The 57,671-nt window shown below is 72.5% G+C and carries 46 protein-coding genes and 2 tRNA genes (1 of these 48 running past the window's edge); 31 read left to right on the plus strand and 17 right to left on the minus strand.

Going from position 1 to position 57,671, the window contains the following annotated elements; translation table 11 throughout:
• Positions 1-513: the 3' portion of a ferritin-like fold-containing protein gene (locus tag JK364_RS34400; RefSeq protein ID WP_201855274.1), read on the plus strand. Its footprint begins 297 nt before the window's first position; the window shows 513 of its 810 coding nt (coding positions 298-810); its start codon lies off the left edge, out of view; the stop codon is at positions 511-513.
• A gap of 183 nt (positions 514-696) precedes the next feature.
• Here the strand turns inward: JK364_RS34400 and JK364_RS34405 are convergent, their stop codons facing one another.
• The 4 genes from JK364_RS34405 to JK364_RS34420 all read right to left on the minus strand — a co-directional run bounded on the left by JK364_RS34405 (position 697) and on the right by JK364_RS34420 (position 2,638).
• Positions 697-969 carry a hypothetical protein gene (locus JK364_RS34405; RefSeq protein WP_201855275.1) on the minus strand — a complete coding sequence of 91 codons (273 nt, stop codon included), beginning with the start codon at positions 967-969 and terminating at the stop codon, positions 697-699.
• Positions 970-1,174: 205 nt separating this feature from the next.
• Positions 1,175-1,402 (minus strand): DUF3107 domain-containing protein, encoded by a 228-nt coding sequence (locus JK364_RS34410; protein WP_201855276.1) that lies wholly within the window; start codon positions 1,400-1,402, stop codon positions 1,175-1,177.
• A gap of 226 nt (positions 1,403-1,628) precedes the next feature.
• Positions 1,629-2,270: a TetR/AcrR family transcriptional regulator gene (locus JK364_RS34415; protein WP_201855277.1), complete on the minus strand. Its 642-nt coding sequence runs from the start codon at positions 2,268-2,270 to the stop codon at positions 1,629-1,631.
• Between the two features lie 137 nt (positions 2,271-2,407).
• Positions 2,408-2,638: an Rv3202a family protein gene (locus JK364_RS34420; protein WP_201855278.1), complete on the minus strand. Its 231-nt coding sequence runs from the start codon at positions 2,636-2,638 to the stop codon at positions 2,408-2,410.
• A gap of 274 nt (positions 2,639-2,912) precedes the next feature.
• Here JK364_RS34420 and JK364_RS34425 point away from each other — a divergent pair, with 274 nt between their 5' ends.
• The 7 genes from JK364_RS34425 to moeZ all read left to right on the plus strand — a co-directional run bounded on the left by JK364_RS34425 (position 2,913) and on the right by moeZ (position 12,460).
• Positions 2,913-3,950, plus strand: a complete 1,038-nt coding sequence (locus tag JK364_RS34425; protein WP_201855279.1) for an alpha/beta fold hydrolase — start codon at positions 2,913-2,915, stop codon at positions 3,948-3,950.
• Positions 3,934-5,481 (plus strand): DUF3152 domain-containing protein, encoded by a 1,548-nt coding sequence (locus tag JK364_RS34430; protein WP_201855280.1) that lies wholly within the window; start codon positions 3,934-3,936, stop codon positions 5,479-5,481. Before JK364_RS34425 ends, JK364_RS34430 begins: the two co-directional genes overlap by 17 nt.
• A 203-nt stretch (positions 5,482-5,684) precedes the next feature.
• Positions 5,685-7,586: a DUF3492 domain-containing protein gene (locus tag JK364_RS34435; protein ID WP_201855281.1), complete on the plus strand. Its 1,902-nt coding sequence runs from the start codon at positions 5,685-5,687 to the stop codon at positions 7,584-7,586.
• 368 nt (positions 7,587-7,954) lie between these two features.
• Positions 7,955-9,208 (plus strand): hypothetical protein, encoded by a 1,254-nt coding sequence (locus JK364_RS34440; protein ID WP_201855282.1) that lies wholly within the window; start codon positions 7,955-7,957, stop codon positions 9,206-9,208.
• A gap of 171 nt (positions 9,209-9,379) precedes the next feature.
• Complete coding sequence (locus JK364_RS34445; protein ID WP_201855283.1) at positions 9,380-10,441, plus strand: SDR family oxidoreductase; 1,062 nt, start codon at positions 9,380-9,382, stop codon at positions 10,439-10,441.
• Positions 10,429-11,196, plus strand: coding sequence for a spherulation-specific family 4 protein (locus tag JK364_RS34450; protein WP_201855284.1), 768 nt, complete (start codon positions 10,429-10,431; stop codon positions 11,194-11,196). Before JK364_RS34445 ends, JK364_RS34450 begins: the two co-directional genes overlap by 13 nt.
• Positions 11,197-11,281: 85 nt before the next feature.
• Entirely contained in the window at positions 11,282-12,460 is a 1,179-nt protein-coding gene (gene moeZ, locus JK364_RS34455; RefSeq protein WP_201855285.1) for an adenylyltransferase/sulfurtransferase MoeZ, read from the plus strand.
• A gap of 102 nt (positions 12,461-12,562) precedes the next feature.
• On the opposite strand, the gene JK364_RS34460 is transcribed toward moeZ, so the two are convergent.
• The 3 genes from JK364_RS34460 to JK364_RS34470 form a co-directional block, all read right to left on the minus strand.
• Positions 12,563-14,167 carry an alpha/beta hydrolase gene (locus JK364_RS34460; protein WP_201855286.1) on the minus strand — a complete coding sequence of 535 codons (1,605 nt, stop codon included), beginning with the start codon at positions 14,165-14,167 and terminating at the stop codon, positions 12,563-12,565.
• Positions 14,168-14,278: 111 nt separating this feature from the next.
• Complete coding sequence (locus JK364_RS34465; protein ID WP_201855287.1) at positions 14,279-15,787, minus strand: alpha/beta hydrolase; 1,509 nt, start codon at positions 15,785-15,787, stop codon at positions 14,279-14,281.
• A 238-nt stretch (positions 15,788-16,025) separates the two neighbouring features.
• Positions 16,026-18,797, minus strand: a complete 2,772-nt coding sequence (locus JK364_RS34470; RefSeq protein ID WP_201855288.1) for a lysylphosphatidylglycerol synthase transmembrane domain-containing protein — start codon at positions 18,795-18,797, stop codon at positions 16,026-16,028.
• A 267-nt stretch (positions 18,798-19,064) separates the two neighbouring features.
• Between JK364_RS34470 and JK364_RS34475 the strand changes: the two genes are divergently transcribed.
• From JK364_RS34475 to nudC, 5 genes are all read left to right on the plus strand, one after another.
• Positions 19,065-19,445, plus strand: coding sequence for an MGMT family protein (locus tag JK364_RS34475; protein WP_307841460.1), 381 nt, complete (start codon positions 19,065-19,067; stop codon positions 19,443-19,445).
• A gap of 448 nt (positions 19,446-19,893) precedes the next feature.
• Positions 19,894-23,112 carry an ATP-dependent helicase gene (locus JK364_RS34480; protein WP_230992956.1) on the plus strand — a complete coding sequence of 1,073 codons (3,219 nt, stop codon included), beginning with the start codon at positions 19,894-19,896 and terminating at the stop codon, positions 23,110-23,112.
• 158 nt (positions 23,113-23,270) lie between these two features.
• Positions 23,271-26,939: an ATP-dependent helicase gene (locus JK364_RS34485; protein WP_307841461.1), complete on the plus strand. Its 3,669-nt coding sequence runs from the start codon at positions 23,271-23,273 to the stop codon at positions 26,937-26,939.
• Positions 26,940-26,993: 54 nt separating this feature from the next.
• Positions 26,994-28,397 carry a dipeptidase gene (locus JK364_RS34490; protein WP_201855289.1) on the plus strand — a complete coding sequence of 468 codons (1,404 nt, stop codon included), beginning with the start codon at positions 26,994-26,996 and terminating at the stop codon, positions 28,395-28,397.
• Between the two features lie 51 nt (positions 28,398-28,448).
• On the plus strand, positions 28,449-29,384 hold the full coding sequence (gene nudC, locus JK364_RS34495; protein WP_201855290.1) for an NAD(+) diphosphatase: 936 nt from the start codon (positions 28,449-28,451) through the stop codon (positions 29,382-29,384).
• 103 nt (positions 29,385-29,487) lie between these two features.
• Here the strand turns inward: nudC and JK364_RS34500 are convergent, their stop codons facing one another.
• The gene (locus JK364_RS34500) at positions 29,488-29,730 is read right to left on the minus strand and encodes a mycoredoxin (protein ID WP_201855291.1); all 243 of its coding nucleotides are present in this window, start codon (positions 29,728-29,730) and stop codon (positions 29,488-29,490) included.
• 147 nt (positions 29,731-29,877) lie between these two features.
• Here JK364_RS34500 and JK364_RS34505 point away from each other — a divergent pair, with 147 nt between their 5' ends.
• The 4 genes from JK364_RS34505 to JK364_RS34520 all read left to right on the plus strand — a co-directional run bounded on the left by JK364_RS34505 (position 29,878) and on the right by JK364_RS34520 (position 33,368).
• Positions 29,878-32,172 (plus strand): ATP-dependent DNA helicase UvrD2, encoded by a 2,295-nt coding sequence (locus JK364_RS34505; protein ID WP_372462042.1) that lies wholly within the window; start codon positions 29,878-29,880, stop codon positions 32,170-32,172.
• Between the two features lie 143 nt (positions 32,173-32,315).
• Positions 32,316-32,582: a hypothetical protein gene (locus tag JK364_RS34510; RefSeq protein ID WP_201855292.1), complete on the plus strand. Its 267-nt coding sequence runs from the start codon at positions 32,316-32,318 to the stop codon at positions 32,580-32,582.
• Positions 32,583-32,697: 115 nt separating this feature from the next.
• Positions 32,698-33,060 carry a WhiB family transcriptional regulator gene (locus JK364_RS34515; protein ID WP_201855293.1) on the plus strand — a complete coding sequence of 121 codons (363 nt, stop codon included), beginning with the start codon at positions 32,698-32,700 and terminating at the stop codon, positions 33,058-33,060.
• Complete coding sequence (locus JK364_RS34520) at positions 33,057-33,368, plus strand: putative WhiB-interacting protein (RefSeq protein ID WP_137979441.1); 312 nt, start codon at positions 33,057-33,059, stop codon at positions 33,366-33,368. Before JK364_RS34515 ends, JK364_RS34520 begins: the two co-directional genes overlap by 4 nt.
• A gap of 195 nt (positions 33,369-33,563) precedes the next feature.
• On the opposite strand, the gene JK364_RS34525 is transcribed toward JK364_RS34520, so the two are convergent.
• Both JK364_RS34525 and JK364_RS34530 read right to left on the minus strand, forming a co-directional pair.
• Positions 33,564-35,018 (minus strand): ABC1 kinase family protein, encoded by a 1,455-nt coding sequence (locus JK364_RS34525; protein WP_201855294.1) that lies wholly within the window; start codon positions 35,016-35,018, stop codon positions 33,564-33,566.
• A 74-nt stretch (positions 35,019-35,092) separates the two neighbouring features.
• Entirely contained in the window at positions 35,093-36,304 is a 1,212-nt protein-coding gene (locus JK364_RS34530) for a ThiF family adenylyltransferase (protein WP_201855295.1), read from the minus strand.
• 206 nt (positions 36,305-36,510) lie between these two features.
• Here JK364_RS34530 and JK364_RS34535 point away from each other — a divergent pair, with 206 nt between their 5' ends.
• From JK364_RS34535 to JK364_RS34550, 4 genes are all read left to right on the plus strand, one after another.
• Entirely contained in the window at positions 36,511-37,140 is a 630-nt protein-coding gene (locus JK364_RS34535; protein ID WP_201855296.1) for a M48 metallopeptidase family protein, read from the plus strand.
• Between the two features lie 156 nt (positions 37,141-37,296).
• Positions 37,297-39,060, plus strand: coding sequence for a TerD family protein (locus JK364_RS34540; protein WP_201855297.1), 1,764 nt, complete (start codon positions 37,297-37,299; stop codon positions 39,058-39,060).
• 11 nt (positions 39,061-39,071) lie between these two features.
• Positions 39,072-39,755, plus strand: coding sequence for an AIM24 family protein (locus tag JK364_RS34545; protein WP_014054765.1), 684 nt, complete (start codon positions 39,072-39,074; stop codon positions 39,753-39,755).
• 16 nt (positions 39,756-39,771) lie between these two features.
• On the plus strand, positions 39,772-40,530 hold the full coding sequence (locus tag JK364_RS34550) for an AIM24 family protein (protein WP_201855298.1): 759 nt from the start codon (positions 39,772-39,774) through the stop codon (positions 40,528-40,530).
• 134 nt (positions 40,531-40,664) lie between these two features.
• Here JK364_RS34550 and JK364_RS34555 read toward each other — a convergent pair whose 3' ends face one another.
• Positions 40,665-41,192: an NUDIX hydrolase gene (locus JK364_RS34555; protein WP_201855299.1), complete on the minus strand. Its 528-nt coding sequence runs from the start codon at positions 41,190-41,192 to the stop codon at positions 40,665-40,667.
• Positions 41,189-42,655 carry a zinc-dependent metalloprotease gene (locus JK364_RS34560; protein WP_201855300.1) on the minus strand — a complete coding sequence of 489 codons (1,467 nt, stop codon included), beginning with the start codon at positions 42,653-42,655 and terminating at the stop codon, positions 41,189-41,191. The genes JK364_RS34555 and JK364_RS34560 overlap by 4 nt, the downstream gene beginning before the upstream one ends.
• Before the next feature lie 191 nt (positions 42,656-42,846).
• Between JK364_RS34560 and JK364_RS34565 the strand changes: the two genes are divergently transcribed.
• The 4 genes from JK364_RS34565 to JK364_RS34575 all read left to right on the plus strand — a co-directional run bounded on the left by JK364_RS34565 (position 42,847) and on the right by JK364_RS34575 (position 46,107).
• Positions 42,847-43,956, plus strand: coding sequence for an SDR family oxidoreductase (locus JK364_RS34565; RefSeq protein WP_201855301.1), 1,110 nt, complete (start codon positions 42,847-42,849; stop codon positions 43,954-43,956).
• A 101-nt stretch (positions 43,957-44,057) separates the two neighbouring features.
• Positions 44,058-44,525, plus strand: a complete 468-nt coding sequence (locus tag JK364_RS34570) for a molybdenum cofactor biosynthesis protein MoaE (protein ID WP_037952335.1) — start codon at positions 44,058-44,060, stop codon at positions 44,523-44,525.
• A 225-nt stretch (positions 44,526-44,750) separates the two neighbouring features.
• The gene (locus JK364_RS55755; RefSeq protein WP_020868566.1) at positions 44,751-44,933 is read left to right on the plus strand and encodes a hypothetical protein; all 183 of its coding nucleotides are present in this window, start codon (positions 44,751-44,753) and stop codon (positions 44,931-44,933) included.
• Between the two features lie 79 nt (positions 44,934-45,012).
• Complete coding sequence (locus tag JK364_RS34575) at positions 45,013-46,107, plus strand: YlbL family protein (protein WP_201855302.1); 1,095 nt, start codon at positions 45,013-45,015, stop codon at positions 46,105-46,107.
• Positions 46,108-46,157: 50 nt separating this feature from the next.
• Here JK364_RS34575 and JK364_RS34580 read toward each other — a convergent pair whose 3' ends face one another.
• Positions 46,158-46,721, minus strand: a complete 564-nt coding sequence (locus tag JK364_RS34580; protein WP_201855303.1) for a PPA1309 family protein — start codon at positions 46,719-46,721, stop codon at positions 46,158-46,160.
• Positions 46,722-46,855: 134 nt separating this feature from the next.
• On the opposite strand from JK364_RS34580, the gene JK364_RS34585 reads away from it, so the two are divergent.
• The 4 genes from JK364_RS34585 (at position 46,856) to JK364_RS34600 (ending at position 52,230) form a co-directional block, all read left to right on the plus strand.
• The gene (locus tag JK364_RS34585; protein ID WP_201855333.1) at positions 46,856-49,804 is read left to right on the plus strand and encodes a UPF0182 family membrane protein; all 2,949 of its coding nucleotides are present in this window, start codon (positions 46,856-46,858) and stop codon (positions 49,802-49,804) included.
• A 69-nt stretch (positions 49,805-49,873) separates the two neighbouring features.
• Positions 49,874-49,947: transfer RNA gene (locus JK364_RS34590), tRNA-Met, on the plus strand.
• 182 nt (positions 49,948-50,129) lie between these two features.
• Positions 50,130-51,977 carry a tetratricopeptide repeat protein gene (locus JK364_RS34595; protein WP_201855334.1) on the plus strand — a complete coding sequence of 616 codons (1,848 nt, stop codon included), beginning with the start codon at positions 50,130-50,132 and terminating at the stop codon, positions 51,975-51,977.
• Between the two features lie 176 nt (positions 51,978-52,153).
• Positions 52,154-52,230, plus strand: a tRNA-Met gene (locus tag JK364_RS34600).
• Between the two features lie 134 nt (positions 52,231-52,364).
• Here JK364_RS34600 and JK364_RS34605 read toward each other — a convergent pair.
• Entirely contained in the window at positions 52,365-52,778 is a 414-nt protein-coding gene (locus JK364_RS34605; protein ID WP_201855304.1) for a Fur family transcriptional regulator, read from the minus strand.
• 162 nt (positions 52,779-52,940) lie between these two features.
• On the opposite strand from JK364_RS34605, the gene JK364_RS34610 reads away from it, so the two are divergent.
• Complete coding sequence (locus tag JK364_RS34610) at positions 52,941-54,407, plus strand: catalase (RefSeq protein WP_201855305.1); 1,467 nt, start codon at positions 52,941-52,943, stop codon at positions 54,405-54,407.
• 119 nt (positions 54,408-54,526) lie between these two features.
• On the opposite strand, the gene JK364_RS34615 is transcribed toward JK364_RS34610, so the two are convergent.
• Both JK364_RS34615 and hisN read right to left on the minus strand, forming a co-directional pair.
• The gene (locus JK364_RS34615) at positions 54,527-54,919 is read right to left on the minus strand and encodes a CBS domain-containing protein (protein WP_201855335.1); all 393 of its coding nucleotides are present in this window, start codon (positions 54,917-54,919) and stop codon (positions 54,527-54,529) included.
• A gap of 189 nt (positions 54,920-55,108) precedes the next feature.
• Positions 55,109-55,903 carry a histidinol-phosphatase gene (gene hisN / locus JK364_RS34620; RefSeq protein ID WP_201855306.1) on the minus strand — a complete coding sequence of 265 codons (795 nt, stop codon included), beginning with the start codon at positions 55,901-55,903 and terminating at the stop codon, positions 55,109-55,111.
• A 188-nt stretch (positions 55,904-56,091) separates the two neighbouring features.
• Between hisN and JK364_RS34625 the strand changes: the two genes are divergently transcribed.
• Entirely contained in the window at positions 56,092-56,679 is a 588-nt protein-coding gene (locus JK364_RS34625; RefSeq protein WP_201855307.1) for a TetR/AcrR family transcriptional regulator, read from the plus strand.
• Between the two features lie 542 nt (positions 56,680-57,221).
• Here the strand turns inward: JK364_RS34625 and JK364_RS34630 are convergent.
• A complete protein-coding gene (locus JK364_RS34630; protein ID WP_046090402.1) occupies positions 57,222-57,545 on the minus strand; it encodes a DMT family transporter in 324 nt (107 codons plus the stop codon).
• Positions 57,546-57,671: the final 126 nt, after the last annotated feature.

Genomic DNA, 57,671 nt, shown 5'->3' on the forward strand with positions numbered 1-57,671 from the left:
GAGTTCCACCACTTCGAGCGGCTTCGGGGGCGGCTCTCGGCGATCGGCGAGGAGCCGACGGAGGCGATGGAGCCGTTCGCGGCGGCGCTGGACGGGTTCCACCGTCAGACCGCGCCGTCCGACTGGCTCGAGGGCCTCGTCAAGGCGTATGTGGGCGATTCGATCGCCAGTGACTTCTACCGCGAGGTCGCGGCCCGGCTGGACTCCGACACCCGCGATCTGGTGCTCCAGGTGCTCGACGACACCGGCCACGCCTCCTTCGCGATCGAGAAGGTGCGGGCCGCGATCGAGGCCGATCCGCGGGTCGGCGGGCGGCTGGCGCTGTGGGCGCGGCGGCTGATGGGCGAGGCGCTGTCGCAGGCCCAGCGGGTGGTCGCGGACCGCGACGCGCTCTCCACGATGCTGGTCGGCGGGCTGGCCGACGGCTTCGACCTGGCGGAGGTGGGCCGGATGTTCTCCCGGATCACCGAGGCCCACACCAAGCGGATGGCCGCCCTGGGGCTCTCCGCCTAGGTTCGAACGACTGCGGAAACGACTACGGAACGGGGGGCTCCGGCGGCCGATGGCACTCCGGAGCCCGGTCGGACAGGGACTGAGGGCCTGTGTCCAAGGGCTCCAAGGGCCTGGGCTTACAGACCTGCGGCCTTATGGGCCTGCGGCCTTATGGACCTGCGGCCTTACGCCGGGCCTGCGGCCTTACGCCGGGACCGAACGCCGACGGCCCGTCCTGGCCGGGCGGATGAGCAGCGACAGCAGCGCCGCCGCGAAGCCGAGCGCGACGATCAGCACGGCCGCCGTGTGCCCCGAGCCCAGCACCGTATGGGTCAGCAGAGCGCCCAGAAGCGCGGCGGCGGGGCCGGTGGACAGGACGAGGGGCCGTGCGGGCAGCCTTCGGGGGAGCCGGTTGAGCGCCCCGTACGCGATGACGAGACCGATCAGTACCGAGGCGAGCGCTTCCCAGAACAGCATTGGCGCGTCCTTCCCGTGAGCGGACCGGGACCGATACGTGATCACGAGTCGGTCACGCCCGTCCTACCCGTGCCCGACCGGAGGCAATCCTGTCCATGGGGGCGGTCTGTGGCGCAGGTCGGGCCGGGGGCGTGCGTGCGAGCGCAAACAGCGGCGGGGTCCGGTGGTTTTCGTTCCACCGGACCCCGCCGCTGTGGGTGAATCCTCAGGCCGCGCCGAAACCGACCTTGCGGGCGGACGGCTCGCCGAGCTCGACGTAGGCGAGCCGGTCGGACGGGACCAGGACCTTACGGCCGTGGGCGTCCTCCAGGGCCAGCACCTGAGCCTTGCCGCCGAGCGCCTCGGCCACCAGGCGCTCGACCTCCTCGGCAGACTGCCCGCTCTCCAAGGTGATCTCGCGGGGCGCGTGCTGCACGCCGATCTTGACCTCCACGGCCTTGTCCCTCCGACGGTCAACTGGGGTAGCGCGGCCATCCGCGCTGTACCCAGCACACACTAGCCGGGCCGGGACACCCGCCGGGGGTCGCGGGCGCACGCCGGCAGCGAACACGCCCGCCGCCGCGAACACGTCTCTTCGCGGCCGGGAACGGTTCCCGGCCGCTGAGTGGCCGCGCCCCGGCCGCCCCGCCGCGCTCAGCGGGTCCGCTCGGCGGTCCCGCTCAGTGGCCGCCCTCGGACCCGTGCAGCGGGAAGCCCGCGATACCCCGCCAGGCCAGCGAGGTGAGCAACTGCACAGCGGAGTCCCGCGGCACGGCGCTCTCACTGGAGAGCCAGTAGCGCGCGACCACCTGGGACACCCCGCCGAGGCCCACGGCCAGCAGCATCGACTCGTCCCGGGACAGCCCGGTGTCCTCGGCGATGACCTCACAGATCGCCTCGGCGCACTGCAGCGAGACGCGGTCCACGCGCTCGCGCACCGCGGGCTCGTTGGTCAGGTCGGACTCGAAGACGAGCCGGAAGGCGCCGCCTTCCTCCTCGACGTAGGCGAAGTACGCCTCCATGGTCGCCGCGACGCGCTGCTTGTTCTCGGTGGTCGAGGCGAGCGCGGTGCGCACCGCCTGGAGCAGGGCGTCGCAGTGCTGGTCGAGCAGGGCCAGATACAGCTCCAGCTTGCCCGGGAAGTGCTGGTACAGCACCGGCTTGCTGACCCCGGCGCGCTCGGCGATGTCATCCATCGCGGCCGCGTGGTAGCCCTGCGCGACAAAGACCTCCTGAGCCGCCCCCAGCAGCTGATTACGTCGGGCTCGGCGCGGCAGGCGCGTACCCCGTGGGCGCGCCTCGGTCTGCTCGATGGCTGTCACGCCGCCTCCCAATGAATGATCCCTGTGCACGATGTCCATCGCGCCCGCCATCGTACTTTTGGGTAACAGTGCGGCGCGCTGTTCGTGCGGAGAATTTCACGTACCGGACTCTATGAAAAGCCCATAAATGACGCTGGTCACCGATAGTCCTCCTCGTTCTCCTCGACGATCCGTGCCTGTTCCGCCCGGTCGGCCTCGTTGGCTTCCATGGACTCGTCGGCCCTGGGCCGTTCGTCGCGGCGGGAGATCACCTCGCGGTGCTGTTCGACGGCGTCCGCCTCGGGAGCCTCGACGTCGCGCCCGGCGGCTTCGTCGGTGTTCTCCACGGAGTCCTCGAAGGTGTCGGGGTCGGTTGGGTCGATGGACATGTACTCCCCTTCCCTGTTCCCTGTGGCGGCTTCTTCCCTGTTCCTTGTGGCGGCTTCGCACCGGTGGTTCGCCAGTGGTGGGCGCCAGTGATGGGTTCCCACTTACGGCGGCTTTCCACCGACGGCTGCCCAGTGGCGGCCATCCGGTGGCGAGCCAGTGGCAAGGTGATCGCCCCTGTGTCTTACGAGCCTAGGAGAGGTCACTTTCGGACGCTACGTGGTCTGTGAGCGTGAACACACGGTCGCGCACGTGATCGTCTCGTAACATTGCCGCATGTCTTCGACCGAGCCGCCGGAAGCCCGCATCGTCGCGGCGGTGCCGCCCGCGAGGCCCGTGCGGGTCGGAGCGGGGGAGAAGCTGCGGACCGCGGCCCTTCCGGGGCTCACGATGACCGTGCGCTGCCGTCCGCCGTCCGCCTCCGGGCTGCCGCCCGCGCTCTTCGTCCACGGCCTCGGCGGCTCCTCGCAGAACTGGTCCGCGCTCATGGAGCTGCTCGCCGACCGGGTGGAGGGCGAGGCGCTCGACCTCCCCGGCTTCGGTGACTCCCCGCCGCCGGACGACGGCAACTACTCGATAACCGGCCATGCCCGCACCGTGATCCGCTACCTCGACGCGCAGGACCGCGGGCCGGTCCATCTGGTCGGCAATTCGATGGGCGGCTCGATCGCCACCCGCGTCGCCGCGGTGCGGCCCGATCTGGTGCGCACCCTCACGCTCGTCTCGCCCGCGCTGCCCGAACTTCGCCCGCAGCGCACCGCGGTGCCGACCGGCCTGCTCGCGGTGCCCGGGGTGACCCGGCTGTTCACCCGCTTGACCAGGGACTGGGACGCGGAGCGGCGCACCCGCGAGGTGATGACGCTCACCTTCGGCGATCCGTCCCTGGTCACCCGGGAGGCTTTCGCCTACGCGGTGGAGGAGTTCGAACGGCGGCTCACCCTCCCGTACTTCTGGGACGCGCTCACCCGCTCGGCACGCGGTGTCGTCGACTCGTACACCCTGGGCGGTCAGCACTCCCTGTGGCGTCAGGCCGAGCGGGTGCTCGCCCCGACGCTGCTCGTCTATGGCGGCCGCGACCAGTTGGTGTCCGTAAGGATGGCGGATCGGGCCAACGCCACGTTCCGCGACTCGCGTCTGTTGACGCTGTTGGACGCCGGGCATGTCGCGATGATGGAGTATCCCGAAGCGGTGGCGCGCGGGATGCGCGAGCTGCTCGACGACGTTGATCAACGAGATGACCGGGACAGCCGGGAGGCGCGGGGGGCCGCCGTACCGGTGTCCGGCGCGGACGGGAGCGGTGCGGCGCGTGGGTAAACACAGCGCACGTGGCAGCCAGGAGGGCCGGGAGCGCCGGCCCGCCGCGGCGGGCTCCGGCCAGGGGCAGGGTTCGGGCCCCGAGTTCGTCGAGTACAGCGCGTCCGGTGAGGCCCCCGCGGCCGACGATGGCAGACCGGGTTCCGGGCGCCGCCGGGCCGCACCGGGACCCGGCGCCCCGGACCCCGGGGTCACTCCGCCGCAGGGCGTGCCGAGACTGCCTTACGGAGCCGGCGGGCCCGCCGCGCGCACCAGGGGCGGACATCCCGAGCAGCGCGAGGCGGGCGGCGGCTGGGGCGCGGTCGGTGGCCGCGGCGGCGGTCCGGGCGGACTCAGGGGCCCCGGCGGACCCGGCGGTCCGGGCGGGCTCAGAGGCCCCGGCGGGCCCGGCGGTCAGCGGCCCCCTTACGGCATGCGCACCATGAACCCGCCGCAGCGCCCGACCACGGGCGGCACGGGCGGCGCGGCCGGTCTGATGCCCGGCCCGCGCAAGGAGTACATCGACGCGTTCGACACCGCCGACGCCGTGGACTGCGACGGCGACGACGTCTTCGCCGCCGGTGCGCCGGGCGGAGTGCCCCCGCAGCGCCGTACGCAGCGGGCGGCCACCCCCTCCGGGGGGATCGGCGGCGGTTCGGGCGGCGACGGCGGGAGCGGGCCGGACGACGACGAGCAGGAGCCCCCGGGCAAGGGGGCGCGCGGTGTCGCCAAGGGCGGTAAGGGGCGCACGTTCACCGGTGTCGCCGCCGCGGCCGTGACCACCGTGCTGGCCGTCGTGGTGGCCGGACAGGTCGCGAGCGGACCGCAGGGCGGCGGCGGTAAGACGCAGGCCCAGGGCGGCTCGGAGCGCGGCGACGACGCCGCCTCCCGCGGCTCCCACGCCGACGACGGCCGCGGTGCGGCCCGCTCGGCGGACTCGCCCGCCCCCGTCACCTATGACCAGAAGATGGCGGCCCTCTTTCCGCTCGACGCCAAGCTGCGCGGATCCGGCGCCTTCCAGACCGTCGGCGGGCGCGACAAGGCGCCCGGCCGCGGCCAGGTGCTGCGCTACCGCGTCGATGTGGAGAAGGGGCTGCCGCTCGACGGCGAGCTGTTCGCCGAGGCCGTGCACAAGACGCTGAACGACGACCGCAGTTGGGGACACGGCGGCGTTCGCACCTTCGAGCGGGTCTCGTCCGGGCATGCGGACTTCGTGATCACCCTCGCGAGCCCCGGGACCACGGCGGCGTGGTGCGCCAAGTCCGGCCTGGACACCACCGAGGACAACGTCTCCTGCGACTCGGCCTCCACCGAGCGCGTCATGATCAACGCCTATCGGTGGGCGCAGGGCGCCAGGACCTTCGGCGACGACAAGATGCACTCCTACCGCCAGATGCTCATCAACCACGAGGTGGGCCACCGTCTCGGCCACAACCACGAGATCTGCTCCAAGCAGGGCGCGCTCGCGCCGGTGATGATGCAGCAGACCAAGTTCCTGTCGACGGACGGCGCCACCTGCCGCCCCAACGCCTGGCCGTTCCCCAAGGGCTGACGGGCCCGTACCGGCCCATATAGCGCCTCGCAACGCCTGAATTCCCGATAGGTCACGTGCGTTCACCCCTTCCGGTGGTGCGACGGACAACCGTCCATCGCGCCATGGCCCTGCGCGCATAACGTGCTCCCGCTGCCTGACGGCGGCCGCCGCCGGTGACGACGGCAGACGAACGGCCCGTTTGGGAGATCGGGGGTGCGCTCATGCGCGTGGGATTGCTTACGGAGGGTGGCTATCCGTATGCGACCGGTGATGCGCGGGTGTGGTGCGACCGGCTGGTGCGCGGGCTCGCCCAGCATGAGTTCGAGGTCTACGCGCTCAGCCGCGGCCCCGGTCAGGAGGGCGCGGGCTGGGGCGAGCTGCCGCGGCATGTCGGCCGGGTGTGCACGGCGCCGCTGTGGGGAGAGCCCGAGCCCCGGCGGGGCGGCTGGGGCGGCCGCCGGCAGCGGCGGCGGTTCGCCGAGCACTTCGGGGAGCTGGCCGCGGGGATCAGCGCGCCTTACGGTTCCGGCGCGCCGCATGGCTCCGGTGTGGTTCAGGACTCTGGTGCGCCTCAGGGTTCCGGTGCGCCTCAGGGCTCCGGCGCGCCCGGGTGCTCCACGGACCAGGCGGACCGTTTCGCCTATGGTCTCCACGGCCTCGCGGACCTGGCGGGGGAGTACGGCGGACTGTCCGCCGCGCTCCGCTCCGAGGACGCCGTAAGGACGCTGGAGCGGGCCTGCCGCACCCTCGGGGCGCCGCACGGCGCGCAGCGGGCGCGGGCCGCCGATCTGCTGGCCGTCACCGAGGCCCTGGAGCGCGCACTGCGCCCGCTGTCGCTCGACTGGTACGGCGACGGGGCCGGAGGCGATCCGGGGCTGTCCGGGGTGGATCTGTGCCACGCCGCGACCGGCGGCGCCGCCGTGCTCCCCGGCCTGCTGGCCAAGCGCCGCTTCGGCACCCCGCTGCTGCTCACCGAGTACGGCGTACGGCTGCGCGAGTGCTATCTGGCGGGTCCGGCCGGTGCGGCCGGTGCGGCCGGTACGGCCGGTACGGAGGGCGGACGGCCGCTCTCCGGGCCCGTACGGTCCCTGCTGACCGCGTTCCACGGCCGGCTGGCCGCCGAGGCGTACGCGCGGGCGGATCTGATCACCCCCGGCAATACGCACACCCGCCGCTGGCAGGAACGGTGCGGCGCCGACCGGGAGCGGCTGCGCACCGTCTACCCGGGCATGGACGCCGCCCGGTTCGCGGAGATCGGCGAGCAGGGGGCGGCCCCGTCCGAAGGCGACGACCGGACGCTGGTGTGGGTGGGCCGGATCGAACCGCCCAAGGACGTCATCGCGCTGCTGCACGCCTTCGCCGAGGTGCGCCGGTGGCAGCCGGACGCCCGGCTGAGGATCGTCGAGACCCGGCGCGGCGAGGACCCGGAGCCGGACGGCTATCCGGCCCACTGCCGGGCGCTGGCCGACCATCTCTTCCCCGACGAGGCGGCGGACGCCCACTCCGCCGGTGACAGCCCGGTCTCCTTCGAGCGGCTCGGCGACCCCGAGGTGCCGACCCTGGCCGACGCCTATGGGGCGGGCGGTGTCGTGGTGCTGTCCAGCGTGGTCGAGGGCTTTCCGGTCGGGCTGGTCGAGGCGATGTTCTGCGGGCGGGCCACGGTGTCCACGGACGTGGGCGCGGTGTGCGAGGTCATCGGCGGCACCGGCCTCGTGGTGCCCCCGCGCAATCCCCGGGCGCTCGCGGACGCGTGCCTGGCGCTGCTGAGCGACGCCGAGCGCTGTGCGCGCCTGGGCGCCGCCGCGCGCGCCCGTGCGCTGGAGCTGTTCACCGTCGAGCAGAACGTCGCGGCCTTCCGCGGGATCTATCTGGAGCTGATGTCGCACTGCCCGGTGCCGCGCGAGGAGGTCGGCGAGGGCGGCGGGCCGCTGCCGTTCGCCCGCCCCGCCGAGGCCCATGTGCCGGGGCGCTGGACCGCGGGCCGCGACGGTGACGGCTTCGGGCATCGGCCGCCCGGCCCGGCCGCCTCCCGCCCCGCCCCGGAGCACACCCCCACCTGGGCCGGTCCACCACCACGCGAGCCGCTGGGCGTGGGCCCGCGCCCGTCCGAGGAGGGCGCATGACCACGCCTCCCCGGTGGAACGGCCCATTCGACCCGGCCTCCTCGGACCGCGGCCTCGCCTCGGACCGCGGCCTCGCCTCGGACCGTGGGCTTGCCTCGGACCGTGGGCTTGCCTCGGATCGCGGCCCTGTTTCGGATCGCGGGCTCGCTTCGGATCGCGGCCTCGCCTCCGGTCGCGGCCCTGCCTCGGACCGTGGGCTTGCCTCGGATCGCGGGCTCGTCTCGGATCGTGGCCCTGTTTCGGATCGCGGGCTCGCTTCGGATCGCGGCCCTGCCTCGGATCGTGGCCTTGTTTCGGACCGTGGGCTCGCCTCGGACCGCGGCCCCGTTTCGGATCGCGGCCTCGCCGCCCTGTCCGGGGCCGCCCGGGTGCCGGTCTCCCGGGTGCCGGTCTCCCGGCGGCCGGACGAGGCGTCGCCGCGCACCGCCGCCGGGAAGGGGCAGGGGAAGGGGCGGCGCGGGCCCGCCGATCCGGTGCGGGCGCTGATGCACCGCCACCACGACCTGTGCGCCCGCGCCGTCGATCCGCTGGAGATCGCCGCCGGGCTGGAGGCCCACGGTGTGACGGACCGCACCGCCGCGCGCTTCCGGCACCGCGATGTCTTCTCGCTCGCCGAGGAGCTGTACGCCCGGGTGCCGCGCGCCGAGGAGCCCGCGCCCCCGGCCGCCCCCGCCCCGGGGCGCGCGCCGGTCGTGCGGCTGACGCTCGCGGCGCTGTGGCTGCTGCCGGGCGCCCTGTGCGCGGCGACCGCCTCCGCCGCCTTCCGCGTCGATGCCATTCGTAAGGACGCCACCGTCGGCCTCGGCCTGGGCGCGGGCGGCGCCGCCCTGACGCTCATCGCCCTGTGGCTGTGTCTGCGCCGCGGCCCCCTGCGCGTCCGTGGGAGCGGGCGCGGGGGCCGTCTCGCGCACGCCTTCGGCACCGGCTGGCTGCTCGGGTACGCCGCCGCCGGGGACTGGCTGCTCACCGGGCTCCTCGACGGACGCCGCCCTTACGACGCGGCGCCCGCGGCCGAGGCCGCCGTGCTCCTCGCCCTGGCCGCCGCGCCCGCCGCGTGGTGCGCCCGCTGGTTCGCCGTGCGGGCGCGCCGCAGGCTGGCGGTCAGCCGTGGTCTCGAGGAGTTCGCGGCGGGGGTGCGCCCGCTGTTCGCGAGCGTGGTGGCGGCCTTCCTCTGCGCTCTGGCGGCCCTGGTGCCCACGGCCCGGCTCACGGTGCCCGGACCGCCTCCCGCCGCCGCGCCCCTCTCGACGGCCGAGGCCGCCGTCGTGGCGCTCTGCGGGCTGCTGTTCCTCGCCCGGCTGCTCGCCGTCCATGGCTTCCGGAGGGCCGCGCTCAGCGGCCTTGCCGTGGCCTGCGCGGTCCAGGCCGCGGCCCTGGCGACGGCGGCGGCCGCCCGGCTGCCGGGCGCCGCGCCGCTAGGGGAGCCCATGGCACGGCTGACCGCCGCCCAGGGCGCGGCCGCCGTCCCCGTGGCCGCTTGCGGCGCCGCCGCGCTCGTCCTGCTGATCCACGCGTTCGGCGCCCTGTGCCGGGCCTCCGCCCACGGCGACCCCGGTGCGCGTACCGCCCGGACCGCCCGTGACACCCGTACGACCCGCACCGCCCCGGACCGCGCCCCATAAGGCGTGCACCGCGCCGGTAAGGCGTCCACCGCGCCCGTAAGGGGCCCACCGCCCCCGTAAGGCGCCCACCGAACCCGCCACCCCCCGTCCTTCCCCCTCAATGAGTCCGAGGAGCAACCACATGAGCTGCGACATGACCGATCAGCGCGCCAGTACGGGGAGGCGCGGCCGATGAGAGTCCTGTTGCTCGGGTCCGGCGGATTCCTCGGCCGCTATGTGGCCGAACACCTGCTCGCCGACCCCGCCGTCCAGCTCACCGCGCTCGGCCGCGGCGACGACGCCGATGTGCGGTTCGACCTGTCCAACGGCAGTCCGGGCGCGCTCACCCGCTTCCTCAACGCGGTCCACCCCGGTGTCGTGATCAACTGCGCCGGGGCGACCCGTGGCGGGGCGCGCGAGCTCACCCGGCACAACACCGTCGCCGTGGCCACTGTCTGCGAGTCGCTGCGCCGCAGCGGCTGCGGCGCCCGCCTCGTCCAGATCGGCTGCTCCTCCGAGTACGGGCCCTCGCAGCCCGGCTCGTCGACCGCCGAGGACGCCGTGCCGCGCCCCGGCGGCCCGTACGGCGTGAGCAAGCTCGCCGCGACCGAGCTGGTGCTGGGCTCCGGACTGGACGCGGTGGTGCTGCGGGTCTTCTCGCCCGTGGGGCCCGGCACCCCGGCCGGTTCGCCGCTGGGGCGGCTCGCGGAGGCGATGCGGCGCGCGATGCAGTCCGGGGAGAGCGAGCTCAAGCTGAGCGGCCTGGGCGTGCAGCGCGACTTCGTGGACGTACGGGACGTGGCGCGGGCGGTCCACGCGGCCTCGCTGTCGGCCGCGCAGGGCGTGGTCAACATCGGCAGCGGGCGCGCCGTAAGGCTGCGCGAGGCGGCCTCCGTGCTCGCCAGGGTGGCGGGCTTCGGCGGCGCCCTGCACGAGATCGACAGCCCGCCGGGGCGCGGGGGGCCGCATCACGTCCCGGCCGCCGCGGCCCACGTCCCGGCGCCCGCCCATCCCCATGGCGCGGCCCACGGCCATGCCACCGCCCACGGCCACGCACCCGCCCACCCCCAGGTGGCGGGCGAGCACGGCGGCGGCCCGGCGGGCGCCGGCGCCACCTACCCCTACCCGGACGGTTGCGGCAGCTGGCAGCAGGCCGATGTGCGCACCGCCCGCGACCGGCTCGGCTGGCGCTCGAGGATCCCGCTGGAGGAGTCGCTCGCCGACATCTGGATGGAGGCGGCATGTCGCATCTGATCCCCGCGGACCCCGGGCACGAGGTCCCGGCCACCGCCGCCCGGCTGGGCTTCGGAGTGCCCGGCTACGCCCACCCCCTGGTGGCGCCCACCGAGTGGGCCGAGCTCACCCGCCCCGGCGCGCCCCTGCACTGGGCGGTCCTCAATGTCGCCCGCGGCCCCGGCTCGCGCAGGGATCCGCACTGCCTTACGGCGGCGGCCCGGCTGCGTGCCACGGGCGTACGGGTGCTGGGCCATCTCGACCTGCGGTGCGGCACCCGCCCCTTCGGCGAGGTGATCAGTGACGCGAACCACTTCCTGGACTGGTACCAGGTCGACGGCTTCTGTCTGGAGCGCTGCCCGGTGGACCGCCCCGGACTGCCGGAGGTCCGCCGTACGGCGGCCACGCTGCGCGCGCTGCTGGGCGGGGCCTATCTGGTGCTCGGCCAGGGCATCCATCCGCATGAGGACTATATGGAGCTCGCCGATCAGCTGGTGACCTTCCGGGGCTCGTGGCCCGACTACCGTTGGTCCCAGGTGGCCGAGTGGACCGCGGGGTATCCGCCCGAACGGTTCTGCCATCAGGTGCACGGCGTTCCCCGCCGGCATCTCGAGGAAGGGCTGAGGATCGCCCGCTGGCAGGGCGCGGGCACGATCTACTTCACCGACCGTACGGCCCATCCGGACGGGCGGACCTGCACCGATTCCCCGTGGACGGCCCTGCCCGGCTACTGGGACGAAATCGTCTCGCGACTCGGACCACGTGTCATGGAATGAGATGGGGCGTGGCAGTGTTACGAGAAGAAAACCACCCCGCTCACGCGGGGGTGAACCGTCTGCTCCCTCCCCTTACGGAGTCCCCGTGTCGCTGCCACCCCTGGTCGAGCCGGCTCCCGAGCTCACCGTCGACGAGGTCCGCAGGTACTCGCGCCATCTGATCATCCCCGATGTCGGGATGGACGGGCAGAAGCGGCTGAAGAACGCCAAGGTGCTCTGTGTGGGCGCGGGCGGCCTCGGCTCCCCCGCCCTGATGTACCTCGCCGCGGCAGGCGTGGGCACCCTCGGCATCGTGGAGTTCGACGAGGTCGACGAGTCCAACCTGCAGCGCCAGATCATCCACAGCCAGGCGGACATCGGCCGGTCCAAGGCAGAGTCCGCCCGTGACACGGTCCTCGGCATCAACCCGTACGTGAACGTCGTGCTGCACCAGGGCCGCCTCGAGGCGGACAACGTGATGGAGATCTTCTCCCAGTACGACCTGATCGTGGACGGCACCGACAACTTTGCCACCCGCTATCTGGTCAACGACGCGTGCGTGCTGCTGAACAAGCCGTACGTGTGGGGTTCGATCTACCGCTTCGACGGCCAGGCGTCGGTCTTCTGGTCCGAGCACGGCCCCTGCTACCGCTGCCTGTACCCGGAGCCCCCGCCGCCCGGCATGGTCCCCTCCTGCGCCGAGGGCGGCGTGCTGGGCGTGCTGTGCGCCTCCATCGGCTCCATCCAGGTCACCGAGGCCATCAAGGTGCTCACCGGCACCGGGGACCCGCTGGTCGGCCGTCTGATGATCTACGACGCCCTGGAGATGACCTACCGCCAGGTCAAGGTCCGCAAGGACCCGGACTGCGCGGTCTGCGGCCCGAACCCGACCGTCACCGAGCTGATCGACTACGAGGCGTTCTGCGGTGTGGTGTCGGACGAGGCCCAGGAGGCGGCGGCCGGTTCGACGATCACTCCCAAGCAGCTCAAGGAGTGGATCGACGACGGCGAGAACATCGACATCATCGATGTCCGCGAGCCCAACGAGTACGAGATCGTCTCGATCCCCGGCGCCCGGCTGATCCCGAAGGACGGGTTCCTGATGGGCGGCGCCCTCCAGGACCTTCCGCAGGACAAGAAGATCGTCTTGCATTGCAAGACGGGTGTCCGGTCGGCGGAAGTCCTGGCCGTCCTGAAGTCCGCGGGCTTCTCCGACGCCGTCCATGTGGGCGGCGGCGTGATCGGCTGGGTCAACCAGATCGAGCCCGACAAGCCGGTCTACTGATCTCCGGTACGCACCGCCCGTAAGGGGGCCGGACCGCCGCGCCGACGGCGATCCGGCCCCCTTACGGCTGTCGTCGGCCCCCTTACGGCTGCCGCGAGAGCCTCAGCGGCAGGTCTTGCCGCCCGCGGGCACCTTCCCGTCCAGCAGATAGGCGTTCACGGTCTTCGTCATACAGGCGTTGCCGCTGTTGTACGCGCCATGGCCCTGGCCCTTGTAGGTGACCTCGACGCCCACGCCCTTGCCCAGCTCCTGGACCATCTTCCGGGCCCCCTCGTACGGGGTGGCCGGGTCTCCGGTGTTGCCGACCACGAGGATCGGCGCCGAGCCCTCGGCGCTGACGTCCGGGGTGTCCGTGGTGCCGTCCACCGGCCAGCCGGTGCAGCCGAGCATGCCCCAGGCCAGATACTCGCCGAAGACCGGTGACGCCTTACGGAAGCGCGGCAGCTGGGCCTTCACATCGGTCACCGTGTAACGCTGCCTGTCGTCCACGCAGTTGATGGCCGCGTTGGCGGCGTTGATGTTGCTGTAGTGGCCGTTCTCGTCGCGGCCGGACATCGAATCGGCCATCGCGAGCAGCATGTTGCCCTCCTCGAGCTGTATCGCCTCCTGCAGCCCGAGCGTCAGGTACTTCCAGCTCTCCTTGTCGTAGAGCGCGGCGGCGATACCGCCCAGCGCCCCGTCCTGGGTGAGCTTGCGGCCGCTCTCGGTGGACAGCGGCTTCTTGTCGAGCTTCTTCAGGAAGGCCGCGATCCGGCCGGCGCCCGCCGCCGGGTCGCCGCCGGTCGGGCAGGCCGTGCCCTTCTTGGCGCAGTCCTCGAGGTAGTTGTCGAGCGCGAGCTGGAAGCCCTTCGCCTGGCCGTAGGAGCCCTGCTCGGGGTCCTCGGTGGGGTCGACCACGGCGTCCAGGACCGCGCGTCCCACCCGCTTCGGGTACAGATGGGCGTAGACGCCGCCGAGTTCGGTGCCGTAGGAGATGCCGAAGTACGACAGCTTGTCGTCGCCCAGCACCTGCCGCATGAGGTCCATGTCACGCGCGGCGCTCACGGTGTCCACATGTCCGAGCACCTTGCCGGAACGCTTCTCACAGCCCTTGATGAACGCCTTCGAGTCCGCCATCGCGGTCTTGACCTCGGCGTCGTCGTCCGGCGTGCTGTCCACGGCGTCCGAGGCGTCGATCTCCGCGTCGCTCTGGCACCGCACCCCGGCGCTCTCGCCGACCCCGCGCGGATCGAAGCTCACCAGGTCATAGCGTGAGCGCAGGGTGTCGTAGGCGGAGGCGAAACCGGGCAGCGAGGAGACACCGGAGCCGCCGGGTCCGCCGAAATTGAACACCAGGGAGCCGATGCGCTTGCCCGATCCGGTGGCCTTGGCGCGGATCATGGCCAGATCGATCGTTTCGCCTCTGGGCTTCGCGTAGTCCAGCGGCGCCTTGAGAGTGGCGCATTCCCACTCGCTTCCCGGCTTCTCACCGGTGCCCTGCATCGCGGTCGGGGCGGGACAGGACGACCAGTTGAGCTTCTGACCCGTGAGCGAGCCCGGCAGCCCGGAGTCCGAAGGCGCGGCCGGGGCCGACGCCGAGGGCTCGGACGACGCCTTGCCCTGCTCGTTTCCCCCGTCGTCGTCGCAGCCCGCGACGGCGAGGAGGGTGACCATGGCGGTCATGGAGACCAGCGCCCTGGTCCGTATGGTGCGTGAGGAACTCGGCATATCCGGAGATCCTATGAGGAGGCGGGGACGGAATCGCCTGTGGTTCTTCTCAAAGCCATCACGATTCGTGAGGTCGGCCGGGGTGCGGCGGGTCTGGGCGCGGCCCCGGCCCTAGGTGCAGACCTTCCCCTTCGGAGGCACCGTGCCCCGCAGCAGATAGGCGTTGACCGTCTTCCGGACACAGGCGTTGCCGCTGTCGTACGCCCCATGGCCCTCGCCCTTGTAGGTGAGCTGGACGCCGACCCCGGGGCCCAACTCCTTCGCCATCCGCGCGGCACCCTCGTACGGGGTCGCCGGGTCACCGGTGTTGCCGACGACCAGGATCGGCGCGGCCCCCTTGGCGCTCACGTCGGGCGTGGTCCAGGCGCCGCGGACCGGCCAGTCGGTGCACTGGGTCAGGCCCCACGCCATCATGTCGCCGAAGACGGGGGAGACCTTACGGAAGGTGGGCAGCTTCCGCTCGATGTCCGGGACCGTATAGCGCTGCTTGAAGTCGGCGCAGGTGATGGCGGTAAGGGCGGACTGGAGGGTGCTGTAGCGGCCGTCCGGGCCGCGTCCGTTCATGGCGTCCCCCAGGGCCAGCAGGATCCTGCCGTCGCCCTGCTGGGCGGCGGCGATCCCCTGGGTGAGGTACTGCCAGTACTCCCGCGAGTACAGGGATTGCGCGATGCCGCCGTCGGCCAGGGACTCGGTCAGCTTCCGGCCGCCGTAGCCGCGCACCGGACGGCTGTCGAGCCGCTTCAGCAGCGTGCGGATCCGGTTCTGGGTGGGGCAGCTGTAGACGCTGGTCCTGGTACACGCCTTCAGATAGTCGTCGAGGGCGCGCTGGAACCCCTTGGCCTGGCCGAGCGCGCCCTGTTCGGGCGTCTGCATGGGGTCCACGACCCCGTCGAAGAGGGCGCGTCCCACCTGCTTCGGGTACAGATGGGCGTAGACGCCGCCGAGTTCGGTGCCGTAGGAGACGCCGAAGTAGTGCATCTTCTTGTCGCCGAGGACGCGTCGCATGAGGTCCATGTCACGGGCGGCGTTGGTGGTGCCGACGTACGGCAGGATCGTGCCGGAGTTCTTCTCGCATCCGCCGGCGTAGGTCTTGACCCGGCGGACCAGGCTCTTCACCTCGGCGCTGTCGTTCGGGGTGGAGTCGGCGGCGTAGTAGGCGTCGAGCTGCCGGTCCGGGAGGCAGCGCACCCCGCTGCTGCGGCCGACCCCGCGCGGATCGAAGCTGACCAGGTCGTAGCGGGTGCGCAGTTGCTTGTAGCTGCCCGCGAGCGCCGGGAGGGTGGCCACGCCCGAGCCGCCGGGGCCGCCGAAGTTGAAGATGAGCGAGCCGATCCGGTGGCGCCGGTCGGTGGCCTTGGCGCGGATCATGGCGATGCCGATGGTCTTGCCGTGCGGCTTGCGGTAGTCCAGCGGCACATGGAGCGTCGCGCACTCCCACTCCCCGCCCGGCGCCTTGGTGGCGGTCGCGTCCTGGCTCGAGGAGGGGGCGGGGCAGCCGGCCCAGTCCAGCTTCTGGTGGGCCGAGGTGTCCGGCCGTCCGCCGTCGCCACCGCATCCGGTGGCCAGGGCGGTCAGCAGCAGAGCGGCGGACAGCGCACCGAGGCGCAGAGGTCGGGACACGGCGGCTCTCCCATGGGTGGGGGTACCGCCATCGTGAGGTCCGTGGCCGCCACACGCGCGCACAGCGGGGGCGTACGGGTGAGGGGAGGCTGGGTGTCCGGGTGCCTGCGGGAGGGCTCCAGCGGGGCCTCTACGGGCGCTACGGCGCCTCATCGCGGGCGAGCCCTACAAGCGCCTTAGCGCCCTTTCGCGGGCGGGCAACGGCGCTACAGCGCCCTTGCACGGGCGAGCACGGGCGCTACAGCGCCCCTTTGCGGGTGAGGTGGGTGAAGGCCACCCAGCCGGGCAGCACCGGCAGCCAGAAGACCATCAGCCGGAAGAGCAGCACCGCGGGCGCCGCCGTCTCGTACGGCAGCCCGGCGAAGGTCAGACCCGCGATCAGGGCGGCCTCGACCGCGCCCACACCGCCGGGGGTGGGCGCCGCCGACCCCAGGGCGTTGCCCGCGAGGAAGACGACGGCGATGCTCGCGTAGCTCAGCTCACCGCCGAACGCCCGGATCGCGGAGTCGAGGCACATCACGTTCGCGGCGGTCAGCAGCAGGGTGCCGCCGATGCCGGCGAGCAGCTTCTTGGGCCGCTGGAGCACGTCCAGCATGCGCGGGACGACGCCCGCGAACAGCGACCGAACCCGGGTGGACACGAACTTCCGCAGCACCGGAATGGCGGTCACCACCAGCACCAGGACGGCGGCCGTCAGCAGCCCGGCGATCACTGTCCGGGACGGCGAGAGCGCCGGGGTGCGCTCGGTGCCGGTGATGTAGCCGAAGGTCAGCAGCAGCACGATATGGCTGGCGAGCCCGAACAGCTGGGAGGCGCCCACACTGGCCACCGCGAGTCCCGGCCGCACCCCCGCGCGCTGGAGGAAGCGGGTGTTGAGGGCGACCCCGCCGACCGCCGCGGGCGCCACCAGCTTCACGAACGAGGCGGCCACCTGCGCCAGCACCGTCCGCCCGAGGGGCACCTTCTCCGGGACGAAGCCGAGCAGGCTCAGCGCCGCGGCCAGATAGGTGAGCGCGGAGAAGACGAGCGCGAAGATGACCCAGATCCAGTTGGCCTCGCCGACCAGGGCGCCCAGCTTGAGATGGGTGAACTGGGACAGCAGGAAGTACGCGGCGAAGGCCCCCGCGCAGAAGCTGACCAGGGTGCGCGGCTTGATGCGCTCCAGCCGTTCGGGCTGTATCGGAGCCTGGGGCCTCACCAGCAGCACCTGCTGCCGGATCTGGGAGAGCAGATCCTCCTCGCGGGCGTCCTCCAGGGCCTCCTCGATGGCGCGCTTCTCCGCCTGCTTCTCGGCCTTGGCCGTCTTACGGTCGCCGGCGGCCGCCTCCGGACCCCCGGCGGCCTCCTGTGCCTCTCTCGCCTCGGCCTCCCGGGCCTCCTTGGCCTCCTTGGCGGCGTGGGACGCCTCCAGGACGGCCTCCCGGTGGCGCTGGGCGCGCTCGCGCGCGAGCTGGCGCAGGGTCGCGCGGGTGCCCCGGCCGAGCGCCAGGGGCTGCAGCAGCGGAAGGCTGCCGGCGACCGCGTCCGGGCCGAGGACCTCCACCGCGGCGGCCACGGAGCGCTCGGCGCCCACCCGCAGGCCCAGGGTGGTCAGCAGCTGTGCGATGTCCATCCGCAGCACCACGTCACCGGCCGCGATCTCGCCGCTGCGCAGATCGGTCAGGAAGACCGTGCCGTTGCGGTCGATGAGCAGGGCGTCGCTGTCCAGCCGCCGGTGGGCGATCCGCCGCGACTGGAGCGCCTGGACCTGGTGCCAGGCCTCGGCCAGCAGTTCGTCGGTGATCGCCTCGTCCGGCAGGGCGTGCAGCGGTCGGCCGCCGACGTGCTCGTAGACGAGCATCACGGCGTCCGGGCCGAGCTCGGAGGTGGCGATCAGCTTGGGCGCGTTGGCCCCGGCCGCGATGGCCGCGTAGGCGAGCAGCGCCTCCTGCTCCAGGGCCTGGCGCAGCGACTGGAGGCTGCGGGGCGGGGTGATCGTCCGCAGGGTCAGCCGCTGCCAGACGCCGTAGAAGAAGCCCTGGGCCTGCTGCTCCCGGTCGACGACGGTGACGTCCAGGGGCGGGCCGTCCTCCAGGGTGACCAGATAGCGGCGGCCCCGGTCGCCATGGCCGCCGTGCTCGTCCTCGGGCTCCTCGGCGCGCATGGCGCTGACCGGGTTGAAGCCGACCCGGCGCAGCCCGGCGAGCAGGTGCTGGCCGGTGGGGCGCACATTGGGGGAGCCGACCGCGTAGAGCGTGCCGTAGGCCACCGCCCAGCCGATGAGCACCGTAAGGGCGATCGAGAACGGTGTGGTGTAGCCGCCCACGAGCACCGCGAAGGCGTCGAGCAGCAGCACGCACCACATGGCCACCCGCCAGCGCGGGCGCCGGGCCATGCCGACGGCCGTCATATAGGCGATGACGGGAGCGAGATAGCCGTGCACGGGGTCGCTGAAGGTGCCGCCGGGGGCGGGCTGAGTGAGGGCCTCGCGGAGCGAACCGGGGGCGCCTCTGGCGACCCAGAGGTCCATGGCGAGGGACACCCCGTGGGCCAGCACCGCGGCCAGCACGCCGTCGGCGATCCGCAGGCCGTCCCGTTTGATCAGCCGCTCGAAGGCGAAGGCCACCGGCAGGACGAGGACGGCCACCCCGGCCGTGAGCCCCGCGAAGTCGATCAGTAGCGGGGGCGCCTGGTCGGCGCCGTGCCCGATGTCCTTCTCCAGACCCGCGGTGGTGCCGTGGGCGAAGGCCGCGATGGCGAGCACGACGGCCATGCCGAGGATCCCGAGCAGCGTCCGCAGCAGATCGGAGGGGCGGTGCACGCGGGCCGGCAGCAGCGGCTCGTCGCCGGAGACCCGGTCCACATGGCCCTCCGGTCCGTCCGGGCCGCAGTCATCCCCCGAGTCCGGGGCCTCTGTCTCCGGCCGACCGGACGGTGTCGTGGAGTGCGGCAATGCCTTCGAGGTGCGGGCCTCCTCCTCCGGAGGCTGCGCACCCTGCTGCTTCGCCGTCTCTTCTTGATCTCGTATCACCAGTCACCGCCCGGAAGATGGTGGCATGCCCGGGCTGCGGAGGGGGGCATCAGGGTGCATTTCGGGGACGTGGACCCCGAATGGTACGCCCTGCTGAGGATTCCCGCACAGTGCGTGATCGAACCGCGACCCGGCCCGGAGCGGGCCCGCCGCCACCCTGCGCGGGGCGCGGTGGCGCGCTCTGCGGGGCGTACGGAGGGGCGTGCGGTGAAGCGTTTGGCGCGGCTGTCGTCGGGGCTGTCGGAGGGGTGCGGCAGGATGGGGCGGATGAGCCGGGAGAGCAGGGAGCCGGAGGACGGGGACAGCGCCGAGGAGCTGCCCGAGTACGCCGAGCGGGTGCTGGAGGTGGCCGAGCTGATCCCCTCCGGCCGCGTGATGACCTACGGGGACGTCGCCGAATGGCTGGAGGAGGGCGGCCCGCGCCAGGTGGGGCGGGTGATGGCGCTCTACGGGGGCGCCGTGCCGTGGTGGCGGGTGGTGCGCGCGGACGGTGTGCTGCTGCCCGGCCACGAGCTGCGCGCCCTTGACCACTACCGCGAGGAGGGCACGCCGCTGCGCGAGGCGGCGCGCTCGGCCGAGGGCCATGTGCCGCGGATCGACATGGCCAGGGCGCGGTGGGACGGGGGCGGGCAGGACCACGGCCGTTAGCGGGGCGGCTTTCGGAAGCGCGGCGGGACCGGGGCGGCCGTCACCGGGGGCGGCGGACGCGCGGCCGTACCGGGGCTTGCTGTCGTACCGGGGCACGGTGAGCGCGGGGCCGTACGCGAGTGCGGCGGGTCGGCGGCCGTACGCGTGCGCGGCGGGTCGGCGGCCGTACGGGCGTCCGATGAGCGTGAGCCCGTACCGGTACCCGTACTGGTGCCCGTACCGGTGTGCCATGGGCGCGGGGCCGTACCGGCGTGGGGCGGGCTCGCGGTCGTACCGGCGGTATCCACAGCCATCCGGGTGAGGCCGCACAGCGCATGAGAGGCTGTCTCGCACCCAGCCAACCCACCAGGACCGGCGATCCAACGTGAGCCCCTCCCCCTCGTCCCTTCCGCGGCAGCGGCAGGCACGGCAGCCGTCCTCCCGGCAGTCGGGCCAGGGCGTCTATCGCCTGCTCCGTCATCGGCCGGAACCAGGTGCCCTTCCTGTCCTGGACGCACGGCAGCGCGCTGTGGTTGAGCACCGGGGCGGTCCTTTGCTGGTGCTCGCCGGGCCCGGCACGGGCAAGACCACGACGCTCGTGGAGGCGGTGGCGCGCCGGGTGCGCGAGGGCGCGGATCCCGAGCGGCTCCTGGTGCTCACCTTCAGCCGTAAGGCGGCCGTCGAACTGCGCGACCGCATGTCCGCGCGCCTGGGCGGCGCGAGCGCCCCGCGGGCCACGACCTTCCACTCCTATTGCTACGCACTGGTCCGCGCCCACCAGGACGTCGACCTCTTCGTGGACCCGCTGCGGCTGCTCTCCGGACCGGAGCAGGACGTCGTCGTCAGGGAACTGCTCGCCGGTCAGGCCGAGCTGGCGAGCGAGGGCCGGGCCTTCGTCCGCTGGCCGGACGACCTGCGCGCCTGCCTGACCACGCGGGGCTTCGCCGACGAGGTGCGGGCGGTGCTGGCCCGCAGCCGGGAGCTGGGCCTCGGCCCACGGTCGCTGGGGGAGTTCGCCCGGCGCACCGGGCGCCCCGACTGGTCCGCCGCGGCCGGCTTCCTCGCCGAGTACCTCGACGTCCTGGACGCCCAGGGGGTGCTGGACTACGCGGAGCTGGTGCACCGCGCGGTGCTGCTCGCCGGGCGGCCGGAGGTCGCGGCCGAGCTGGCTGGGCGGTACGACGCGGTGTTCGTCGACGAGTACCAGGACACCGACGTGGCCCAGGGACGGCTGCTGCGGGCGCTCGCGGGCGGCGGCAGGACGCTGCTCGCCTTCGGTGACCCCGATCAGTCGATCTACGCCTTCCGCGGCGCCGACGTCGGCGGCATCCTCCGGTTCCGCGAGGACTTCCCGCGGGCGGACGGGCACCCCGCCGGTATGGAGGTCCTCACCGTCTCCCGCCGCTCGGGGGCCGCGCTGCTCGCGGCCACCCGGCAGATCACCGGCCGGATGCCGCTGTCCCGGCTGCCCGCGCGAGCCGTAAGGGCGCACCGGGAGCTCGCGGCCACGCGCGACGGCGGCCGCGTCGAGGCGTACACGTACCCGACCGCGGGCGCCGAGCTCGACAATGTGGCCGACATCCTGCGCCGCGCTCATCTGGAGGACGGGGTGCCTTGGCGTGAAATGGCCGTCCTGGTGCGCGCCGGGGGGCGCTCGATCCCGGGTGTGCGCCGGGCGCTCACCTCGGCCGGAGTCCCCGTCGAGGTGGACGGCGATGACATCCCGCTGCGCCATGAGCCCGCCGTGGCCCCCCTGCTGACGGCTCTGCGGGCGGCCGCCACGGCCGCGCTGCCGGACAGCGGCGGGCTGTCCGCGGTCCTCGGCGTCGAGACCGCCCTGACCCTGCTCGCCTCGCCCCTCGGCGGTATGGACGCCGCCGATCTGCGCCGCCTGGGCCGCGTGCTGCGCGAGGAGGAGCGGTCGGCCGGGCGGGCGGTGCCGCGCCCCTCCGACGTCCTGCTCGCCGAAGCGCTCGCCGAGCCGGAGCGCCTCGCCGTCCATGACCCGGCGTACGCACGCGGCGCCCAGAACCTCGGGCGGCTGCTGCGCACGGCCCGGGAGGCGCTGGCCCGGGGCGGCACCGCCGAACAGGCGCTGTGGGGGCTGTGGGACGGCACCCCCTGGCCCGGCCGACTGGAGCGGGCCGCCCAGCGCGGCGGCACCGCCGGGCGGAACGCGGACCGCGATCTGGACGCGGTGTGCGCGCTGTTCGAGACCGCCGCGCGCGCCGAGGAGCGCACCGGCGGCCGCGGCGCCCTCAACTTCCTGGAGGAGATCGACGCCCAGGACATAGCCGCCGACACCCTCTCCCGCCGGATGGTCCGCCCCGACGCCGTACGGCTGATGACGGCCCACCGTGCCAAGGGGCTGGAATGGGCCCTGGTGGTCGTCGCGGGGGTGCAGGAGGGGCTGTGGCCCGATCTGCGGCGGCGCGGCTCGCTCCTGGAGGCCGACCGGATCGGCCGGGACGGGCTGGCCGAGCCGCTGCCGCCGGGCGCGCTGCTGGCCGAGGAGCGGCGGCTGTTCTATGTGGCGGCGACGCGTGCCAAGGAGCGGCTCGTGGTCACCGCCGTCAAGGCCGCCTCCGAGGACGGGGACCAGCCCTCCCGCTTCCTCGCCGAACTGGGCGTTCCGCCCACCGACGTCACCCACCGGCCGCGCCGCCCGCTGTCCGTCGCCGCGCTCGTCGCCGAGCTGCGCGCCACCACTGTCGACCCGGACGCCTCGGAGGCGCTGCGGGACGCCGCCGCGCGCCGCCTGGCCCGGCTCGCGGCGCTGCGCGACGAGGAGGGCCGCCCGCTGGTTCCGGCCGCCCACCCCTACCGCTGGTGGGGGCTGTACGAGCCGACGCACAGCGAGGTCCCGCTGCGCGACCGGGACCGGCCCGTGGCGCTCTCCGGCAGCGCGCTCGACCAGCTCGTCAACACCTGTTCGCTCCAGTGGTTCCTGGGGCGCGAGGTGAAGGCGGACGCGCCCTCGACGGCCGCCCAGGGCTTCGGCAACGTCGTGCACGTCCTGGCCGACGAGGTCGCCTCCGGCCGCACCCCCGCCGATCTCGCGGTCCTCATGGAGCGCCTGGACTCCGTATGGGACGCGCTCGCCTTCGACGCCCCCTGGAAGTCACGGCAGGAGAAGGAGCAGGCACGGGCGGCCCTGGAGCGCTTTCTGCAGTGGCATGTGATGGAGCGCGGCGGCCGCACCCCGGTCGCCACCGAGCACTCCTTCGACGTCACGCTCGAAGCCGACGTCTATAAGGTGCGCATCCGCGGCAGCATGGACCGCGTCGAGACGGACGACCAGGGGCGCGCCTATGTGGTCGACTTCAAGACCGGTAAGCAGGCCGTGACCCGTGGCGATGTCGAGCACCACCCCCAGCTGGCGGTCTATCAGCTGGCGGTGCGCGAGGGTGCCGTGGACGACGTCTTCGACGGCGGGCGCCCCGAGCCGGGCGGCGCGGAACTCGTCCAGCTGCGGCAGGGCGCCGCCAAGAAGGACGGCGGCGACGACGTCCCCAAGGTCCAGGCCCAGGAGCCGCTGGACGGGGAGTGGGTGGGGCAGCTGCTCGCCACGGCGGCCGGGCGCGTCCTGGACGAGCGGTTCACCCCGAGTACGGGCGACCACTGCGAGCGCTGCGCCTTCCGGGGCGCGTGCAGCGCGCGGGCGGAGGGGCGCCATGTGGTCGAGTGACGCTGTCGCGTACGGGGCTGTCGCGTACGGGGCTGGGGCGTACGGGGCTGGGGCGGCGCGGCACCGGGCTGACGCCGTTGCCTCTCAAGCCGTGCCCCCGGGGCGGCCGTCGACCGGCGCGGCGGGGCGTGTCGGTGGGCACCGATAGCCTCACTGGAGTGTCAGCCCGCATCACCGATCCCGAGGAGCTCAAGGAACTCCTCGGGATCCCGTTCACCCCGGAGCAGGTGGAGTGCATCACCGCGCCGCCCGCCCCGCAGGTGATCGTCGCCGGGGCGGGCTCCGGCAAGACCACGGTGATGGCCGCCCGCGTCGTCTGGCTGGTCGGCACCGGACAGGTGGCGCCCGACCGGGTGCTCGGCCTCACCTTCACCAACAAGGCCGCCGGAGAGCTGGCGGAGCGCGTCCGTAAGGCCCTCGTCACGGCGGGCATCGTGGACTCCGACCCGGATCCGGGCGCCACCGAGGAGGCCCCGGGCGAGCCCGTCATCTCCACCTACCACGCGTTCGCCGGGCAGTTGCTCAAGGACCACGGGCTGCGCGTCGGCCTCGAGCCGAGCGCCCGGCTGCTCGCCGACGCCACCCGCTTCCAGCTCGCCGCGCGCGTTCTGCGCTCCGCCCCCGGCCCGTATCCGGCGCTCACCCGCCCCTTCGCCGACCTGGTCACCGATCTGCTCGCGCTCGACGCCGAGCTCGCCGAGCACCTCGTCCCCACCGGGCGGCTGCGCGCGTACGACACCGAGCTGCTGCGCACGCTGGAGGGCACGCGGCTCACCAACGAGGCGCTGCGCAAGGTGCCCGAGGCCGTCCGCGCCCGCCAGGAGCTGCTGGGTCTGGTCGAGGCGTACCGCGAGGAGAAGCGCCGCCGCGATCTGCTCGACTTCGGGGACCAGATCGCCCATTCGGCCACCCTGGCCCTGGACCACCCGGAGGTCGGCCGGATCCTGCGCGAGCAGTTCGCGGTCGTGCTGCTCGACGAGTACCAGGACACCTCCGTCGCCCAGCGGCTGCTGCTGTCCGGCCTCTTCGGCGGCGGCACCGGACACCCCGTCACCGCCGTCGGCGACCCCTGCCAGGCCATCTACGGCTGGCGCGGCGCCTCCGTGGCCAACCTGGACGACTTCCCCGAGCACTTCCCGCACACCGGCGGCCGACCGGCGGAGCGCTTCGCGCTCAGCGAGAACCGGCGCAGCGGCGGCCGCCTCCTGGACCTCGCCAACGGGCTGGCCGCCCCGCTGCGCGCGATGCACGAGGGCGTCGAGGCGCTGCGCCCCGCGCCCGGCGCCGAGCGGGACGGTGCGGTGCGCTGTGCGCTGCTGCCCACCCACGCCGAGGAGCTGGCCTGGCTCGCGGACTCCATCGCCCACCTGGTGCGCACCGGCACCCCGCCCGGCGAGATCGCGGTGCTGTGCCGTACGGCGGGCGACTTCGCGCAGATCCAGGGCGCGCTGGTGGAGCGGGACATCCCGGTGGAGGTGGTGGGCCTGTCGGGGCTGCTGCATCTGCCGGAGGTGGCCGATCTGGTGGCCGTCTGCGAGGTCCTCCAGGACCCGGGGGCCAACGCCGCGCTGGTCCGTCTGCTCACCGGGCCGCGCTGGCGGATCGGCCCCCGCGACCTCGCGCTGCTCGGCCGCCGCGCCCGCGCGGTGGTCTCCTACGGTGGGCCGGACGGGGCGGAGGACGATCCGGACCGACGGCTCGCCGAGGCCGTCGAGGGCACCGACCCCGCCGAGGTGATCTCCCTCGCCGACGCCCTCGACACTTTCCTGGAGGCGGGCGGCGGCCCGGACGACGGGCTGCCCTTCTCGGCCGACGCACGGGTCCGGTTCGCCCGGCTCGCCGCCGAACTCCGCGAGCTGCGCCGCTCGCTGGCCGATCCGCTGATGGACGTCCTCCACCGGGTCCTGGCCACCACGGGCCTCGAGGTCGAGCTGTCCGCCTCACCGCACGCCCTGGCCGCGCGCCGCCGCGAGACGCTCGGCAACTTCCTGGATGTCGCGGCCGCCTTCGCGGGCCGGGAGGGCGGGGCGGCCGTGGACGGCGAGGCCACCCTGCAGGGCTTCCTCGGCTTCCTGCGCACCGCCGCGCAGTACGAGAAGGGGCTCGACAACGCCCTGCCCGGCGGCGAGAACACGGTCAAGGTGCTCACCGCCCACAAGGCCAAGGGGCTGGAGTGGGATGTGGTGGCGGTGCCGGGGCTGGTCGCCAAGCAGTTCCCGAGCGAACAGTCCCGCGAGTCCTGGACGGCGAACGCGAAGGTGCTGCCGCACGAGCTGCGCGGGGACGCGCGGACCCTCCCGGACGTCACCGCCTGGGACAGCAAGGGGATCGCCGCCTTCAAGGACGCCATGAAGGGGCACCAGCGGACCGAGGAGCTCCGGCTGGGCTATGTGACCTTCACCCGGCCGCGCTCGCTGCTGCTCGGCTCCGGGCACTGGTGGGGCCCCACCCAGAAGCGTCCGCGCGGCCCGTCGGGCTTCCTGGAGGCGCTGCGCGAGCACTGCGAGGCCGGGTACGGCGAGATCGAGGCATGGGCCGAACCCCCGGAGGAGGGCGCGGAGAACCCGGCCCTGCGGGAGTCGGCGGCCGACCGGGCCTGGCCGCTTCCGCTGGACCCGGCCGCGCTGCGCCACCGCCGCCGCGCCGCCGATGTGGTGCTCGCCCATCTGGCGCGCATCGAGACGGCGGGGGAGGAGACGGCCGCGCGGGACGAGGGGCACCCCTCGGCGGACGGGGACCTCTTCCCGGAGCCCCCGGAGGAGCTTGAGCCCCCGGAGGACCCGGAGGACCCGGAGGACCGGGAGGACCCGGAGTGGCCCGAGCCTCTGGAGGATCCTTACGGTTCGTACGAGGACGAGCCCTACGACGACGCGCCGCACGGCGACGGGCAGCACTCCGATCCTTACGGAGCGCCGGAATCGGGCGCACCGGAGCCCGATGTGCCCGAAATCACGCCAGAACCGGCCGATGACGAACTGGCGCCCGAGGAGGCCCGGCTGGTCGGCTCCTGGGACCGCGATCTGGACGCGCTCGCCGGAGAGCTGCGCCGGGCCCGTGAGACCGTGCATGAGGTCCCCCTGCCGGGCACGCTCACCGCGTCCCAGCTGCTGCGCCTCGCCGCCGACCCGGACGGCTTCGCACGGGAGCTGGCCCGTCCCATGCCCCGGCCGCCGCGCCCCGCCGCGCGGCGCGGCACCCGCTTCCACGCCTGGGTCGAGTCGCGCTTCGAGGCGCTGCCGCTGCCTTTCCTCGGCCCGGACGAGCTGCCGGGCGGCGAGGACGACGAGGCGGAGATCGCCGACGAGCGGGATCTGACCGCGCTCAAGGAGGCGTTCGCCCGCACGCCGTACGCGCGTCGCACCCCTTACCGCGTGGAGGTGCCGGTCCAGCTGACCCTGGCGGGCCGCACCATCCGGGGCCGGATCGACGCGGTGTACCGCGAGCCCGGTACCGGCCCCGACGACGGCCCGCGCTACGAGATCGTCGACTGGAAGACCGGCCGCTCCCAGGACGCCGACCCGCTCCAGCTGGCCATCTACCGCGTCGCCTGGGCCGAACAGCGCGGACTGCCTCTGTCGGCGGTCACGGCGGCCTTCGTGTACGTACGCAGCGGTGAGGTGGTCCGCCCCGCCGGGCTGCCCGGCCGGGCCGGGCTCGAGCGCGTCCTGCTCGGGGAGCCGGGGGACGCGGACGTAGGCGGAGACGGAGACGGAGGCGCGAATGGGGACGTAGGCGGGAACGGGGACGTCGGCGAGGGCGGGGGCGGGGACGCGACCGGAAATGACCGTATCGATGCCGGAACCGTCACCGAGAGCGAGCGCACCTGAGCGGCCCGGAGGCCCCCGCCCTCGCCCGGCCGCGGGCCGGATAGGCTCACATGCATGAGCAACACCCCGGACACGGACAACGCCGTCCGCGCCTTTGTGGACGGCCATCGCGCCGCCTTCCTCGCCGAGCTCTCCGAGTGGCTGCGCATCCCGTCCGTATCCGCCGACCCCGCCCGCGCCGACGACGTCCGGCGCGGCGCCCAGTGGCTCAGGGATCACCTGTCCGCCACGGGCTTCCCGGTGACTGAGATATGGGACACACCGGGCGCCCCGGCCGTGTTCGCCGAATGGCCGTCCGGTGATCCCGACGCCCTTACGGTGCTCGTCTACGGCCACCACGACGTCCAGCCCGCCGACCGCGCGGACGGCTGGCGCACCGACCCCTTCGAGCCCGTCATCGAGGACGGCAGGCTCTACGCCCGCGGCGCCGCCGACGACAAGGGGCAGGTTCTCTTCCACAGCCTGGGGATACGGGCGCACCTGGCCGTGACCGGCCGTGCCGCGCCCGCGGTGAACCTCAAGTTGCTGATCGAGGGCGAGGAGGAGTCCGGCTCCCCGCACTTCCCCGAGCTGGTCCGCGCGCACGCCGACCGGCTGGCCTGCGACACCGTGATCGTCTCCGACACCGGGATGTGGTCCGAGGACACCCCGACCGTCTGCACCGGTATGCGGGGCCTGGTCGAGTGCCAGATCGATCTCCACGGCCCCGGCCAGGACATCCACTCCGGCTCCTTCGGCGGCGCGGTCCCCAACCCGGCCACCGAGGCCGCCCGGCTGGTCGCCGCGCTGCACGACGACGACCGTAAGGTGGCGATCCCCGGCTTCTACGACGGCGTCGTGGAGCTGACCGACCGTGAGCGCGAGCTCTTCGCCGAGCTGCCGTTCGACGAGGCGGGCTGGCTGCGGACCGCGCACTCACGGGCCACGCTCGGCGAGGCCGGGTACTCCACCCTGGAGCGGATCTGGGCCCGTCCGACCGCCGAGGTCAACGGCATCGGCGGGGGCTACCAGGGGCCGGGCGGAAAGACCATCGTGCCCTCGGCCGCCCAGCTGAAGCTGTCCTTCCGGCTGGTGGCGGGCCAGGACGTGGAGAAGATCCAGTCGGCCGTGCGGAACTGGGCCGCCGCTCTGCTCCCGGCCGGGATCCGCCATGAGATCACCTATTGGGGCGCCACCCGCCCCTGTCTGACCCCGCTGGACCACCCCGCGCTCCAGTCGGTCGTCCGCGCCATGGGGCGCGTCTTCGGCCAGAAGGTCCGCTTCACCCGCGAGGGCGGATCGGGCCCCGCCGCCGATCTCCAGGACATCCTCGGCGCTCCGGTGCTCTTCCTGGGCATCTCGGTGCCGTCCGACGGCTGGCACGCGCCCAACGAGAAGGTCGAGCTCGACCTGCTCATGAAGGGCGCCGAGACGGCCGCCCACCTCTGGGCCGATCTCGCCGAGAATGGACGGGAATAGCTTGCTCACGTACATGAACCACCCATTGCACTGGGGGAGTTGGAAGCAGCTGTGACCACCTCGACCGACCACGCCGCCGACCGGCCGATCACGCTCAGCGCCCCGAGTGGCATCGACCGCTCCGCGCACCACCGCTTGGACGAGGCGTGGCTGGCCGCCGCGTGGAGCCACCCGACGACGCGCGTCTTCGTGGTCTCCGGCGGCCAGGCACTGGTCGACGACACCCCGGACGGCCGTACCGAACTCGTCATGACCCCGTCCTTCGAGGCCCCGCCCACCGAGAACCACCGCTACTTCCTGGGCACCGACCAGGAGGGCGTGCGCTACTTCGCGCTCCAGAAGGACTCCCTGCCGGGGCGGATGGACCAGTCGGCGCGCCCGGCCGGGCTGCGCGAGGCGGGCGTGCTGCTGTCCGAGCGCGACGCGGGGCTGCTGGTGCACGCGGTCGCGCTGGAGAACTGGCAGCGGCTGCACCGTTTCTGCTCACGTTGCGGTCAGCGCACGGTGATCGCGGCGGCGGGCCATATCCGCCGCTGCCCGGCGTGCGGGGCCGAGCACTACCCGCGCACCGACCCCGCCGTGATCATGCTGGTGAAGGACGATCAGGACCGGGCGCTGCTGGGACGCCAGGTGCACTGGCCGGAGGGGCGCTTCTCGACGCTGGCGGGCTTCGTGGAGCCGGGCGAGTCGATCGAGCAGGCCGTGGTCCGCGAGGTGGCGGAGGAGGCGGGCGTCACGGTCGGCGAGGTCGATTACGTGGCCAGCCAGCCGTGGCCGTTCCCGTCCAGTCTGATGCTCGGCTTCATGGCCCGGGCCACGTCCTCCCGGATCCAGGTGGACGGGGAGGAGATCCACGAGGCGCGCTGGTTCTCCCGGGAAGACCTGCGGGCCGCGATCGAGTCCGGGGAGGTCCTGCCTCCCTCCGGGATCTCGATCGCGGCCCGGCTGATCGAGCTCTGGTACGGCGAGCCGCTGCCGCGGGGCTGAGTCAGAGACCGCGGGACCCACTCAGAACCGTGAAACCGTGGGACCCACGCTGAGGCCGCGGGGCCGGGTCAGAGCCCGCGGGGGCGGCTCGGAGACCGTCGGCTCAGTGCCCGACCTTGGCCTTGACCTGCGCCAGGGACGGGTTGGTCAGGGTCGACCCATCGGGGAAGAGGACGGTCGGCACGGTCTGGTTGCCGCCGTTCGCCTTCTCGACGAAGGCCGCGGACTCCGGGTCCTGCTCGATGTTGATCTCGGTGTAGGCAATGCCCTCGCGGTCCATCTGCCCCTTCAGGCGTCGGCAGTAGCCGCACCAGGTGGTGCTGTACATCGTCACAGTGCCGGGCATCGGTCTTCGCTCTCCTCGGGGTCGTGGTGGGTGGGCAGAATGTGAACGCTCATCTTCCGCCGGTCATTCCCGGATTCATATGACCGGAAGGCCATGGCTGTGGACAACCGGCACCGGGCGTCTCAGGGGACCTGGCAGCATGGCGGGGTGACTGCAGCAACGTCCTCCACTCTGTTCCCGCACGGCTCCACGCCAAGTGCCTACGCGGCCACGCCGCGTGACGCCGACGCGGTGCTCGACGGGCTCGACCCCGAGCAGCGCGAGGTGGCGACGTCCCTGCACGGCGCGGTGTGCGTGCTGGCCGGGGCCGGCACCGGCAAGACCCGCGCCATCACCCACCGGATCGCCTACGGGGTGCGCGCGGGGATGCTCCAGCCGGCCAGTGTGCTGGCCGTCACCTTCACCAACCGCGCGGCGGGGGAGATGCGCGGCCGGCTGCGGCAGCTCGGCGCGGGCGGGGTGCAGGCGCGCACCTTCCACTCGGCGGCCCTGCGCCAGCTGCAGTACTTCTGGCCCAAGGCGGTCGGCGGTGAGGTGCCGCGGCTGGTCGAGCGCAAGGTGCAGCTCGTGGCCGAGGCCGCCGCCCGGTGCCGGGTCCGGCTTGACCGCAATGAGTTGCGGGATGTGACCGGCGAGATCGAATGGTCGAAGGTCACCCAGACCGTGCCCGAGGACTATCCGGCCGTGGCCGCCAAGTCCGGCCGTGAGGCCCCCCGGGACGCCGCCGAGATCGGCCGGATCTATGCCACCTATGAGCAGTTGAAGCGCGACCGCGGCGTCATCGACTTCGAGGATGTGCTGCTCCTCACGGTCGGTGTGCTCCAGGAGCGGCCGGACATCGCCGATCAGGTGCGCCGTCAGTACCAGCACTTCGTGGTCGACGAATACCAGGACGTCAGCCCGCTGCAGCAGCGGCTGCTGGATCTGTGGCTGGGCGAGCGGGACAGCCTGTGCGTGGTCGGCGACGCCAGTCAGACCATCTACTCCTTCACCGGCGCCACCCCCGACCATCTGCTGAACTTCCGCACCCGCCACCCCCGGGCCACCGTGGTCAAGCTGATCCGGGACTACCGCTCGACCCCCCAGGTGGTCCACCTGGCCAACGGGCTGCTGTCCCAGGCCCGCGGCCGGGCCGCCGAGCACCGGCTGGAGCTGGTCTCCCAGCGGGAGGCGGGCCCTGACCCGGCCTACGCCGCCTATGCGGACGAGCCGGCCGAGGCCGAGGGCACCGCCCGCCGGATCCGGGAGCTGATCAACCCGGTCGAGCAGGGGGGCGCCGGGATCCCGGCGAGCCAGATCGCGGTCCTGTACCGGGTCAACGCCCAGTCGGAGCTCTATGAGCAGGCGCTGGCCGATGCCCAGGTGCCCTATCAGCTGCGCGGTGCCGAGCGGTTCTTCGAGCGGCCCGAGGTGCGCGAGGCGGGGCTGCTGCTGCGCGGCGCGGCCCGTGGCGGAAGCGCCGACCCGGAGCTGGCTGACGCCGACATCCCGTCCCAGGTGCGGGCCGTGCTGGGCACCCGTGGCTGGACGCCCGAGCCCCCGTCGGGCTCGGGCGCGGTGCGCGACCGCTGGGAGTCCCTGGCCGCCCTGGTGCGGCTCGCCGAGGACTTCGCGGCGAGCCGCCCCGGGGCCACGCTCTCCGATCTGGTGGCGGAGCTCGATGAGCGGGCGGCGGCGCAGCACGCCCCGACCGTCGAGGGTGTGACCCTCGCTTCACTCCACGCGGCCAAGGGCCTCGAATGGGACGCCGTCTTCCTGGTCGGTCTCACCGAGGGAATGGTGCCGATCACCTACGCCAAGACGGAGCAGCAGATCGAGGAGGAGCGCCGGCTGCTCTATGTGGGGGTCACCCGCGCCCGTCGCCATCTGACGCTGTCCTGGGCGCTCTCGCGGGCTCCGGGCGGCCGGGCCTCCCGCCGCCCCACCCGCTTTCTCAACGGGCTGCGGCCCGGCTCCCAGGCCATCGGCGCCCGCACCCCGGGCGGGGGCGGCGGGATCGAGCGCGGGGCGGCGGCCCCGGGCGGTGGTGGCGGGGTGCGCAGGCGGCGCGGCCCGGTCCACTGCCGGGTGTGCGGCCGGGCGCTGACCGACGCGGGCGAGATGAAGCTGATGCGCTGCGAGGGCTGTCCGTCCGAGTTGGACGAGGCGCTCTATGAGCGGCTGCGTGACTGGCGGGCGGAGCAGGCGGGGCTGCTGGGGCAGCCGACGTACTGCGTGTTCACCGACAAGACACTGCTCGCGATCGCCGAGGCCGTTCCGGGAACCGAACCGGAGCTCGCCCGCATCTCCGGTGTCGGAAGGCGCAAGCTGGACCGGTTCGGGGCCGATGTTCTCGCGTTGTGCGCGGGCCGGGAACTGCCCTCCGCACTCGACGACGAGGGCGACGGCGATGCCGGGGGAAGCCATTCGGGTGACCCTTGGCAAAACTCGACGGAAAAATAGTTTGCGCGCGTGGAGGCCATACCCATAGCCTTCCGAGCACGGAGGACAACGGCCCTTCCAGGAGCCGAGGATTCCGTGTTGTACTTGAACACCCGGACTGGTTTCGGACCGGTCCCTGAGACGCCGAGAGGAGGCGAAGACCAGTGATCAGCTTCATCAACACCATCAAAAAGGCCGATCGGTCGGTCGTCGCCACATGCCTGCTCGGCTCCGCCCTCCCTGGCACCGGTATGCCCGGCGCCAATGAGGAGCGCCTCAGCGAGCGACCGATCCAGGCACCTGCGGTAGCAGCAGCGGCACAGGCAAAGGCCTATGCCTTTGCGGCCAATGGTGCCGAATCCCGGACGACGCAGCAGCACCACAAGACGTGGGCCTTCCGCAGGCTCGAACCCTGGAGTTATCCAGCCTGATCCAGGATCAGGTCGGCACCTTCCAGGGCCGCGGAACCCACACCGGGATCCGCGGCCCTTTTGATTTGCCAGAGCCCGGCCACCAGCCGGACCGAAGAGACGAGGAACACACACCGTGCAACTCAACGCACACGCCCCGTCCGCACCGACCGACCTGAACCGCCCGCCTGACTCCTCGGAGGACTCCTTGACCCCGCTCACCGCCCTCACCGAACTCGATGAGGCCATCGAGAACCTGGGTGTAGCCGTTCCGTGCCGCTCGTACGACCCGGAGGTCTTCTTCGCCGAGTCCCCGGCCGACGTCGAGTACGCGAAGTCGCTCTGTCAGACCTGCCCGCTGCGGGAGGCATGCCTCGCCGGTGCCAAGGACCGCCGGGAGCCCTGGGGCGTCTGGGGCGGCGAGCTCTTCGTCCAGGGCGTGGTGGTGGCCCGCAAGCGGCCGCGTGGTCGCCCGCGTAAGAACCCGGTCGCGGCATGAGCACCATCGGCACCATCGATCGCCCAGCGACGCACGACCCCATGAAGCAGGTCCCGACGATGACCCCACCGGTCTCCGAAACCCCCGCACCAGATACCTCAGGTGCGCCCGAGGCGCGCCAGAACAGGAACCGAGAGATGCAACTTATGCAAGAAGCCCTGGCACGTGCGCATATGCACGACCGGCTGCAGGAGGCCGAGTCCGAACGGCAGGCCGTTCGGCTCGCGGCCGCCCGCCGGATGCAGCGGCGTGCGGAGCGTGCCTCGCTCCGCGCCCGCCGCGCTCTGGCCATGGCGGTCATGCAGTGACCACGATGTGCGGCACCGGCCAGAGGCGGAGCTGACACACAACACACCCCGACGGGTCCTCCACCGACCCGTCGCGTGACCACGAAGGGCCGGTCCGATCGGACCGGCCCTCCGGCTATCCCGAGGTGCCCGAACTCAGGCCGCCGCCCTCGAGCTCAGGTCGAAGCCTCAGAGGTCAGGCCGAGGGCTCAGAGGTCAGGCCGAGGTCTCCGCGGCCTCCGGCTCCTCCTCGGCGCCGTCCGAGGCCTCTTCCCCGGCGTCTGCCGCGGGGCCTTCTTGGGCGTCCTCTTCGTCGCGGTCCTCGGACTCCGGGTCAGCGGCGAAGCCGGGGACCCACGCCTCGAGCTCATCCCGCATCCGCACCGTGGCACCCAGTTGGCACAGCACCCCGATGGTGCTCAGCGTCACCCGGTGAATCAGCAGATAGGCGGGCGGCAGATTCAGCTGATTGCCCAGCTCATAGACGGGGGAGTGACGGTCGGCCACCCGCGCCGCCTGGCTGCGCAGCCACTGCCGGTCGAAGACGAACGCGTCGACCTGGGCCGGTTCGAGCATCGGCAGCAGGAAGTCCAGCAGATCATCCGGGTCCAGCTCGATCGTCGGCTTGACGAACCCCTCCCCGCGCATCAGGTCATAGACCCCCGCGGCGTCGTTCTCGAGCGCCATGCGCAGCGCGATGCCGATGGGCTCCGGAAGCCCGCCCGGGAGCCGGTTCACCGAACCGAAGTCCAGAACGCCCAGCTTCCACTGCTCCGGCGGCCCGTCCGGGGCGTGACCGGTCAGCAGCCGGAAGTTCCCCGGGTGGGGATCGGCGTGCAGCAGCCCGGTGCGGGACGCCCCCGAGAAGAGAAAGCGGGCCAGCAGCTGCCCGGCGCGGTCCCGCTCCTCCTGGGTGCCGTCGGCTATCACCTCGGAGAGCGGCACCCCCTCCAGCCACTCGGTGACCAGTATCTGATCGCTCTGGTGCACCACCTCGGGCACCACGATCTCCGTGTCCTGTGCGTACTCCTCCGCATGGATCCGCTGGGACGCCGCCTCCAGTTCGTAGTCCAGCTCCTCGGCGACCCGCTCACGCAACTCCGCGATCAGCGGCTTGACGTCCAGCCCCGGCACCAGCGGCCCCAGCACCCGGGCGAACCGGCTCAGTTGGCTGAGGTCGGACAGCAGCGCCTCGCCCGCCCCGGGATACTGCACCTTGACCGCCACCGTGCGCCCGTCGTGCCAGACCGCCCGGTGCACCTGCCCGATCGAGGCGGCCGCCGCCGGCTTGTCGTCGAACTCCTGGAACAGCTCCGGCCAGTCCGGGCCCAGCCGCTCCTCCAGCGCCGTGTGGACCGTGCGGCTGGGCATGGGAGGGGCCGCTTCCTGGAGCTTGGTCAGGGCCGCCCGGTAGGGCCTGGCTATCTCCTCGGGCAGCGCCGACTCGAAGACCGACATGGCCTGTCCGAGCTTCATGGCCCCGCCCTTGAGCTCGCCGAGGACCTTGAACATCTGCTCCGCGGTGCGCTGCTGCACCTCGCGTGCGACGATCTCCGCCGGCCGTCCCCCTATCCGCTTCCCGAGACCCCATGTGGCGCGCCCCGCGAATCCCAAGGGCAGCGCCGCCAGTTTGGCGGTACGGGTGATCGCCTTGCGCGGCAGATCGGTCATGCGCCCTCCAACTACAGCCGTGCCATCCCCGGAAGGTGGCCCCCGGGCCCCCGTGCCCACTCCGCGGACGTGGGTCACCCGGACATTGTCGCGTGCGGTGCCTCTGCGGCCGAGGCATATACGGCATCCTCCTCCCCGGCAGCTCCACAGCCGCATCCGGGATGTGCTTCGATCGGGCGCGCCTCCCAGACGGGCGAGGGAAGCGCCAGCTCCCACCGGACCCCCGCGCCCCCGGAGGGGCGGCCGTCCAGGAAGGCCAGCGCCTGCACCGCGGTGAGCCCCGCTACCACCATCGCCAGCGCCGTGTCACAGGCCGGGGCGGTGCGCCGGCGCCCGGACCGCCACTGCGCGAGCATCCGTGGCCAGACCGGCTCCCGCTCGGCACGGCCCGCCGCGGCGCAGCCCGCGCAGGGCGTGATCCCCGGCACCACCAGCGGGCCCACCACCCCCGTGGCCTCGATGACTCCCGCAAAGAGATGGGGTGTGCCGGAGGCGAGCAGCGGCCGGGTCTGCTCCGGATCCGGTGCGTACGCCGCGAGGCCGTCACGCGGGGCGATCACCACCAGCGCCAGCCCGGGCTCGGCCGAGGCGGTCCGCGCTCCCGAGGCGGTCCGCCCTCCCGAGAGGGGCCGCTCTCGGGAAGGGACCTTCTCTCGTGAAGGGGCCCGCTCTGCCGCGGAGGTCCGCAGGCGCGCCGACCGGCGGGGGAGCGGGGCGGGCGCGGCCTGGCGCACCACGCGGCGCGCGGCCAGATCCCGGCGCTCCCCGATCTGCTCGGCCGACAGCCCGCCGGGAGCCACATCCCAGGGCTCGACACAGCCGCCGTCCACCACATCGACCCGGCCGACCCCCGAGCCCGACAGCGCGGCCGCGACCGCCGCCCCGACCCGGCCCGCGCCCCGCACCTGAACCCGCATCGCCCGTCGCGCGGTGAGAAGCCGCGCCGCCGCTCCGGGCTCGGGATGCAGCACCGACAGCGCTCCCGCGTCGGGCCGCAGCCGGTCCAGGGCCGCGGCGGGCTCGCCGCCGTCCCTCGGCTCGTCCAGCAGTCCGGCCGCCGCCAGCCGGTCCACCAGTGCGTCGGCCCGTCCCTCCGGCAGCCCGATGGCGCGGGCCTCCTGCCGCAGCAGCGGCAGACCGCGGGTGCCGTCCAGCAGCTCCAGAAAGCTGCCCGTGGCCGTGTCCACCGGCCCCATCACCACCGCATGCGCCCGGGCCACCCCGAACTGCACCGTGTCCCGGCTCCGCCAGCCGCGTCGCAGCACGGGCTTGAGCATAGGATGCATCGCCGTTCCCCCCCGTCTGAATGTCTGTCCGTTGAACCGCCTTCAGCATGCGAGGCGGCGCCGGGACCCCGCAGCGCGTTGTCCACAGGCAGTGGAATAAGTCGTACGAACGCCGGTCGTACAAGCCGTGCACACCGTGGAGTGGTTCGGTCCGCAACCATCGGCGGGGCGGGACTTCCCCGGCTGCCAGCGGGTAACGTCGGGGCGTGTCCGCCGACCCGCCCCCTCGCACTTCGGGACAGAACGTCTCCCGCAGCGCCGCGAGCGCACCGAGCACCGTCCCGAGCCCGCAGAGCCGAGGCTCCGACGCGAGCGCGGTCGAGGTCCGCCGGAGCACCCGGCGGCGCAGGACGGTCTCCGCCTATCGCGAGGGCGACCGCACCGTCGTCCTCATCCCGGCCCGGATGTCCGAGGCGGAGGAGCGGCGCTGGGTGGGCGTCATGCTGGAGAAGCTGGCCGCCCAGGAGAGCAAGCGGATGCTGGGCGACGCGGAGTTGGCCGCACGCGCCGAGTTGCTCTCCGGTCAGTACCTGGGCGGGCGGGCCCGGCCCGACTCCGTCCGCTGGGTCACCAACCAGAACACCCGCTGGGGGTCGTGCACCCCGGCCGAGGGCAGCATCCGGCTCTCGCACCGGCTCCAGGGCATGCCGGAGTACGTCGTGGATTATGTGCTCCTCCACGAGCTGGCCCATCTGCTGGTGCCGGGGCACGGCCGCCGCTTCTGGCAGCTCCTGGAGGCGTATCCGCGGACCGAGCGGGCGCGGGGCTATCTCGAAGGGGTGGTCGCCGCGACACGGTTGCCGCATCTCTCCGGGCCCCCGGACGACCAGCCGTAAGGCGACCGCGCCCGGGGAGTGAGGGATCAGCCCCGGGAGCCCTCGGGCCGCGCGGGAACCACATCCTGGTTCCCGGCGTCGCTCATAGTCGGCGGCAGCGGCTAGCCTGGCGCGAAACGCACACACCGGTACGGCGATGGGGGACGGTCCTAACGTATGGCCAGGGAATTCCAGCGCGGCCACAAGGCCAGGATCAGTGATCTGACGGCCGGGAGGGATCTGTACGTCGGGGTGCAGATCGCCGGACCCGGCCTGACCTTCGACATCAGCTGCTTCGGTCTCGACGCGAACGAGCGGCTGTCGGACGACCGCTACTTCATCTTCTTCAATCAGCCGAAGTCCCCTGAAGAAGCGATACAGCAGCTCGGGCCGCAGGCCGGCGACACGGATTCGTTCCGCGTCACGCTCGACAGCGTGCCGTCCGCCATCCAGAAGCTCTCCTTCACCGCGACCATCGACGGCGCCGGGCAGATGTCGCAGGTCGGCCCCGGCTACCTGCGGATCGTCGCGGGCGGCGAGGAGGTGGCCCGGTACTCCTTCACCGGCTCGGAGTTCAGCACCGAACGCGCGGTGATGCTGGGCGACTTCTACCTCAAGGACGTCTGGCGGTTCGCCGCCGTCGGGCAGGGCTTCGACGGGGGACTGGACGCGCTGCTCAAGAACTTCGGCGGTGAGGTGGCCGAGGAGGAGCCCGCCCCCGCGCCCGCCCAGGGCGCCACGCCCGGCTTCGCGCCGCCCGGCCAGGCCGCCCCCGCACCGGGCTTCGCACCCCCGGCCGGTGCCCCCGCCCCGGCGGCCCCTCCGGCCCCCGCCCCGCCCGCACCGCAGCCCGCCCCCGCCTTCGGCGCTCCCCAGGGGCCGCCTCAGGGAACGCCACCCCAGGGCACGCCGCCTCCGGGTACGCCCCAGGGCTCGCCCCCGCAGGGCGTTCAGCCGCCCGCCCCCGGCACCCCGCAGATGCACGGCGCCCCCACGATCGCCGCGCCCATCGCGCCTCCCGGCCAGGTGCCGCCTCCCGGCCAGGTGCCGCCTCCCGGCCAGGTGCCGCCCCCGGGTCAGGTGCCGCCGCCTCCACCGCCGGGCCAGTTCCCGGGCCGGCAGCCCCCGTTCGGCCAGCAGCCGGGCCAGGCCCCGCCCGCCCCCGCACCGTACGGCCAGCCGCCGGTCCAGCCCTACCCCGGCCAGCCCGGTCAGCCGGGCCAGCCCGCTCCTTACGGTCAGCCGCAGCCCATGGGCGGCGTCCCCCAGGGCGGTGGCGCGCCCGGGCTCCAGGCCGCGCTCGCCAAGTACCGCGAGGCGCCCACCGGCCAGCGCTGGACGCCGCAGAACCCCCGGCTGATGCGGGTCGACCTCGGCGTCGGCGGCCAGCCCGTGCTCGCCCGTCAGGGCACGATGGTGCTCTACCAGGGCAAGGTCGACTTCAGCTATAAGGGCGCCGGTTTCCGCGGCCGGATCGTCGGCAACGCGACCGGCCAGGAGATGCAGCTGATGCGCTGCACCGGCCAGGGCCAGGTCTTCCTCGCCGAGAACGCCGCCGAGCTCCACCCGATCGAGCTCCAGGGCGACGCCATCTGCGTCTCCGCCGAGAACGTGCTCGCCTTCGACGAGTCGCTGCACCATGAGGTGCGCCGGATCGAGGGCCACGGCATCCCCGGTGGCGCGCTGTTCACCATGCAGTTCCAGGGCACCGGGACCGTCGTGGTGAAGACCGAGGGCACGCCGGTCGTTCTCCCCGTCACCCCGACCACCTTCGCCGACAGCAACGCCATCGTGGCGTGGTCCGCCGGCGCCCAGGTGATCATTTCCAGCCAGGTGCGGCTGCGCCGCAGCGCCTACCCCGGCCACAGCGGGGAGACAGTGAACCTCCAGTTCCGTGGCGCGCCCGGCAACTTCATCGTCGTCCAGCCCTACGAGGTCTGAGGGAGCCCGCTATGGACCAGCAAATGATCTCGGGCTTCGCACCCGCCCCGGTCGCCGCCCGTATGGAGAACCACGGCGCCAGCATGCTCAAGGTCGCCATGCAGAGCGGCCAGGACCTCTTCGCCCGCACCGGCTCGATGGTGGCGTACGAGGGCTTCGTCCAGTACGAGCCGAACCCGCCCGCGGTACGGCAGATGGCCTCCCAGTGGCTGACCGGCGAGGGTGCCCCGCTGATGCGGTGCAGCGGCGACGGGCTGCTCTACCTCGCCGACTACGGGGCCAACGTCGTCTGCATCAACCTCAACGGCGACGCGCTCTCGGTCAACGGCACCAACCTCCTCGCCTTCGACGCCCACCTCCAGTGGGGCGTCGAACGCGTCAAGGGGATCGCCAAGTTCGCCGGGCAGGGCCTGTTCAACGTGGGCGTCTCCGGCACCGGCTGGGTCGCCCTGACCTCCCGCGGCACCCCCATCGTGGTCGACTGCGGCCGCGGCGAGGACGAGACCTATGTGGACCCGGACGCGCTCGTGGCCTGGTCCTCCGGGCTCAAGGTGAAGGGCAAGCGCAGCTTCAAGGCGTCGTCCCTGATCGGCCGGGGCAGCGGCGAGGCGTATCAGCTCGGCTTCTCCGGGCAGGGCTTCGTCGTCGTACAGCCCAGTGAGGACAGCACCGACCGGCTCCGGGCCCGGGGCTGAGGGGGAGGGACACCAGATGCAGAGCCCGCTTTTCGCCTTCACCGAGGCCCAGACGCAGGACCGCTACGCGCTCCAGAACCCGCATCTGCTGCGGGTCGCCCTGAGCGGCCATGAGGATGTGCTCGCCCGTAAGGGCAGCATGGTCGCCTATCAGGGGCTCATCGAGTTCGACGGCGAGTACCAGACGCCCGGGCAGCACAGGGCCCGGAGCCGCACCGGTGAGGGCCTGGACCTGATGCGCTGCTCCGGGCAGGGCACGGTCTACCTCGCCAACCTCGCCCAGCACATCCATGTGATGGACGTGGACCACGACGGGCTGACCGTCGACAGCTCCTATGTGCTCGCGATCGACTCCACGCTGCACTGGGAGTCGATCGCGGTGGACAGCCAGTTCGGGATCTCCGGGTCCGGCAAGTACAACCTCAACATCTCCGGCCAGGGCAAGGTCGCGCTGATGACCTCGGGGCAGCCGCTGCTGCTCCAGGTCACCCCGGACAAGTACGTCAACGCCGACGCGGACGCCATCGTCGCCTGGTCCAGCTCGCTGCGGGTCCAGATGCAGGCGCAGACGCACTCCTCGGGCGTCTGGCGGCGGCGCGGCAACACCGGCGAGGGCTGGGAGCTCAGCTTCCTCGGCCAGGGGTACGCCCTGGTGCAGCCCAGCGAGCTGCTCCCGCCGCAGAACGCGGTGGCCGGGGGCGGTATGGCCGCGCAGTTCGGCATGGGCCAGCAGGGCGCCCGCGGCCAGAACCAGGGCAACATCTTCAGCAACTGACCGAGGTCACCGCTGATGGACCACGGCGGCCGCGGACCCCTCGGGGCCGCGGCCGTCCCGCGTTCCAGCGGGCTCCTCGATTCCAGCAGGCTCCTCGATTCCAGCAGGCTCCTCGGAGCGGCCCGACGGGCTCCTCAGAGCAGCGCGCGGGTACGCGTCACCAGATGGCGCACCGACTCGTCGGCCACGTCCGCCACCCCGTCGTAGCCGAACCAGCGCAGATCCAGCGACTCGTCGCTGATCGCCGCCACCGCGCCCCGGGGCGCCACCGCCGCGTACTGGACGTCCAGATGCCAGGCACAGGGGGTCTGGTGCCGGTCGAGCCGCACCGGGCCGCCCGGCAGCAGCGTCAGCCCCTCGATCCCGGACTCCTCGGTGGCCTCGCGCAGCGCCGCGCCCGCGAGCGTGGCGTCGTCCGGCTCGCAGTGGCCGCCCATCTGGAGCCACATCCGCAGCTTCCGGTGCAGGGTGAGCAGCACCTGCCCCCGGTCCGGGTCGATCACCAGCGCGCTCGCCGTGATGTGCCCGTCCCCGCACGCCTTCCACATGCCGTCCGGATACGCGGCCAGATGGTCGCCGTACAGCCGTCGCAGCCGCTCCTGGGCGGCATCGGGCGCGGGCCACTCGGTGAGCACCCGCGCCGCGTCCTGGTGCAGACTCACTTCTCGCCGTCGCCCCGGTCGCCGCCCTCGCGGTCGTCCTCGCCGCCCTCGCGGCCCTTACGGAGGTCGGGACCCCCGGAGCCGCCCTTACGGTCCGCACCGCCGCTCGCCGCCTCGCCGAGCATCTTGTCCAGCTCGGAGAAGTCCAGCTGCTCGCCGTGGACGAAGCCGTCCGGGTCGTCGAGATCCTGTGCCGTCGGCAGCATGTCCGGGTGTGCCCAAAGACCGTCGCGCCCCTCCAGGCCGCGGGCGTCGGTGAGGGAGGCCCACAGCCGGGAGGCGTCCCGCAGCCGGCGCGGCCGCAGCTCCAGGCCGATCAGCGTGGCGAAGGTCTGCTCGGCGGGGCCGCCGCTCGCCCGGCGCCGCCGCAGCGTCTCGCGCAGGGCGTCGGCGGACGGCAGATGTGGCTTGGCGGCGGCGTGCACCACCGCGTCCACCCAGCCCTCCACCAGCGCCAGAGCGGTCTCCAGCCGTGCCAGCGCGGCCTTCTGCTCGGGGGTGTCCTCGGGCTGGAACATGCCCTGCTGAAGCGCTTCCTGCAGCTGCTCGGGGTGGGTCGGGTCGAGCTGGCCGACCGCGTCCTCCAGCTTGGCGGTGTCGACCTTGATGCCGCGGGCGTACCCCTCGACCGCGCCGAAGAGGTGCGAGCGCAGCCATGGCACATGGGCGAACAGCCGCTGGTGGGCCGCCTCACGCAGCGCCAGGTACAGCCGGACCTCTTCCTTGGGCACGCCGAGGCCGGAGCCGAGCGCCGCGATGTTGACCGGCAGCAGGGCCGCCTTGCCCGCCGGGCCCAGCGGCAGCCCGATGTCGGTCGAGCCGACCACCTCGCCGGCCAGCACGCCCAGCGCCTGCCCGATCTGGGTGCCGAACATGGCGCCGCCCATCGAGCGCATCATCCCGAGCAGCGGGCCGGCCATGGCCTGCATCTCCTCGGGCAGCACGTCACCCATGGCGGCGCCGACGCGCTCGGCGACCGGGTCCACCAGGTCCTTCCACACCGGCAGGGTCGCCTCGACCCATTCGGCGCGGCTCCAGGCCACCGCGGTCCCCGAGCCCGAGGGCAGCGAGGTGACGCCGTCCAGCCACAGGTCCGCGAGCCGCACGGCCTCCTGGACCGCGGCGCGGTCGGCGGGGCCGACGCTCTCGTCCTTGCTGCCGTCGGCGGTGCCGCGCGCGACGGTCTGGCGGGCGATGTCCTTGGCCATGTCCCAGTTCACCGGGCCGCCCTCGTACGAGAGCATCTGCCCGAGCTGCTGGAAGGCGGCGCCCAGGTCGCCCGGGTTCAGCGAACCGAACATCGCGGCGAACGGATTGTCCGCGCCGCCCGCTCCGCCGGGGCCGCCGAACCCGAAGGGATTCGCGGGGCCCTGCTCGCCGCCCTGGCCGCCCTTCTTCTTGCCGTCGTCGCCGTCCTCCGGCTCCTCCGGCGGAAGGCCGAATCCGAATGGGGTGTCACTCACGGGTTTCCTCGGCTCGTTGGGCCACCGGCCCCGGGCCGGTGGCGGATGCCCGACATCACCACCCAGCCTAGACACCTCGCCGGTTTCCGGGCTCGGTGCTTCGCTGATCGCCGCCCTGCGGCAGGATGGACGTCACCTGGTACGTATGCGTGCATGCGCTGCGTACTGAAGACAACCGCTGGAGACGCCCGGTGAGTTCCCCAGACCGAGAAGTTCGCGCTGCGCGAAACGATACGGCTCGTACCACACGACGACCCGTCGTGGCGGTGACCGGTGCCGCCTCGGGCCCAGGTGCCCTGCTCACGCAGCGGCTCGCGGAGTCCGAAGAGGTCAAGCAGGTCCTGGCCATCGACGAGCGCCGCGGTGAGGTGACCGAGGCGCAGTGGCATGTGCTGGACGTCCGCGATCCGGCCATCGCCGAGAAGCTGCGCGGCGCCGACGTGGTGGTCCACCTCGCCGTCGACCTGGATCTGGGCACGGACGCCGCCGCCCGCACCGCCTACAACGTGCGCGGCACCCAGACCGTGCTGACGGCCGCCGCCGCGGCCGGGGTGCGCCGGGTGGTGCTGTGCACGTCCGCGATGGTCTACGGGGCGCTCCCCGACAACGCCGTGCCGCTCGCCGAGGACGCGGAGCTGCGGGCGACCGCCGAGGCCACCGGCGTCGGCGACCTCCTGGAGATCGAGCGGCTCGGGGAGCGCGCGCCGCGGGCGCATCCGGGGCTGAATGTGACCGTGGTGCGCCCGGCGCTGCTGGTCGGCGGCACGGACACCGCGCTCACCCGCTACTTCGAGTCACCAAGGCTGCTGGTCGTCGCCGGATCCCGTCCCACCTGGCAGTTCTGCCATATGGACGACCTGGTCGGCGCGCTGGAGTACGCCGCCCTGGAGAAGGTCGAGGGGGAACTGTCGGTCGGGTGCGAGGGCTGGCTGGAGCAGGAGGAGGTCGAGGAGCTGTCCGGGATCCGGCGCATGGAGCTGCCCTCGGCGGTCGCCCTGGGCGCCGCCTCCCGGCTGCACCGGCTGGGTCTGACGCCGTCCCCGGCGGGCGATCTCGCGTACACGATGCACCCCTGGGCGGTCAGCGGCAGCAGGCTGCACGCGGCGGGCTGGCGGCCGCGCTGGACCAACGAGGAGGTCCTGGCGGAGCTGCTGGACGAGGTCGCCGGCCGCCATACGGTCGCGGGGCGGCGTCTCGGCCGTAAGGACGCCACGACGCTCGGCGCCGCGGGGGCGACCGTGGCCCTGGTGGGCACCGCGGCGATCGTGCGCCGCGCCCGTAAGGCGCGCCGCCGAGCCTGAGACAGCCGCCGAGCCAGAGACAAAGGCCCCGGAAGAAGTTTTCCGGGATCCGGTAGTCCGGTGGCTCCATTGATTCCCCGAGGGCGGGACGGTACGGCACGATGGACGACATGGCACATTCGTACGATCACCCCGGCGAGCTCGCGGCCGCCCACCCCATCCGGCTGCTCGCCGTCCGTGACACGCCCTTGTCCGTGGACGAGGTGTTCGGGGCGGTGGGCGATGCCGCGGCGGGAGGCACGGCGCTGTTCGTGGGCACTGTGCGCAACCACGACGGAGGCGCGGAGGTCGGCGCCCTCGGCTACTCCGCGCACCCGACCGCCGAGGCCGAGCTGCGCCGGGTGGCGGAGAAGGTCGTGGCCGACTTCCCGGTACGCGCGCTGGCCGCCGTGCACCGGGTGGGCGATCTGGTGATCGGTGATCTGGCCGTGGTGGTGGCCGTCTCCTGCCCGCACCGCGCGGAGGCGTTCGCGGCCTGCCGCCGGCTGATCGACGACCTCAAGAGCGAGGTCCCGATCTGGAAGCACCAGACCTTTGCGGACGGTACCGAGGAGTGGGTGGGCGCGTAGGAGGAGTGGGTGGGCGCGTAGCGCCTCGTTGAGGGGTGGTGGTCGGGCGACGGGAGGGCGGGTCGGCGCGTAGCGGGAATGCGCATGCGCATGGGGGCACGGAAGGGTGTACTCCGCTTGCGTAACCCCCACCCTGCCGTAAGCGTTGAGCTGGCAGAGGATTAATCTGCTCATCTGTCAGTCGCGGTCCTGAACCGCGATTTTTCAAGGGGTCGGGAGGCTGCTGTGGCTGCGCTTCTCTGGTTGCTGATTCCGTTGTTCGCGGCGATAGGCGCGGCGATATACGCCGGCATAGCCGCCCGGGCCGGCAAACGGAAGTCCGGGGGGGATGTAGCTGAGCTGGCCGGATACGCCCGCTTCCGCGAAGCGATGGAGCGCCGGCCCTCCGATTCGGACGCCGCGGCCTGAGCCGCAGCCCCGTCCGCGCCGCCCCTCGTACGGACGGCCCCGACGGTGGACTGACGGACGCGTCCCGTACTGTCGTTCCATGCCACGCCGCACTGCGACGATGCTCGCCTCCCTTCTGATGCTGATCGCGCTGCTGTGCGCCGGAGTGCTGATCCCGGTGCCGTACGCGGAGATGTCGCCCGGGCCGACGTACAACACCCTGGGTGAGCACAACGGGGAGTGCGTGCTCCAGATCTCCGGCCGTAAGAGCTGTGAGACCACCGGCGGGCACCTGAACATGACCACGGTCCGGGTCACCGGCTCCGAGTACCGGATGAACCTCGTGGAGGCCGTCTACGGCTGGCTGGCGCATGATGACGTGGTCGTGCCGCACAGCACCCTCTACCCGGACGACAAGACCCCGGACCAGGTGGACCAGCAGAACGCCGAGGAGTTCACCCAGTCCCAGGAGACCGCCAAGGTCGCGGCGTTGCGGGCGCTGAAGAAGCCGGTCACCGCGCATGTCATCGTCGGCGCCGTGCAGAAGGGCGCTCCGGCCCAGGGCGAGCTGCACGCGGGCGATGTGATCAAGTCGGTGGACGGCACGGCGGTGCGCGAGCCCGATGACGTGGCCAAGCTCGTCACCAAGCACAAGCCGGGCCAGAAGGTGGTCTTCTCGGTGGTCCCGGCCAAGAACGTGGCGGCGGCGGAGAAGAGCGGCAAGCAGCCCACCGGCGAGGAGCGCGTCACGATCACCACCACGAAGGCGGACAAGGGCCCGGCCCGCGCCATCGTGGGCATCCAGGCCGGTGTCGACTACACCTTCCCGTTCCGGATCGACATCAAGCTGGCGGACGTGGGCGGGCCCAGCGCGGGTCTGATGTTCGCGCTGGGGATCGTGGACCGGCTCTCGCCCGGCGACCTCACCGGCGGGAAGTTCATCGCGGGCACCGGGACGATCGACGACAAGGGCACGGTCGGCCCGATCGGCGGCATCGAGATGAAGACGATCGGCGCGCGCGAGGCGGGCGCCCGCTACTTCCTCACGCCCAAGGAGAACTGCGCGGCCGCCGCCAAGGACGTGCCGAGCGGGCTGCGGCTGGTGAAGGTGCACACCATCGACGAGGCCCTTACGGCGCTCGAGAAGATCCGTAAGGGGGACACCGCCGGTCTGCCGAAGTGCACGACGGGCTGAGCGGCGCCCCCCGTTGCGGGGATCAGGTCGCGGGGATCAGGCCGCGGGGGTCAGTCGGTGGCGAAGGTGGCGGCGAGCGCGTCCGCCAGGCCCGGCACCAGACCGGCCCCGGTGAGCACCTCGGTCGGGGAATCCTTCTCCCGCAGCCGCAGGGCCGACTCGCGCGCGCCGTCCCGCAGCACGGCCACGGTCATCCGGACCTCCTGGCGGTCCGGGTGGTCGGCGACCCACTTGGCCAGCGCCGCCTCGTCCAGGCCCTCGGGCACGGAGTTCTCGGCGGACGGCGGCAGCATCTGCCGCTCCACGGTCAGGGCGCAGCCGGTCACCGCGTCCGGCCAGGCGATGGTGGCGAGGAACTCGTCCAGCGGGGCGCCGGAGGGCAGCTCGTCCTGCTCGATGGGGGTCAGGGAGACGATCTCCTCGCCGCCCTCGTCAAGGCCGAGCTGAGCGGCGAGGCCGGGCTCCTCGGTGCGCAGCCGGGCGGTGTCGACAAGGGCGAAGAGCCGGGCGGGCTGGTCCCAGCCGAGCCCCGAGGCGTAGTCGTCGATTTCGAGTACGGCTCGGGTCAAGGGATTCGAGGCCAGCGGGTCGGTGCCGGGGGTTGCGTTGGACATGGTTCATATCGTGCCCTGTTCGGACCCGGAAACGGGAACTGAGTAAAGCCTGAGTAAGTTGCAACAGGTGGGCCCTGGAGTTCAGGGTTCCTCAATCGACAGCGAACTTCGAGGTGCGCACCTTGGCTTTCCAGATGCCGGACCGCGGCGGAGGCCCGACAGGGCCGCGGGTGAGAGTCGGCCGTCCGTCCCGGCGTGCCAGGACCCTGCTCATGACCCTGGGCGTGCTGGCCGTGTTGGCCATGCTCTTTGTCATGTTTGCCGGATTTTGGACGGATTGGCTCTGGTATCGCTCGCTTCATTACTCTTCTGTCTTCAGTACCACCCTGAAGACGAAGATCGGGCTGTTCTTCGTCTTCGGCGTGCTCATGGCCACGGCCGTCGGGATCAACATCTGGCTGGCCCACCGGCTGCGACCGCCGCTGAGCGCGATGTCCATGGAGCAGCAGAGCCTGGACCGCTACCGGATGGGCATCGCCCCGTTCAAGAAGTGGGTGCTGCTCGCGGTCACCGCCCTGGTGGGACTGATCGCGGGCGCCTCGGCGGCCGGTCAGTGGCGCATCTGGCTGCTGTGGGTCAACGGGGTGCCGTTCGGCCAGAAGGACCCGCAGTTCCACAAGGACGTGGCCTTCTACGCCTTCGATCTGCCCTGGTACCGCTTCCTGCTGAGCTTCGGCTTCGCGGCCACGGTGCTCTCGCTGATCGCCGCGGCCCTGGTGCACTACCTCTACGGGGGCCTGCGGGTCACCAGCCCCGGCGCCCGCGCGACCGCCGCGGCCACCGGCCATCTGTCGGTGCTGCTGGGCGTCTTCGTGGCGCTCAAGGCGGTGGCGTACTGGCTGGACCGCTACGGCCTCGCGGTGAAGTCCAGTGACTTCAAGGCGACGGGCAACTGGACGGGTCTGCGCTATGTGGACGCCAACGCGTATCTGCCCGCGAAGACGATCCTGTTCTGCATCGCGGCGATCTGCGCGGTGCTGTTCTTCGCCACGCTGTGGCGGCGCACCTGGCAGCTGCCGGTCATCGGCTTCGGGCTGATGGTGCTGTCGGCGATCCTGATCGGCGGGCTCTACCCGGCGATCGTCCAGAAGTTCCAGGTCCAGCCGAACGAGCAGGCCAAGGAGGCGCCGTACATCCAGAAGAACATCGAGGCCACGCGCAAGGCGTACGGCATCGATGACTCCAAGGTGGCGGACTACTCCGGCAAGAACGACAGCGACGGCGGCGGCGACAAGCTCCGTAAGGACGCCAATACGACGGCCAGTTACCGGCTGATCGACCCCAGCGTCATCTCGCCGACCTTCCAGCAGCTCCAGCAGGAGCGTAAGTACTACCAGTTCCCCTCGACGCTCGACGTCGACCGCTACAAGGGCGCCGACGGCAAGGACCAGGACACCGTCGTCGGGGTGCGCGAGCTGAACCTCGACGGCATCCCCAAGCGGAACTGGATCAACGATCACTTCACCTACACCCATGGCTACGGCATGGTGGCGGCGAAGGGCACCACGACCGACCCCAACGCGGACCCGGCCGGCTCGCCGGACTTCACCGAGTCGGGGCTGCCCACCAAGGGCTCCAGCGGCGGCGGTGTCGGCACCTACAAGCAACAGGTCTACTACGGCGAGAAGACCGACCAGTACTCGATAGTCGGTGGCCCCCAGAAGGAGCTCGACTACGAGAAGAACGGCGAGCGGACCACCAGCTACAAGGGCAAGAGCGGGGTCAGCCTCTCCAACCCGGTCAACCGCGCCGCCTACGCGGTGGCGTTCGGCGAGCCCCAGATCCTCTACTCGGGCGCGATCGGGGACGGTTCGCGGATCCTGTACAACCGCACCCCCAAGGAGCGCGTCGAGAAGGTCGCCCCCTGGCTGACCATCGACGGCGACGCCTATCCGGCCGTGGTCCATGGCCGGATCAAGTGGGTCGTGGACGCCTACACCACGACCAACGGCTATCCGTACGCCTCGCGGACGACCCTGGGCGACAGCACGGCCGACTCGCTGAGCGACGGGGACCGCTCGGTGGTCGCGCAGCAGAACAAGGTCAACTACATCCGCAACTCGGTCAAGGCGACCGTGGACGCCTATGACGGCACCGTCAAGCTCTACGAGTGGGACTCCAAGGACCCGGTCCTGAAGACCTGGGAGAAGGCTTTCCCGGGCACGGTCGAGCCCAAGGAGAAGATCAGCCCAGAGCTGATGGAGCATCTGCGGTATCCGCAGGACCTGTTCAAGGTCCAGCGCGAGCTGCTGACCCGCTACCACGTCACCGATCCCACGCAGTTCTACAGCGGCAGTGACGCCTGGCAGGTGCCCGAGGACCCGACCCACAAGGAGGGGAACGCGGTACCGCCGTACTACCTGAGCATGAAGATGCCCGATCAGCAGGGGCAGACGTTCTCGCTGACGACGACCTTCACCCCCAACGGGCGTCCCAACCTGGGGGCGTTCATGTCGATCGACGCGGATGCCAACAGTAAGGACTACGGCACGATAAGACTGTTGAAGGTCACCTCCAATGTGCCCGGTCCACAACAGGTGCAGAGCGAGCTCAACGGTGATCCGGAGGTCGCCGAGTTCGTCCGGAACCTGAGAGGCACCGACTCCGACATCGAGTACGGCAATCTGCTCACCGTGCCACTCGACAACGGCTTCCTCTATATCGAGCCGGTCTACGCCCGCGGTGGCAGCGCCAACTACCCGCTGTTGAAGAAGGTCGGCGTCTCCTACGGCAAGGAGACGGTCTTCAAGGACACCCTGGGTGAGGCCCTGGACGCCGTCTTCGGCGAGTCGTCCGAACAGCGGCCACCGGGCGACGGCGGCCAGGAGGAACCGCCGTCGAGCTCCAACCCGACGGTGAAGGAGGCCCTCAAGGACGCCTCGGACGCCTATCAGGACGCCCAGGACGCCCTCCAGAAGCAGCCGCAGGACTGGGAGGCGTACGGCAGGGCCCAGGAGGATCTGAAGGACGCGCTGGACCGCGCCGCCAAGGCGGAGAACAAGGCGGCCGGCGACAAGGGGCAGCAGCAGAACCAGCCACGGAGCCAGAGCGCCGCCGGCGGTTCCGACAAGAAGGGCGGCTGACCCCTGACGACCTGCGAGAACGGCCGGGCGGCCGGCCCCTCGCGCCGTGGTACGGTGGTTGCACCACGGCGCGGGGTGGAGCAGCTCGGTAGCTCGCTGGGCTCATAACCCAGAGGTCGCAGGTTCAAATCCTGTCCCCGCTACTGACACACGAGGCCCGGATCCGCAAGGATCCGGGCCTCGTTGTGTGTTGTGTGAGCGTCCACTCGGGGAATGCCGATACAAGCGTTTGGGTTGTCTCTCTGTGGGCATGTCGACAAAACGCTGAAGTGACCTCCTCGGCTGCGGTATACCAGGTGTACGCCGGATGCCGGGTGATGTCACGATGGGATTTATGGGGGACAGGGTCAGTCTGTTGGAGACAGGGCGTTTTGCGCACGCGCACGACGATGCCGAGGAGGAGACCCGGCACCGTCGTGCCGCCGAGGGCGGTGACACCGCCGCGATGAGCGCGCTCGGCGCGCTGCTGCTGCGCCGCGGCGACCTCGACGGCGCCGAACCGCAGCTGCGGGGGGCCACCGCGGCGGGCGATCGCGCCGCCGCCAACAACCTCGGCGTTCTGCTGCACCAGCGCGGCTATGCCGACGAGGCCGCCGGCTGGTGGCGCATAGCCGCCGTCGCCGGATCCCCCGCCGCGGCCCACGCCCTGGGCCGCCATCACCGTGAGCGGGGCGACGAGCCCGCCGCCGAGTACTGGCTGCGCCAGTCCGCCGAGTCCGGCCACACCCTGGGCGCGTACGCGCTGGGCGATCTGCTGGAGCACCGCAGCGACATCGGGGCCGAGCGCTGGTTCCGCACGGCCGCCGAGCGCGGCCACCGCGAGGCCGCGTACCGCCTCGCCCGCATCCTGGACGACCGTGGCGACGAGGGGGACGAGCCGGCGGCCGAGCGCCGCCGTGGCGCCGACGGCGGCGGCCGGGAGGAGGCCGAGCAGTGGTACCGGCAGGCCGCCGCGCGCGGCCACCGGCGCGCCGCCCTCCACCTCGGCACGCTGCTGGAGAAGCGAGGTGAGACCAAGGAGGCCGGGCGCTGGTACCTGATGTCCGCCAAGGACGGCGAGGCCCGGGCCGCCTGCGCGCTGGGCTTCCTGCTGCGTGACGCGGGCGACACCGACAGCGCCGCCGTCTGGTGGCACCGGGCGGCCCAGGACGGCGACGGCAACGCCGCCAACGCGCTGGGCGCGCTCCACGCCGACCGCGGCGAGACCCAGACCGCCGAGCGCTGGTACCGCGCCGCGCTCGACGCCGGGGACATCAACGGTGCCTACAACCTCGGGCTGCTCTGCGCCGAGCAGGGCCGCACCGCCCAGGCCGAGCAGTGGTACCGCCGCGCCGCCTACGCGGGCCACCGCGAGGCCGCCAACGCCGTCGCCGTGATGCTGCTGCAGCGCGGCGACGCGGCGGGCGCCGAGCCGTGGTTCTCCAAGGCGGCCGAGGCGGGCAGCGTCGACGCCGCGTTCAACCTGGGGATCCTGCACGCGGGCCGGGGCGAGGACCGGGCGGCCCGGCAGTGGTACGAGCGGGCCGCCGCCGCCGGGCACACCGAGGCCGCGCTGCAGGTCGGCCTCGCCCTCCAGCGGGAGGGCGACCTCCAGGGCGCCGAGCGCCATCTGCGCTGCGCCGCGGGCGGCGGCAGCGCCGAGGGCGCCTTCCGGCTGGCCGCGCTGCTGGACCGCTCCTCGGTCGGCGGCGAGCCGGCGACCGGCACCGGCTTCGGCAGCTCGTCCGGGACGCGCTTCCCGACCCCGCCGCCGGACGACGGCTCCGGGCCGCACGTCCCCGAGTACGAGGAGTGGTACGAGCGCGCCGCCCGCCAGGGCCACCGGCGGGCCCAGGTGCGGGTGGGCATGTTCGCGGCCGCGCGCGGCGATGTGGTCGAGGCCGCCCGCTGGTACCGCATGGCCGCCGAGGCGGGCAGCAGCAATGGCGCGTTCAACCTGGGGCTGCTGCTGGCCCGCGAGGGCAGCGAGCCGGAGGCCGCCCTGTGGTGGACGCGTGCCGCCGAGTCGGGGCACGGCCGGGCCGCGCTGCGGCTCGCGCTGCTGGCGGCCCGTCGCGGGGCACTCGCCGAGGGGCAGCGCTGGTGTGCGCGGGCGGTCGAGCTGGGGCCCGCGGAGGTCGCCGAGCGCGCGGCCCGGCTGCGAGAGGCGCTCCAGCAGGAGCTCACGGCCTGAGCGCTCTGCCAGAGCGTCCTGCCTGAGCGCTCCGCCTGAGCGCTTCGCTGGAAGGGCCCCGGCCTGCCGTCGATCGTCCGCGGCGGCGTCGTGGCTGGTCGCGCCCACGCAGCGGGGCCCCTCGGTAACCGGTTTGCTCCTGCTGCCCACCCCGGGTTAAGGTTGCTACACAACGACGCGGGGTGGAGCAGCTCGGTAGCTCGCTGGGCTCATAACCCAGAGGTCGCAGGTTCAAATCCTGTCCCCGCTACCACGACGAAGGCCCGGATCCTCCAGGATCCGGGCCTTTCGTCTGTCGCGGCCTTACGGTCGCCGTCACGGGCCTTACGGTCGCTGTCGCGGCCTTACGGTCGTGATCCGCGCCGCTCGCGCCGCGCCCCGCGGGTCTCAGGCGGCGCAGTCGGGGCACAGTCCCCGGTACGTCACCTCGACTGCGGAGATCGCGAAGCCGTAGCGCTCCCGCGTGGGCAGGTCGGCGAGCGGGTCGCCGGAGGGGTGGACATCGCGGATCGTGCCGCAGCGCGCGCACACCAGGTGCTGATGCGCGTGATGCGCGTTCGGGTCGTAGCGCTTGGCTCTGCCGTCCGTGCTGACCTCGATCACCTCGCCGAGCGTGACGAGCTCGCCGAGGGTGTTGTACACGGTCGCGCGGGAGATCTCGGGCAGTCGCTCGGCCGCCAGCGCGTGGACTTCTTCGGCGGTGTAGTGCACGTGGTCCCCGTCGAGGACCTCGGCGACGACACGCCGCTGCGCCGTCAGCCTCCAGCCGCGTCCCCTGAGCCGTTCCAGCAGGTCACTCATGCCATTCACCTATCAGTCAGATAAGGACAAGGGTAGCAGCGGACGAGTCCTTGACCAGACCCGGTACGAGTCTCAAAGCCATCTTGACTTAGACAATGTCCAATGTAGGATCGAGCCCAGCTCCAGACCAAGGGACAGAATGCGAGTACGCAGGAGGCGCACGTGACGGTCCAGGACAACATCACTGGTCCGCTGACCACGGAGTCCGGGGCTCCGGTGGCGGACAACCAGAACAGCGAGACGGCGGGCGTCGGCGGTCCGGTCCTCATCCAGGACCAGCACCTGATCGAGAAGCTCGCCCACTTCAACCGCGAGCGGATCCCGGAGCGGATCGTGCATGCGCGGGGCGCCGGTGCGTACGGCACCTTCACCGTGACCGCGGATGTGACGGAGTACACCCGCGCGGCGTTCCTCTCCGAGGTCGGCAAGCAGACCGAGACGTTTCTGCGCTTCTCGACGGTGGCCGGCAGCCTCGGCTCGGCGGACGCGGTGCGCGACCCGCGCGGTTTCGCGCTGAAGTTCTACACCGAGGACGGCAACTACGACCTGGTCGGGAACAACACCCCGGTGTTCTTCATCAAGGACGGCATCAAGTTCCCCGACTTCATCCACACCCAGAAGCGCGACCCGTACACCGGTTCGCAGGAGGCGGACAACGTCTGGGACTTCTGGGGGCTCTCGCCCGAGACCACCCACCAGGTGACCTGGCTGTTCGGCGACCGCGGCATCCCCGCCTCGTACCGCCACATGAACGGCTACGGTTCGCACACCTACCAGTGGAACAACGCCGCGGGCGAGGTCTTCTGGGTGAAGTACCACTTCAAGACCGACCAGGGCATCAAGAACCTCACCGCCGCCGAGGCGGCCGAGACCTCCGGCCTGGACCCCGACAGCCACCAGCGCGATCTGCGCGAGGCCATCGAGCGGGGTGACTTCCCGACCTGGACCGTGCAGGTGCAGATCATGCCGGCGGCCGACGCGGCGGACTACCGCTTCAACCCGTTCGACCTGACCAGGATCTGGCCGCACGAGGACTACCCGCCGATCGAGATCGGCAAGCTGGAGCTCAACCGCAACCCGCGGAACATCTTCGCCGAGGTCGAGCAGTCGGCCTTCTCGCCCGCCCACTTCGTGCCGGGCATCGGCCCGTCCCCGGACAAGATGCTCCAGGGCCGCCTGTTCGCGTACGGCGACGCCCACCGCTACCGCGTCGGCATCAACGCCGACCACCTGCCGGTGAACCGTCCGCACGCGGCGGAGGCGCGCACGTACGGCCGGGACGGCTTCATGTACGACGGCCGTCACGCGGGCGCCAAGAACTACGAGCCCAACAGCTTCGGCGGCCCGGCCGAGACCGGCCAGGCGCTGTGGCAGCCGTCCCCGGTGTCCGGACGGACCGGGGGCCACGAGGCCCCCTCGCACGCCGAGGACGACGACTTCGTCCAGGCGGGCAACCTCTACCGGCTGATGTCGGACGACGAGAAGGAGCGCCTGATCGAGAATCTGGCGCAGTCCATCGCCACGGTCTCCCGCGATGACATCGCACAGCGGGCGATCGAGAACTTCCGCAAGGCGGACGCCGACTACGGCAAGCGGCTGGAGACCGCGGTCCAGGCCCTGCGCGGCTGACGGACGCTTGTCGTATTGACCGAAGAGGCCGGACGCCGTTGGGCTCCGGCCTCTTCGTTTGCCGGTCGGTGTGCCGGTTGGTGTGCCGTTTTGTGTGCCGGGCGCGGTGCGCCAGGCCCTTACGCCGGTACGGGCTGGGGCGCCGGGGCCCAGCAGCGGATGATGTCGCGCACGGACACCACTCCGACCGGGTCGCCCGCGTCGAGGACGATCAGATGGCGGAAGCCGCCCTGGGACATCGCGCGGGCCGCCTCGTCCAGCGTCCACCCGGGGGCGGCGAAGACGACATCGGCGGTGGTGTGGTCGTGTGCGGCCTCCTGGTCGGGGTCCTGGCCCGCCCCCAGGGAGTTGAGGATGTCGCGCTCGGTGAGAATCCCCAGGCCGCTGGTGTCGGGATCGAGCACGATGGCCGATCCCACCCGGCGGTCCGACATCAGCCGGGCGGCCTGGCGGAGCGTATGAGCGGGGCCGATGGTGAGGACCACCGAGCTCATGGCGTCACGGACGTGCATGGGCATGGATGGAGCCACCTCCTTGGTGAATCCCAGATCCCATTAGAGAAAGGATTCACAAGTTCACAAGGTCCTGGATTCTCATGTTCACATGCCTTGGTGGGTCCAACAAGGGCGCGCGGAAGCCGATCTGCCGCTTGAGCGCGCCCCGCGCTCCGGTTCATGCTCCGGCCAGCCCCGGAAGGCCGCTCAGGGCCGCAGGTAGTCCAGCATCACCCCGTGCAGCAGCCCATTGGACGCCGCCGCGTCGCCGCTGTTCGGGCCCGGTACGCCATCGAGTCCGGTGAAGCGGCCGCCCGCTTCCTGGACGATCACCGCGTTGGCCGCCATGTCCCACAGCGACAATTCCGGTTCGGCGCAGATGTCCACCGAGCCCTCGGCCACCATCATGTACGGCCAGAAGTCGCCGTAGCCACGGGTGCGCCAGCAGGCGCGGGTGAGATCGAGGAAGCCGTTCAGCCTGCCGCGCTCCTCCCAGCCGCTGAGCGAGGAGTACGCGAACGAGGCGTCGGACAGGTTGCTCACCTTCGAGACCGCGAGCCGGCTCGCGGAGGACAGGCTGCGCCCGGTGTACGCCCCGAGCCCCTCGGCGGCCCACCAGCGCCGTCCCAGCGCCGGTGCGGAGACCACCCCTACCACCGGCCGGTCGCCGCCCTCACCGCGCTCCATGAGGGCGATCAGGGTGGCCCAGACGGGGACCCCGCGTACGTAGTTCTTGGTGCCGTCGATCGGGTCGACCACCCAGCGCCGCGGACCGCTGCCCTCGCTGCCGAACTCCTCGCCGAGCACCGCGTCGCGCGGCCGGGCGCGCTGGAGCGAGGTGCGGATCAGCTCCTCGGCCGCCTTGTCGGCCTCGCTCACCGGCGTCATATCGGGTTTTGTCTCGACCTTGAGGTCGAGCGCCTTGAACCGCTCCATCGTGGTCGCGTCGGCGGCGTCGGCGAGAACATGGCCGAGACGCAGGTCATCGTGGTAGTCGGGCATGGCCGAACAGTATCGACAGGAAAAGACGCGGAGCTACACGACTCCACAACGACCAGGGGACTTCGGCTGGACGGCCCGCACGTGCGGGGCTCTTGCGCGGGGCTCTTGACTTCATCTGGCGGTCCGTCAATTCTGTCGGGCACATGCCGGGGGCCGGGAGGCGGCGATGCCCGCTCTGGGAGGCGACGATGCCCGCAGCGCGTGAATCCTTACTCGACGCGGCCTTCACCGCGCTCGAGCGCCGTCCGTGGGCGAGGGTGAAGATGTCCGAGGTCGCGGCGGCGGCCGGGGTCTCCCGGCAGACCCTCTACAACGAGTTCGGCAGCAAGGAGGGCCTCGCCCGCGCTCTGGTGCGGCGCGAGGCCGACGCGTATCTGCGCGGGGTCGAGCGGGCGCTGTCCGGGGTGTCCGGCGCGGCGGCCCCCAGGGAGCGGCTGGCCGCCGCGGCGGTGTGGACGGTCCGTTCGGCGACCGAGAACCCGCTGGTGCGGGCGGTGCTCACGGGCTGCTGGAACGAGCGGCTGCCGACGTCCGTGACGTCCGTGACGTCCGTAAGGGCGGCACCGCCGGGGGAGCCGGAGCCGCTGCCCGCGCCGGGCGAGCTGATCGGCGAGGCGCGGGACCGGGCGGTGCGGCTGCTGGAGGGCGACTGGCCGCCCGGCGCGGTCGAGCTGCCGCTTGCCTGTGAGGCGGTTGCCAGGCTGGCCCTGTCGTACGTGGTGTCGCCTGCCCCGGCGGCGGATGTGGCCCGTATGGTGCGCACCGTGCTTGCCTGAGCCGGCCCGGGGGGTACGGGGCGCCTGGCGGATCGTGCCGCCTGGCGGATCGTGCCGCCTGCGGCGGGCATTTCCCCTCCCCGCCCCTTCCCTCAACTGGGGCTCCGCCCCAGCCCCCGGGACCCGGGGGCGAAGCCCCTGCCACGTGGCGGAGCCGCATGGCGATGCTTTCCCCTACCCGCCCCTTCCCGACACCTGACGATATGCGGCTCCGGCCGCGTGGGGGGCTCCGCCCCTGGACCCCGCCATGCGGCGCGGAGCCCCGCCATGCGGCGCGGAGCCCCGCCATGCGGCGCGGAGCCGCGTATCGATGCCGCGAGAAGGGGCGGTGCCCCCGCCGCGTGGCGCGGAGGCGCATGTCGATGCCGATGGAAGGGGCGGAGGCCCGGTTCGGGGTCCGGGGCGGAGCCCCACCGCGCGGCGGAGCCGCATATCGATGCCGGGGTCTGGGGCGGAGCCCCAGTTTCGGGAAGGGGCGGGGAGGGGAACGGCCCGCCGCAGGCGTCGGGATCCGTCCGCCACTCCCCAAGGGGCCCATGGGCTCAGTGGGCCGAGCCGGAGAGCTGGAGTCCTATCACGCCGACGATCACCAGCGTGATGGAGATGACCTTGAGCGTGGAGACGAGGTCGCCGAGGAAGACCATGCCGTAGATCGCGGTCCCGGCGGCCCCGATCCCCGTCCACACCGCGTACGCGGGCCCCACGTCGAGCTTCTTCAGGGACAGCGTCAGCAGCCCGAAGCTGCCGAGTGCGAACGCGCAGAAGGCGATGGTCGGCCAGAGGCGGGTGAAGCCGTGTGAGAGCTTGAGGCAGACGGCGAAGCCGGTTTCGAGTAGCCCGGCGACGACGACCAGCAGCCACGCCATAGAGATGCCCTCCCGTGCCGCCGTGGGCTGCCGTCGCCCGGGGCATCCCCGGTCGCCTGGATTGCTTGATGTGATTATCCATTTACCGCCCGGATGGAGCGGCAAACACGCTCCCCAGGGGTGTCC

This window comes from Streptomyces endocoffeicus (genome assembly GCF_016741935.1).
In the GTDB taxonomy this organism is placed as follows: Bacteria; Actinomycetota; Actinomycetes; order Streptomycetales; family Streptomycetaceae; genus Streptomyces; species Streptomyces endocoffeicus.

Bases quoted from the DNA above. Each gene is read 5' to 3' on its own strand.
- JK364_RS34405 (WP_201855275.1), bottom strand. From the start codon at position 969: ATGCTGTTCTGGGAAGCGCTCGCCTCGGTACTGATCGGTCTCGTCATC.
- JK364_RS34420 (WP_201855278.1), bottom strand. From the start codon at position 2,638: ATGTCCATCGACCCAACCGACCCCGACACCTTCGAGGACTCCGTGGAG.
- JK364_RS34425 (WP_201855279.1), top strand. From the start codon at position 2,913: ATGTCTTCGACCGAGCCGCCGGAAGCCCGCATCGTCGCGGCGGTGCCG.
- JK364_RS34435 (WP_201855281.1), top strand. From the start codon at position 5,685: ATGCGCGTGGGATTGCTTACGGAGGGTGGCTATCCGTATGCGACCGGT.
- JK364_RS34445 (WP_201855283.1), top strand. From the start codon at position 9,380: ATGAGAGTCCTGTTGCTCGGGTCCGGCGGATTCCTCGGCCGCTATGTG.
- JK364_RS34450 (WP_201855284.1), top strand. From the start codon at position 10,429: ATGTCGCATCTGATCCCCGCGGACCCCGGGCACGAGGTCCCGGCCACC.
- JK364_RS34460 (WP_201855286.1), bottom strand. From the start codon at position 14,167: ATGCCGAGTTCCTCACGCACCATACGGACCAGGGCGCTGGTCTCCATG.
- JK364_RS34475 (WP_307841460.1), top strand. From the start codon at position 19,065: ATGAGCCGGGAGAGCAGGGAGCCGGAGGACGGGGACAGCGCCGAGGAG.
- JK364_RS34490 (WP_201855289.1), top strand. From the start codon at position 26,994: ATGAGCAACACCCCGGACACGGACAACGCCGTCCGCGCCTTTGTGGAC.
- JK364_RS34500 (WP_201855291.1), bottom strand. From the start codon at position 29,730: ATGCCCGGCACTGTGACGATGTACAGCACCACCTGGTGCGGCTACTGC.
- JK364_RS34520 (WP_137979441.1), top strand. From the start codon at position 33,057: ATGAGCACCATCGGCACCATCGATCGCCCAGCGACGCACGACCCCATG.
- JK364_RS34525 (WP_201855294.1), bottom strand. From the start codon at position 35,018: ATGACCGATCTGCCGCGCAAGGCGATCACCCGTACCGCCAAACTGGCG.
- JK364_RS34530 (WP_201855295.1), bottom strand. From the start codon at position 36,304: ATGCATCCTATGCTCAAGCCCGTGCTGCGACGCGGCTGGCGGAGCCGG.
- JK364_RS34540 (WP_201855297.1), top strand. From the start codon at position 37,297: ATGGCCAGGGAATTCCAGCGCGGCCACAAGGCCAGGATCAGTGATCTG.
- JK364_RS34545 (WP_014054765.1), top strand. From the start codon at position 39,072: ATGGACCAGCAAATGATCTCGGGCTTCGCACCCGCCCCGGTCGCCGCC.
- JK364_RS34550 (WP_201855298.1), top strand. From the start codon at position 39,772: ATGCAGAGCCCGCTTTTCGCCTTCACCGAGGCCCAGACGCAGGACCGC.
- JK364_RS34570 (WP_037952335.1), top strand. From the start codon at position 44,058: ATGGACGACATGGCACATTCGTACGATCACCCCGGCGAGCTCGCGGCC.
- JK364_RS34575 (WP_201855302.1), top strand. From the start codon at position 45,013: ATGCCACGCCGCACTGCGACGATGCTCGCCTCCCTTCTGATGCTGATC.
- JK364_RS34580 (WP_201855303.1), bottom strand. From the start codon at position 46,721: ATGTCCAACGCAACCCCCGGCACCGACCCGCTGGCCTCGAATCCCTTG.
- JK364_RS34585 (WP_201855333.1), top strand. From the start codon at position 46,856: ATGCCGGACCGCGGCGGAGGCCCGACAGGGCCGCGGGTGAGAGTCGGC.
- JK364_RS34595 (WP_201855334.1), top strand. From the start codon at position 50,130: ATGGGATTTATGGGGGACAGGGTCAGTCTGTTGGAGACAGGGCGTTTT.
- JK364_RS34605 (WP_201855304.1), bottom strand. From the start codon at position 52,778: ATGAGTGACCTGCTGGAACGGCTCAGGGGACGCGGCTGGAGGCTGACG.
- JK364_RS34615 (WP_201855335.1), bottom strand. From the start codon at position 54,919: ATGCACGTCCGTGACGCCATGAGCTCGGTGGTCCTCACCATCGGCCCC.
- hisN (WP_201855306.1), bottom strand. From the start codon at position 55,903: ATGCCCGACTACCACGATGACCTGCGTCTCGGCCATGTTCTCGCCGAC.
- JK364_RS34625 (WP_201855307.1), top strand. From the start codon at position 56,092: ATGCCCGCAGCGCGTGAATCCTTACTCGACGCGGCCTTCACCGCGCTC.
- JK364_RS34630 (WP_046090402.1), bottom strand. From the start codon at position 57,545: ATGGCGTGGCTGCTGGTCGTCGTCGCCGGGCTACTCGAAACCGGCTTC.